Origin of the sequence: Microbispora sp. H10830, assembly GCF_014161375.1 — a bacterium.
GTDB classification, from domain to species: Bacteria; Actinomycetota; Actinomycetes; order Streptosporangiales; family Streptosporangiaceae; genus Microbispora; species Microbispora catharanthi.
In genome coordinates this window covers 1-55318 of the sequence record NZ_JABBWX010000024.1, presented here as the reverse complement: position 1 = coordinate 55318, position 55318 = coordinate 1, and the positions used below count along the sequence as shown (strand labels likewise).

At 67.3% G+C, this 55318-nt stretch carries 62 protein-coding genes and 1 tRNA gene (1 of these 63 cut by a window edge); 35 read left to right on the top strand and 28 right to left on the bottom strand.

Going from position 1 to position 55318, the window contains the following annotated elements; all coding sequences use genetic code 11:
• Both HHX35_RS38810 and HHX35_RS38805 read right to left on the bottom strand, forming a co-directional pair.
• A protein-coding gene (locus HHX35_RS38810) for a hypothetical protein (RefSeq protein WP_182903585.1) crosses the window boundary here: on the bottom strand, positions 1–206 show its start. 568 nt of this gene lie to the left of the window's left edge; 206 of the gene's 774 nt are visible here — the first part of the coding sequence; its start codon is at positions 204–206; its stop codon lies beyond the left edge, outside the window.
• Positions 207–298: 92 nt separating this feature from the next.
• Complete coding sequence (locus HHX35_RS38805; protein WP_182903584.1) at positions 299–1909, bottom strand: ABC-F family ATP-binding cassette domain-containing protein; 1611 nt, start codon at positions 1907–1909, stop codon at positions 299–301.
• Positions 1910–2240: 331 nt separating this feature from the next.
• Between HHX35_RS38805 and HHX35_RS38800 the strand changes: the two genes are divergently transcribed.
• The 6 genes from HHX35_RS38800 (at position 2241) to HHX35_RS38775 (ending at position 9678) form a co-directional block, all read left to right on the top strand.
• Positions 2241–3506: a Fic family protein gene (locus HHX35_RS38800; RefSeq protein WP_220506382.1), complete on the top strand. Its 1266-nt coding sequence runs from the start codon at positions 2241–2243 to the stop codon at positions 3504–3506.
• 478 nt (positions 3507–3984) lie between these two features.
• Positions 3985–4560, top strand: coding sequence for an RNA polymerase sigma factor (locus HHX35_RS38795; protein ID WP_182903583.1), 576 nt, complete (start codon positions 3985–3987; stop codon positions 4558–4560).
• On the top strand, positions 4553–5731 hold the full coding sequence (locus HHX35_RS38790; RefSeq protein ID WP_182903582.1) for a CU044_5270 family protein: 1179 nt from the start codon (positions 4553–4555) through the stop codon (positions 5729–5731). The genes HHX35_RS38795 and HHX35_RS38790 overlap by 8 nt, the downstream gene beginning before the upstream one ends.
• A gap of 325 nt (positions 5732–6056) precedes the next feature.
• Positions 6057–7151, top strand: a complete 1095-nt coding sequence (locus tag HHX35_RS38785) for a phenazine antibiotic biosynthesis protein (protein ID WP_182903581.1) — start codon at positions 6057–6059, stop codon at positions 7149–7151.
• On the top strand, positions 7151–8521 hold the full coding sequence (locus tag HHX35_RS38780) for an aldehyde dehydrogenase family protein (protein WP_182903580.1): 1371 nt from the start codon (positions 7151–7153) through the stop codon (positions 8519–8521). Before HHX35_RS38785 ends, HHX35_RS38780 begins: the two co-directional genes overlap by 1 nt.
• Before the next feature lie 32 nt (positions 8522–8553).
• Complete coding sequence (locus HHX35_RS38775) at positions 8554–9678, top strand: S9 family peptidase (protein ID WP_182903579.1); 1125 nt, start codon at positions 8554–8556, stop codon at positions 9676–9678.
• Here HHX35_RS38775 and HHX35_RS38770 read toward each other — a convergent pair.
• On the bottom strand, positions 9665–10387 hold the full coding sequence (locus HHX35_RS38770; protein ID WP_220506381.1) for a GNAT family N-acetyltransferase: 723 nt from the start codon (positions 10385–10387) through the stop codon (positions 9665–9667). The genes HHX35_RS38775 and HHX35_RS38770 overlap by 14 nt on opposite strands.
• Positions 10388–10554: 167 nt before the next feature.
• Between HHX35_RS38770 and HHX35_RS38765 the strand changes: the two genes are divergently transcribed.
• From HHX35_RS38765 to HHX35_RS38755, 3 genes are all read left to right on the top strand, one after another.
• Entirely contained in the window at positions 10555–10818 is a 264-nt protein-coding gene (locus HHX35_RS38765; protein WP_182903578.1) for a hypothetical protein, read from the top strand.
• A gap of 366 nt (positions 10819–11184) precedes the next feature.
• Positions 11185–11841 (top strand): class I SAM-dependent methyltransferase, encoded by a 657-nt coding sequence (locus HHX35_RS38760; protein WP_310739605.1) that lies wholly within the window; start codon positions 11185–11187, stop codon positions 11839–11841.
• Between the two features lie 256 nt (positions 11842–12097).
• Positions 12098–13195, top strand: a complete 1098-nt coding sequence (locus tag HHX35_RS38755) for a hypothetical protein (RefSeq protein WP_182903577.1) — start codon at positions 12098–12100, stop codon at positions 13193–13195.
• A gap of 86 nt (positions 13196–13281) precedes the next feature.
• Here HHX35_RS38755 and HHX35_RS38750 read toward each other — a convergent pair whose 3' ends face one another.
• From HHX35_RS38750 to HHX35_RS38720, 7 genes are all read right to left on the bottom strand, one after another.
• Complete coding sequence (locus HHX35_RS38750) at positions 13282–13926, bottom strand: permease-like cell division protein FtsX (RefSeq protein ID WP_182903576.1); 645 nt, start codon at positions 13924–13926, stop codon at positions 13282–13284.
• Positions 13923–14450 (bottom strand): sigma-70 family RNA polymerase sigma factor, encoded by a 528-nt coding sequence (locus HHX35_RS38745; protein ID WP_182903575.1) that lies wholly within the window; start codon positions 14448–14450, stop codon positions 13923–13925. The genes HHX35_RS38750 and HHX35_RS38745 overlap by 4 nt, the downstream gene beginning before the upstream one ends.
• A gap of 116 nt (positions 14451–14566) precedes the next feature.
• Entirely contained in the window at positions 14567–14950 is a 384-nt protein-coding gene (locus tag HHX35_RS38740) for a nuclear transport factor 2 family protein (protein WP_182903574.1), read from the bottom strand.
• A gap of 71 nt (positions 14951–15021) precedes the next feature.
• Positions 15022–16575 (bottom strand): DUF11 domain-containing protein, encoded by a 1554-nt coding sequence (locus HHX35_RS38735; RefSeq protein WP_220506380.1) that lies wholly within the window; start codon positions 16573–16575, stop codon positions 15022–15024.
• A 164-nt stretch (positions 16576–16739) separates the two neighbouring features.
• Positions 16740–17138, bottom strand: a complete 399-nt coding sequence (locus tag HHX35_RS38730) for a hypothetical protein (protein WP_182903573.1) — start codon at positions 17136–17138, stop codon at positions 16740–16742.
• Positions 17139–17142: 4 nt separating this feature from the next.
• Positions 17143–17508, bottom strand: coding sequence for a hypothetical protein (locus HHX35_RS38725; protein WP_182903572.1), 366 nt, complete (start codon positions 17506–17508; stop codon positions 17143–17145).
• 93 nt (positions 17509–17601) lie between these two features.
• Positions 17602–19848 carry a tetratricopeptide repeat protein gene (locus HHX35_RS38720; RefSeq protein ID WP_220506379.1) on the bottom strand — a complete coding sequence of 749 codons (2247 nt, stop codon included), beginning with the start codon at positions 19846–19848 and terminating at the stop codon, positions 17602–17604.
• Positions 19849–20012: 164 nt separating this feature from the next.
• Between HHX35_RS38720 and HHX35_RS38715 the strand changes: the two genes are divergently transcribed.
• Positions 20013–20468 (top strand): carboxymuconolactone decarboxylase family protein, encoded by a 456-nt coding sequence (locus HHX35_RS38715; RefSeq protein WP_182903570.1) that lies wholly within the window; start codon positions 20013–20015, stop codon positions 20466–20468.
• 56 nt (positions 20469–20524) lie between these two features.
• Complete coding sequence (locus HHX35_RS38710; protein WP_182903569.1) at positions 20525–20983, top strand: iron chaperone; 459 nt, start codon at positions 20525–20527, stop codon at positions 20981–20983.
• A gap of 14 nt (positions 20984–20997) precedes the next feature.
• On the opposite strand, the gene HHX35_RS38705 is transcribed toward HHX35_RS38710, so the two are convergent.
• Together HHX35_RS38705 and HHX35_RS38700 are read right to left on the bottom strand one after the other, a co-directional pair.
• A complete protein-coding gene (locus tag HHX35_RS38705) occupies positions 20998–22050 on the bottom strand; it encodes a serine hydrolase domain-containing protein (RefSeq protein WP_182903568.1) in 1053 nt (350 codons plus the stop codon).
• 231 nt (positions 22051–22281) lie between these two features.
• Positions 22282–22767 (bottom strand): peroxiredoxin family protein, encoded by a 486-nt coding sequence (locus HHX35_RS38700; protein WP_139580318.1) that lies wholly within the window; start codon positions 22765–22767, stop codon positions 22282–22284.
• Positions 22768–22868: 101 nt separating this feature from the next.
• Here HHX35_RS38700 and HHX35_RS38695 point away from each other — a divergent pair, with 101 nt between their 5' ends.
• On the top strand, positions 22869–23537 hold the full coding sequence (locus tag HHX35_RS38695) for an RNA polymerase sigma factor (RefSeq protein ID WP_182903567.1): 669 nt from the start codon (positions 22869–22871) through the stop codon (positions 23535–23537).
• Entirely contained in the window at positions 23534–23758 is a 225-nt protein-coding gene (locus HHX35_RS38690; protein ID WP_182903566.1) for a hypothetical protein, read from the top strand. Before HHX35_RS38695 ends, HHX35_RS38690 begins: the two co-directional genes overlap by 4 nt.
• Positions 23759–23903: 145 nt before the next feature.
• Here the strand turns inward: HHX35_RS38690 and HHX35_RS38685 are convergent, their stop codons facing one another.
• The 3 genes from HHX35_RS38685 to HHX35_RS38675 all read right to left on the bottom strand — a co-directional run bounded on the left by HHX35_RS38685 (position 23904) and on the right by HHX35_RS38675 (position 26266).
• Positions 23904–24314 carry a hypothetical protein gene (locus tag HHX35_RS38685; RefSeq protein WP_182903565.1) on the bottom strand — a complete coding sequence of 137 codons (411 nt, stop codon included), beginning with the start codon at positions 24312–24314 and terminating at the stop codon, positions 23904–23906.
• Positions 24311–25471, bottom strand: a complete 1161-nt coding sequence (locus tag HHX35_RS38680; RefSeq protein WP_310739602.1) for a molybdopterin-dependent oxidoreductase — start codon at positions 25469–25471, stop codon at positions 24311–24313. The genes HHX35_RS38685 and HHX35_RS38680 overlap by 4 nt, the downstream gene beginning before the upstream one ends.
• 168 nt (positions 25472–25639) lie before the next feature.
• The gene (locus HHX35_RS38675; RefSeq protein ID WP_310739600.1) at positions 25640–26266 is read right to left on the bottom strand and encodes a hypothetical protein; all 627 of its coding nucleotides are present in this window, start codon (positions 26264–26266) and stop codon (positions 25640–25642) included.
• Positions 26267–26500: 234 nt separating this feature from the next.
• Here HHX35_RS38675 and HHX35_RS38670 point away from each other — a divergent pair, with 234 nt between their 5' ends.
• Positions 26501–26827 (top strand): hypothetical protein, encoded by a 327-nt coding sequence (locus HHX35_RS38670; protein WP_220506378.1) that lies wholly within the window; start codon positions 26501–26503, stop codon positions 26825–26827.
• 219 nt (positions 26828–27046) lie between these two features.
• Here the strand turns inward: HHX35_RS38670 and HHX35_RS38665 are convergent, their stop codons facing one another.
• On the bottom strand, positions 27047–27766 hold the full coding sequence (locus HHX35_RS38665; RefSeq protein ID WP_182903562.1) for a transglutaminase domain-containing protein: 720 nt from the start codon (positions 27764–27766) through the stop codon (positions 27047–27049).
• A gap of 600 nt (positions 27767–28366) precedes the next feature.
• Between HHX35_RS38665 and HHX35_RS38660 the strand changes: the two genes are divergently transcribed.
• A complete protein-coding gene (locus HHX35_RS38660) occupies positions 28367–28741 on the top strand; it encodes a hypothetical protein (protein ID WP_220506377.1) in 375 nt (124 codons plus the stop codon).
• A gap of 444 nt (positions 28742–29185) precedes the next feature.
• On the opposite strand, the gene HHX35_RS38655 is transcribed toward HHX35_RS38660, so the two are convergent.
• The 4 genes from HHX35_RS38655 to HHX35_RS38640 all read right to left on the bottom strand — a co-directional run bounded on the left by HHX35_RS38655 (position 29186) and on the right by HHX35_RS38640 (position 31312).
• Entirely contained in the window at positions 29186–29461 is a 276-nt protein-coding gene (locus tag HHX35_RS38655) for a CPCC family cysteine-rich protein (protein ID WP_182903612.1), read from the bottom strand.
• Positions 29462–29553: 92 nt separating this feature from the next.
• The gene (locus HHX35_RS38650) at positions 29554–29709 is read right to left on the bottom strand and encodes a hypothetical protein (protein ID WP_182903561.1); all 156 of its coding nucleotides are present in this window, start codon (positions 29707–29709) and stop codon (positions 29554–29556) included.
• Positions 29710–29788: 79 nt separating this feature from the next.
• Positions 29789–30457 carry a hypothetical protein gene (locus HHX35_RS38645; RefSeq protein ID WP_182903560.1) on the bottom strand — a complete coding sequence of 223 codons (669 nt, stop codon included), beginning with the start codon at positions 30455–30457 and terminating at the stop codon, positions 29789–29791.
• Between the two features lie 204 nt (positions 30458–30661).
• Positions 30662–31312, bottom strand: coding sequence for an HAD family hydrolase (locus HHX35_RS38640; protein ID WP_182903559.1), 651 nt, complete (start codon positions 31310–31312; stop codon positions 30662–30664).
• Positions 31313–31854: 542 nt separating this feature from the next.
• Between HHX35_RS38640 and HHX35_RS38635 the strand changes: the two genes are divergently transcribed.
• The 3 genes from HHX35_RS38635 (at position 31855) to HHX35_RS38625 (ending at position 35581) form a co-directional block, all read left to right on the top strand.
• Positions 31855–32967 carry a pentapeptide repeat-containing protein gene (locus tag HHX35_RS38635; protein ID WP_182903558.1) on the top strand — a complete coding sequence of 371 codons (1113 nt, stop codon included), beginning with the start codon at positions 31855–31857 and terminating at the stop codon, positions 32965–32967.
• A 57-nt stretch (positions 32968–33024) separates the two neighbouring features.
• Positions 33025–34356: a hypothetical protein gene (locus HHX35_RS38630; RefSeq protein ID WP_182903557.1), complete on the top strand. Its 1332-nt coding sequence runs from the start codon at positions 33025–33027 to the stop codon at positions 34354–34356.
• A gap of 598 nt (positions 34357–34954) precedes the next feature.
• Complete coding sequence (locus HHX35_RS38625) at positions 34955–35581, top strand: hypothetical protein (RefSeq protein WP_182903556.1); 627 nt, start codon at positions 34955–34957, stop codon at positions 35579–35581.
• 107 nt (positions 35582–35688) lie between these two features.
• Here the strand turns inward: HHX35_RS38625 and HHX35_RS38620 are convergent, their stop codons facing one another.
• A complete protein-coding gene (locus tag HHX35_RS38620) occupies positions 35689–36132 on the bottom strand; it encodes a very short patch repair endonuclease (protein ID WP_182903555.1) in 444 nt (147 codons plus the stop codon).
• A gap of 170 nt (positions 36133–36302) precedes the next feature.
• Here HHX35_RS38620 and HHX35_RS38615 point away from each other — a divergent pair, with 170 nt between their 5' ends.
• Both HHX35_RS38615 and HHX35_RS44950 read left to right on the top strand, forming a co-directional pair.
• Entirely contained in the window at positions 36303–36647 is a 345-nt protein-coding gene (locus tag HHX35_RS38615; protein WP_182903554.1) for an effector-associated constant component EACC1, read from the top strand.
• A complete protein-coding gene (locus HHX35_RS44950; RefSeq protein ID WP_182903553.1) occupies positions 36640–38280 on the top strand; it encodes a caspase, EACC1-associated type in 1641 nt (546 codons plus the stop codon). The genes HHX35_RS38615 and HHX35_RS44950 overlap by 8 nt, the downstream gene beginning before the upstream one ends.
• Positions 38281–39117: 837 nt before the next feature.
• Here the strand turns inward: HHX35_RS44950 and HHX35_RS38605 are convergent.
• A complete protein-coding gene (locus tag HHX35_RS38605; RefSeq protein ID WP_182903552.1) occupies positions 39118–39537 on the bottom strand; it encodes a winged helix-turn-helix domain-containing protein in 420 nt (139 codons plus the stop codon).
• 100 nt (positions 39538–39637) lie between these two features.
• On the opposite strand from HHX35_RS38605, the gene HHX35_RS38600 reads away from it, so the two are divergent.
• Genes HHX35_RS38600 through HHX35_RS38590 form a run of 3 tightly spaced genes read left to right on the top strand, consistent with a single transcriptional unit; the run spans position 39638 to position 40559 of the window.
• Positions 39638–39886: a hypothetical protein gene (locus tag HHX35_RS38600; protein ID WP_182903551.1), complete on the top strand. Its 249-nt coding sequence runs from the start codon at positions 39638–39640 to the stop codon at positions 39884–39886.
• 5 nt (positions 39887–39891) lie between these two features.
• Complete coding sequence (locus HHX35_RS38595) at positions 39892–40212, top strand: hypothetical protein (protein WP_182903550.1); 321 nt, start codon at positions 39892–39894, stop codon at positions 40210–40212.
• A gap of 59 nt (positions 40213–40271) precedes the next feature.
• On the top strand, positions 40272–40559 hold the full coding sequence (locus HHX35_RS38590; protein WP_310739598.1) for a hypothetical protein: 288 nt from the start codon (positions 40272–40274) through the stop codon (positions 40557–40559).
• A 156-nt stretch (positions 40560–40715) separates the two neighbouring features.
• Here the strand turns inward: HHX35_RS38590 and HHX35_RS38585 are convergent, their stop codons facing one another.
• From HHX35_RS38585 to HHX35_RS38575, 3 genes are all read right to left on the bottom strand, one after another.
• Positions 40716–41336 carry a guanylate kinase gene (locus HHX35_RS38585; RefSeq protein ID WP_182903549.1) on the bottom strand — a complete coding sequence of 207 codons (621 nt, stop codon included), beginning with the start codon at positions 41334–41336 and terminating at the stop codon, positions 40716–40718.
• Positions 41333–42370: an AAA family ATPase gene (locus HHX35_RS38580; protein ID WP_182903548.1), complete on the bottom strand. Its 1038-nt coding sequence runs from the start codon at positions 42368–42370 to the stop codon at positions 41333–41335. Before HHX35_RS38580 ends, HHX35_RS38585 begins: the two co-directional genes overlap by 4 nt.
• Before the next feature lie 257 nt (positions 42371–42627).
• Positions 42628–43008, bottom strand: coding sequence for a GntR family transcriptional regulator (locus tag HHX35_RS38575; protein WP_182903547.1), 381 nt, complete (start codon positions 43006–43008; stop codon positions 42628–42630).
• 137 nt (positions 43009–43145) lie between these two features.
• Here HHX35_RS38575 and HHX35_RS38570 point away from each other — a divergent pair, with 137 nt between their 5' ends.
• The 9 genes from HHX35_RS38570 (at position 43146) to HHX35_RS38535 (ending at position 49187) form a co-directional block, all read left to right on the top strand.
• Positions 43146–43490 (top strand): hypothetical protein, encoded by a 345-nt coding sequence (locus tag HHX35_RS38570; RefSeq protein ID WP_182903546.1) that lies wholly within the window; start codon positions 43146–43148, stop codon positions 43488–43490.
• On the top strand, positions 43487–44860 hold the full coding sequence (locus tag HHX35_RS38565; RefSeq protein WP_182903545.1) for an FtsK/SpoIIIE domain-containing protein: 1374 nt from the start codon (positions 43487–43489) through the stop codon (positions 44858–44860). Before HHX35_RS38570 ends, HHX35_RS38565 begins: the two co-directional genes overlap by 4 nt.
• A gap of 33 nt (positions 44861–44893) precedes the next feature.
• A complete protein-coding gene (locus HHX35_RS38560; protein WP_182903544.1) occupies positions 44894–45586 on the top strand; it encodes a DUF2637 domain-containing protein in 693 nt (230 codons plus the stop codon).
• Between the two features lie 11 nt (positions 45587–45597).
• A complete protein-coding gene (locus HHX35_RS38555; RefSeq protein ID WP_182903543.1) occupies positions 45598–45957 on the top strand; it encodes a hypothetical protein in 360 nt (119 codons plus the stop codon).
• A 21-nt stretch (positions 45958–45978) separates the two neighbouring features.
• Positions 45979–46155, top strand: a complete 177-nt coding sequence (locus HHX35_RS38550) for a hypothetical protein (RefSeq protein ID WP_182903542.1) — start codon at positions 45979–45981, stop codon at positions 46153–46155.
• Positions 46152–46286 (top strand): hypothetical protein, encoded by a 135-nt coding sequence (locus HHX35_RS44220; RefSeq protein ID WP_259405799.1) that lies wholly within the window; start codon positions 46152–46154, stop codon positions 46284–46286. The genes HHX35_RS38550 and HHX35_RS44220 overlap by 4 nt, the downstream gene beginning before the upstream one ends.
• Before the next feature lie 104 nt (positions 46287–46390).
• Positions 46391–47770 (top strand): replication initiator, encoded by a 1380-nt coding sequence (locus HHX35_RS38545; RefSeq protein WP_182903541.1) that lies wholly within the window; start codon positions 46391–46393, stop codon positions 47768–47770.
• Positions 47767–47952 carry a helix-turn-helix domain-containing protein gene (locus HHX35_RS38540; protein ID WP_182903540.1) on the top strand — a complete coding sequence of 62 codons (186 nt, stop codon included), beginning with the start codon at positions 47767–47769 and terminating at the stop codon, positions 47950–47952. The genes HHX35_RS38545 and HHX35_RS38540 overlap by 4 nt, the downstream gene beginning before the upstream one ends.
• A complete protein-coding gene (locus HHX35_RS38535; RefSeq protein WP_259405798.1) occupies positions 47949–49187 on the top strand; it encodes a site-specific integrase in 1239 nt (412 codons plus the stop codon). The genes HHX35_RS38540 and HHX35_RS38535 overlap by 4 nt, the downstream gene beginning before the upstream one ends.
• Before the next feature lie 63 nt (positions 49188–49250).
• Here the strand turns inward: HHX35_RS38535 and HHX35_RS38530 are convergent, their stop codons facing one another.
• Together HHX35_RS38530 and HHX35_RS38525 are read right to left on the bottom strand one after the other, a co-directional pair.
• Positions 49251–49445 (bottom strand): hypothetical protein, encoded by a 195-nt coding sequence (locus tag HHX35_RS38530; protein ID WP_182903539.1) that lies wholly within the window; start codon positions 49443–49445, stop codon positions 49251–49253.
• A gap of 346 nt (positions 49446–49791) precedes the next feature.
• Positions 49792–49868 (bottom strand) — tRNA-Thr (locus HHX35_RS38525).
• A gap of 353 nt (positions 49869–50221) precedes the next feature.
• On the opposite strand from HHX35_RS38525, the gene HHX35_RS38520 reads away from it, so the two are divergent.
• Positions 50222–51823 carry an alpha/beta hydrolase gene (locus HHX35_RS38520; protein WP_259405797.1) on the top strand — a complete coding sequence of 534 codons (1602 nt, stop codon included), beginning with the start codon at positions 50222–50224 and terminating at the stop codon, positions 51821–51823.
• A 19-nt stretch (positions 51824–51842) separates the two neighbouring features.
• Here HHX35_RS38520 and HHX35_RS38515 read toward each other — a convergent pair whose 3' ends face one another.
• Positions 51843–52787: a Gfo/Idh/MocA family protein gene (locus HHX35_RS38515; protein WP_182903538.1), complete on the bottom strand. Its 945-nt coding sequence runs from the start codon at positions 52785–52787 to the stop codon at positions 51843–51845.
• Between the two features lie 101 nt (positions 52788–52888).
• Here HHX35_RS38515 and HHX35_RS38510 point away from each other — a divergent pair, with 101 nt between their 5' ends.
• Both HHX35_RS38510 and HHX35_RS38505 read left to right on the top strand, forming a co-directional pair.
• The gene (locus HHX35_RS38510) at positions 52889–54517 is read left to right on the top strand and encodes an OmpA family protein (protein WP_182903537.1); all 1629 of its coding nucleotides are present in this window, start codon (positions 52889–52891) and stop codon (positions 54515–54517) included.
• Positions 54518–54768: 251 nt separating this feature from the next.
• The coding region (locus tag HHX35_RS38505) for a family 43 glycosylhydrolase (RefSeq protein ID WP_310739596.1) at positions 54769–55318 on the top strand (550 nt) is incomplete at its 3' end.

Genomic DNA, 55318 nt, shown 5'->3' with positions numbered 1-55318 from the left:
GCCGTGATCACGGCGACGGCGTTCTCCCCGAAATGCCAGCGGTTGGGGTTGCTCAGCACCCCCGCCCAGGTCACCGCGTATCCGGCCCCCGAGCGCACGATCGAGGACACCTGCTCCTTGAGGGCCAGCGGTTGCGGGCCCTCCTGCTTGTCTTCCCTCGCGCACGACGCCATCGCCAGCGCGGCGAGGGCGAGTGCGACGGTCATGTGGCAACGTCGCGTCACTTAGCCGTCATAACCGCTGAATGGGACGCCGCCTCCGGGACACGCGCGCTCCCGCCGGTATCTTTACCGGCGGTCTATCGCGGGCGGACCACGCGTGTCTCGTCCCAGACCGGATCGGGCGACTCGTACACGCGCCCGTCGGAGCCGAAGACCAGGTAGCGGTCGAAGTCGGCCGCGAACCAGCGGTCGTGCGTCACCGCCAGCACGGTGCCCTCGAAGGCGTCCAGGCCCTGCTGCAGGGCCTCGGCGCTGGCCAGGTCGAGGTTGTCGGTCGGCTCGTCGAGCAGCAGCAGCGTGGCGCCCGACAGTTCGAGCAGCAGGATCTGCAGGCGGGCCTGCTGGCCCCCCGACAGCGTCTCGAATCGCTGCTCGGCGACCCGGCCGGCGAGTTCGTAGCGGGCCAGAGCCTTCATCGCCTCGTTCTTCAGCCGGGCGTGCTCGGTCATGACGATCTCGCAGGGCGTACGGCCGAGCAGTTCGGGCCGGGCGTGGGTCTGGGCGAAGTGCCCGGGGACGACCCGCGCGCCGAGCCGCATCGTGCCCGAATGACGCACGTCCTCCCCCGCCACCAGCCGCAGGAAGTGCGACTTGCCCGAGCCGTTCGAGCCGAGCACGGCGACCCGCTCGCCGTACCAGACCTCCAGGTCGAAGGGCTTCATGAGGCCGGTCAGCTCCAGGCCCTCACATATCACCGCACGCTTGCCGGTGCGTCCGCCGCGCAGCCGCATGCTGATGACCTGGTCCTTCGGCGCGACCTCCGGCGGCCCGGCCTCCTCGAACCGGCGCAGCCGGGTCTGGGCCGCGTGGTAGGCCGGGGCCATGCCGTCGTTGTAGGTGGCCTTCTGTTTGAGCATGACCACCAGGCGCTTGAGCTTGGCGTGCTCCTCGTCCCAGCGCCTGCGCAGCTCGTCGAGCCGCTCGTTGCGCTCCCGCCGCGCCTCGGCGTACGTCGCGAAGCCGCCGCCGTGGATCCAGACGTTGCCGGACTCGACCGTGACGATCCGGTTGGCGGCGTTGGCGAGCAGCTGCCGGTCGTGGGAGACCAGCAGCACGGTCTTGGGCGTCTCGCGCAGCGCCGTCTCCAGCCATACCTTGCCCGGCACGTCGAGGTAGTTGTCGGGCTCGTCGAGCAGCAGCACCTGGTCGGGCCCGCGCAGCAGCGCCTCCAGCACCAGCCGCTTCTGCTCGCCGCCGGACAGCGTGGCGACCTCGCGATACTTCACCCTGTCGTACGGCGTGCCGAGGGCGGCCATCGCGCAGGCGTCCCAGAGCACCTCGATGTCGTAGCCCCCGGCGTCGGTGTAGTCGGTGATCGCCTGGGCGTACCGCATCTGGGTCTTCTCGTCGTCGCGCTCCATCATCGCGAGCTCGGCGGCGTCCAATCGTTCCGCCGCCGTCCTGACCCGTTCCGGCGCGACGCTGAGCAGCAGGTCCTGGACCGTACGGCCGTCCCGGATGTTGCCGACGAACTGCCGCATCACGCCGAGACCGCCCGAATGGGCCACCGTGCCCTCGACCGGCTGGAGATCGCCCGCGATCATCCGGAGCAGGGTCGTCTTGCCCGCGCCGTTCGGGCCGACCAGGGCCGCCTTGACGCCCTCCCCCACCCGGAACGAGACGTCGTTCAGGAGCATCCTGCCGTCCGGCAGCACATGCGTCAGATGCCCGACCTCGACGTGCCCCACCGCGAATCTCCTGCCCGGATATGCTCATGCGCTTCTCGCGCAGGCTACTCATCCCCTTCGCAAGTGGCATCTCGTTATTCCATCGGCCGCCGGCCCCGTCGAGAGGAGATCTTCGAGGCTGAGCCCAGGGGCTGAGCTGACCGGCCTCGAAGCGTCCCGTCTCCGGCTTGTAGGAACGGTTCGCGGCTAAGTGTTCGTATGAAGCGAAGGGAGAGGCGTCCTCACATAGGCCGAGCTTGATCGATCACCGCGGCTCGAAGTGTTCCACCGCTCGCGGTCATGCGAACGGTTACCCTATAAGTGTTCACATGAGCCAGGGGAAGGAACACTTGTGGCTGAGTATGTGGCCATGATGTGGGCGGGGACTCCGAACGGCGCCACACGAGCGGAGCGTCAGTCTTGCCACTACAGGGCCTACCTGCCGGACCTCCTGGTGGACCGCCCCTTGATTCTGTCAGGGCAACGTGCGGCAGACGTGACCGACGCCGAACAGCGGCTCATCGAGCTGGGGACTTCATCACGGGCTCTCGTCAGTCTGGAAGCCCTGGCCAGGCTTCTCCTGAGAGCCGAAGCCGTGGCGAGTTCCTTCATCGAAGGCCTGCAGATCAACGTCCGGCGACTGGCCAAGGCGGATGTGGCATCCCGTACCGGCATAGAGACACGTGACGACACGGCCTATGCCGTCCTTGGAAATGTCCGGGCGATGGAATCAGCCCTCGATCTCGCGGACGCGCCGAGGATCCACGTGGAGGACATACTGACCCTCCACCGGAAGTTGCTCGGCGGAACTCGGGACGAACGCTTCGGCGGACAGATCAGGACCGAGCAGAACTGGGTCGGTGGGACCGGGATGTCACCGTGCACAGCCGATTTCGTTCCTCCCCCACCCGACCGGGTCCATGATCTGCTCGAGGACTTGTGCGCGTACATATCAGGAGACGAACATCCCGCTCTGGTTCAAGCCGCCATCGCTCACGCTCAGTTCGAGACGATCCATCCGTTCGTCGACGGCAACGGCCGCACGGGGCGGGCACTCATCCACCTGATCCTCAAGAGGCGGGGGCTTGCACCCCGTTTCGTCCCGCCGATCAGTCTGGTTCTGGCGTCGCACGCCGACGCCTACGTCTCCGCGCTCACCGCGTACCGCTACGAAGGAGCCGCCGACTCACCCCGGGCTCAAGAGGGAATCGGCGCCTGCATCGATCGATTCACCGCGGACACCACTCGGGCCGTCATCGACACAGACCGATTCGGCGCGGAGCTGGACGCCATGGAAACGGAATGGCGAAAGAAGCTGGGGAGAGTTCGTGCGGGGTCGTCCGTCGATCTCCTCCTGCGAGTGCTTCCCTCCGCTCCCGTACTCACAGTCGCCACCGCCGCCGATCTGATCGGACGATCCACACAGCGCGCCAACGACGCCGTCAACCAGCTCGCGGCAGCGGGTGTGCTCAAACAGACCACTATTGGAAGACGCAACCGCGCATTCGAGGTACCCGAGCTCATCAACGCTCTCACCGGATTCGAGCGAGCCCTCGCCAGCCCCCTGGGTGACACTCGCCAGGCACCACCCGCGCGTCCGGTCCCCTACCGCCCATGAGGGCGCTTGCGCGCCCCGATGCCTGCCGCCGCCAGTAGCCGGTCAACCGTCCGCCAGTCGTTCGCGAAGTGCCGCCATCGATCTTGTGGTGCCGGCAGGGCGCTCGCGCCTTCTTCTCAGCGCCGATCCCGGCCAGTTCGTCGAACAGCGTGACCTACTGCGCCGCCGCGGCCTCGGCCGCCTTTGACAGACACGCGTGAGCGTGCGCCCGCGCAGGTAGGCGTCAGGGCTCGGGTCTGCAGAGGATCATAGCTTGCAGATGGGCTGCCCGACCTCGACGTGCCCCATGTGACGCCCCTTCCAGATTTCCCGGAGAGGCTACCTGCCGCTGACCACACCGGGCACGCCGTTTTTCCGCCGTCACGACGGCCTGCGGCCCCGGAGCATCGACATCGTGAACCATTCCGGAGGCGGCCGGTAATAACGGGCGACCATACCCGCCGTCGCGAGAGGCGACTGATGAAGGGGCCCACCATTCATGCCGGAATCCGCCACGGCCGTTGACGCGGCAGACACGACGCTGATCCAGCGGTCGTTGGGGGAGCCCGAGGTCTTCGCCGTGCTCTTCGACCGGCACGCGCCCTCCCTGCACCGGTACGCCGCCCGGCGCCTGGGGCCGGACAACGCCGAGGACGTGGTGTCCGAGACGTTCCTCGCCGCGTTCCAGAACCGGCATCGCTACGACGTCCGGCACGCCGACGCCCGTCCCTGGCTGTACGGCATCGCCTCCAACGTCATCGGCAAGCGCCGCCGCAGCGAGATCACCGTCTACCGCGCGTACGTCCGCAGCGGCGTCCATCCCGCGGACGTGTCCGGCGGCCTGGTGGAGGACGAAGTGACGACGCTGGCGGTGAACCGGCCGCTCGCTGCGGCGCTCGCCGCGCTCAGACCGGGCGACCGCCACGTGCTGCTGCTCGTCGCCTGGGCCGACCTGACCTACGAGGAGGTGTCGCGGGCGCTCGGCATTCCCCTCGGCACCGTCCGCTCACGGCTCAACAGAGCACGCAGGAAGATCCGCGAGGCACTGACGATCAAGGAGGACCACGATGGATGAGATCACCGCTGTCAGACGACTGTGGACCGAGGTGCCTGAAGGGTCGGACGAGGACCTGCGCGGCGCGCGCGGCGCGCTGCTGACCGCGGCCCGCGCGCCGCGATCCCGGGCCTGGATGCTGCGAATCCCCCGGACAGGACTGAGGATCGCGCTCGCGGGCGGCGTGGCCGCGGCGCTCACCGCGGGAGTGCTCGTGGCCGAGATCCGGCCGGACGGATCTGATTCCCGCGGCGTCGCCGGGCTGCCGGCCGCGCCTCCGGCGAACGCGCGTGAGCTCCTGGAGCGCGCGGCGCGGACCGCCGCGGCCGAGCCGGAGCTACGGCCTCGCCCCGGTGAGTACGTCCACCTCGAGATGCGCACGATGAGCTACTGGTCCATGGAGGGTGCCGGGATGCAGGTCACCGGCACCGAGGAGCGCTGGATCCCGGCAGGCGGCACCGGACCCTGGCTCAGCAGGGAACGGCAGATCAGCGCGGCTCCGGCTCCGGGCATCGCACTGCCCAGCCCGCGACCGCAGCTCCAGAGGGAGCCCGAGGACACGCTGACCGAGACTCCCGCCTGCCCGTCGGCCGACGCCGTCACCGCCTCCCGGATGGCCGCCTGGCCCCTCGACGAGGCCTGGCTGCGGCGGCGGATCGAGACCGAGGCGGCCAAGGCCACGGCCGTGCCGGAGCACCTGCGGTTCTGGGGGGCTGTCGGAACGTTCGTCCGCGAGAGCGCCTTCCGTCCCGCTCTCACGGCGGCGCTGTTCCGGATCGCCGCCGGAGTCGACGGGATCACGATGGTGCCGGACGCCGTGGACGCGGCGGGCCGGCACGGCATCGGGGTCACGATGGAGGAGGACCACACCCGGACCGAGCTCGTCTTCGACAAGAGCACCTACCGCTACCTGGGCGAGCGCACGGTGGCGACCCGCGACAGGACGACATCGTTCACGACCCGGCCCCTGAGCGACGCATACATCGACCGCGTCGTCCGCGACGGGGTGTCCAAAGGCATGGACGCCGAGACGCTGCGCCGTGAGCTCGAACGGGACAGGAAGCCGAGGAAGGTGACGACGCGTACGCCGAAGGGAGCGGTGATCGGCTCCAGCGCCGTGGTCGGGGTGGATGTGGCGCAGGACCTGCCCTCCCTCGCACCCCACCCCTCCCACGTCAAAGTGCCCTGCTGACGGTTCGCCCCGCCGCGTACGGGAACCAAGCGGCGGAGACGTGAGGGGGCGGGCGGATGCCGCGTGGCGAGCCTTCGGTGGCCGCGTCGGGCGAGTGGCGGGACGAGGACGCCCCTGAGATCGAGTCCTGAGATCCGGCCCCGGATCCGCCCTGAGATCGAGTCCTGGGATCCGGCCCCGGATCCGCCCTGAGATCGAGTCCTGGGATCCGGCCCTGGGATCTGGTGGCCGACTTTTCCACAGTCCCGGAATCTCTTGACCTGGTGGCGAATCGCCCGGAAATAGCCTGGCTTTTCAGGGGATTTCCGAGTCAAAGGGGCCGGATATGTCAACAGATCCGATCCTCGACTGCCCGCTCGACCAGGTCCCGGAGGGCCCGGAGTTCATCGAGGCCGCCATGCGGTGGCACTTCAGCCCCGAGACCGGCTCGCCATACTGGCTGGACCGGGCGAAGACGCTCGGCTTCGACCCGCGTGACGACGTGCGCACCTTCGAGGACCTGCGCCGCTTCCCCAACGTGGCCAACGAGCTGCGCGACGTCCGGGTGGAGGACCTGATCCCCCGAGGGTACGGCGCGGACGCGGACGTGATCGGCGTGTACGAGAGCGGCGGCACCACCGGGCCGCCCAAACGCGTCGTGCTGCTGCGGGACTGGGTGGAACGGCTGATGCACAGGACCGAGCAGGACCTGCGGGCGAGGGGCTACCCCGAGAGCGGCCACTGGCTGTCGCTCGGGCCTACCGGGCCGCACGTCTTCGGCGAGCTGGTCCGCTGGCAGGCCGCGCGGCGGGGCGGCATCCGGTTCACGGTCGACATGGACCCCCGGTGGGTGAAGAGGTGCATCGCGGAGGGCCGCGCCGACGAGGCCGAGCGCTACGCCGAGCACCTGATCGACCAGAGCACCTACATCCTGGAGACCCAGGACGTGCGGGTCCTGGTGACCACGCCGCCGCTGCTGACCCGGCTGGCCCGCAGGAGGGCGCTCGTCGACCTGATCAACACGAAGGTCGCCGCGATCAGCTGGGGCGGCGCGCACATGGACCCCGACACCCGCTACCTGCTCCGCACCGAGGTCTTCCCGAACGTCAAGCTGTACGGCACGTACGGCAGCACGATGATCCTCGGCGGGCTGGCCGAGCGCGTCGCGCCGCCGGAGGAGGACCTGGTCATCTTCGACACGTTCTCGCCCTACATCACGTTCTCGGTGGTGGACCAGGAGACCGGGGAGGCCGTCCGGTACGGCGACCGCGGCCAGGTGGTGATGCATCACGTCAGCAAGAGTTTCCTGCTGCCCAACAACCTCGAACGCGACCTGGCCACCCGCGTGGCGCCGCCGCCGGGGCAGATGGGCGACTCCGTCGCCGGCGTCGGCCCGCTCCCCACCTTCGAGAACGAGACGGTCATCGAGGGGGTGTACTGATGGACGAGCTGATCCGGCTCGACGCGCTGGGCGCGGGCGGTCCCTACCACAGCCGCAGCCGGCTGACGATCACGGAGCTGACCGGGACGCCGGTCGCCGAGCTGAGCCTGGTGCCGCGGTTGTTCGTCCAGCGGACGATGGCGGCCCTGCGCGAGGCGCGGACCCTGCCGGCCCACGAGCGGGCGGCGGCCCTCGCCCGCGCGGGACGGCTCTTCGCGACCGGCGTGGTGGACGGCATTCCGGCGGAGGAGTACCAGCACATCGTCAGCCGCGTCTCGGGGATGCCGATCACCGTGGTCCGCTCGGCGACCTCGGGCATCGGACGGCGCGCCGGAGAGGCGTACCGCACCACCCGGTACGCACGTCCCGAGGGCGCGGTGGACGACTGGCGCGACCCGCTCACCCGCAACGGCCAGGCGGTCTGGACGCGGCGCGGCGACGTCTTCGCCGTACACGCCGCGGGCAACCACCCGGGCGTGCACACGTTGTGGCTGGAGGCCCTGGCGCTCGGCTACCGGGTCGCGGTGCGCCCCTCGCGGCGCGAGCCGTTCACCCCCCACCGCCTGATCACGGCGCTGCGGGAGTCCGGGTTCGGCGACGACCAGGTGGTGCTCCTGCCGACCGACTACACGGTGGCCGACGACATCATCCGCGACGCCGACCTCGCCATGGTGTACGGCGGCGAGGAGGTCGTGAACAAGTACGGCAACGACGTCAGGGTGCTGCCGCAGGGCCCTGGACGGTCCAAGATCCTGCTTACCGGGCACGACTGGGAGTCCCACCTGGGCACGATCGTGGAGTCGGTCAGCGCCTTCGGCGGCACGGCCTGCGTGAACACCACCGCCGTCTTCGTGGAGGGCGATCCCGCGCCGGTGGCCGAGGCCGTCGCGGAACGGCTCTCGGCGATCCCGAGCCTGCCGCCGGAGGACGACGGCGCGGTGCTGCCCGTCCAGCCGGTCGCGGACGCGCACGCGATCGAGAAGTACCTGCTCGACCACGTGAACGGCGCGACGCCGGTGCTCGGCGGCGACGGCGTGGTGGACGACCTGGGCGACGGCAGCGGGGTCCTGCGGCCGGCCGTCTTCCGGGTGGACCGGCCGGACGCGCCCCAGACGGGCATCGAGCTGTCGTTCCCCTGTGTGTGGTTCGCGCCCTGGAGCCGGGCGGACGGCATCGAGCCGCTGCGGAACACGCTCGTGCTGACCGCGATAACGGAGGACGCCGGGCTGGTCGACCACCTGGTGGAGGACCCGTCGATCAGGAACGTCTACCTGGGGGACACCCCCACGTATCTGATGCCGCCGTGGGTTCCGCACGACGCCTACCTCGGTGAGTTCCTCATGCGTACGAAAGGCGTCATCCGCACTTAACCAACGGATAAAGGCCCAGTAGATTCTGGGCCATGCGCAGGACGACACGATGGCGGCGCCGCCTGCTGTGGACGCTCGCCGTCGTCGTGGTGCTCGCGGTGGCCGCCGTCGGCGGCGCGGGCTGGTATTACTCCGGCCTGGTCATCGACCCCGTCCACACCTCCGGCTATCCCCTGGAGGTGACGGCCGTCAGCGGCGACCAGGTCACGATCAAGGGCGGCGCCGACACGGCCGCCCCCGGCACGTACGGCCTGACCTGGGCGGACGGCAACGCACTGGTGGGACAGGTGATCACGACCGGGGCCGGCACGGTGACCAGGAAGGTCACCGAGGTCGTCCACGGCGAGCTGCGGCCCGGAGTGCACGCCTACCTCGACCGCTGGCTGTGGGGCCACGCGACCCCGGCCGCCGCCGGCGTGCCGTACACGGACGTGAGGATCCCCTCGCCGCTCGGCGACTTCCCCGGCTGGCGGACCGAGGGCACCTCGACGACCTGGGTGATCGCCGTACACGGCCGCAACGGCGGCCCGGCGGAGGCCCTGCGCGTGCTGCCGGTTTTCCACAGCCTGGGGATGCCGGTGCTGGGCATCACCTACCGCAACGACGAGGACGCCCCTGCGAGCTCCGACGGCAAGTTCCACCTCGGCGCCACCGAGTGGCAGGACGTGGCGGCGGCCATCACGTACGCCAAGGGCCAGGGCGCGACCGGGATCGTCCTGTACGGCTGGTCGATGGGCGGGGGCATCGTGCCGATGGCCGTACGCAACCTGCCCGGCGAGCCGATCAAGGCCATGATCCTCGACAGCCCGGTCATCGACTGGCGGGCGCCGATCGCCCTCGGGGCCGAGCAGATGGGCGTGCCCGGCTTCCTCGTGTCGGTGGGCGAATGGGTCATCGAGCGGCGCACCGGCGTGTCCTTCGACGACATCGACCACCTGCGGCACGCCCGCGAGTTCAGGATCCCCACCCTGGTCTTCGTGGACGACGACGACGCGACCGTGCCGATCGGCCCGGCGCTGCGGTTCGCCGAGGCCCGCCCCGACATCGTCAGGCTCGTGCGGACGAGCGGAGGCGGGCACACGGGCTCCTGGAACGCCGACCCCGCACGCTACGAGCGGGAGGTGAAGGAGTTCGTCGCGTCGATCAGCTCGGGATGACGACGGTCATCGAGCTGCCGACCAGGGTGAAGCCGAGCCGTTCGTAGACGCGTCTGGCCGGGTTGCCCTCGGACACGACCAGGCCCAGCCGCTCCCATCCGCCTGCCGCCGCCCTGTCCCGTGCGGCGGCCAGCATGCGCGCGCCGAGGCCGGAGGGTGTGCGGGCGGGGTGGCGGAAGACCTCGACCACCCAGGGCCGGTCGTGGAAGAGGGTGACCACCGCGCCGCCGGCCACCACGTCGTCCCGGTCCACGGCGAGCACGCCGCAGGGCAGGATCTCGCCGGTCACCTTCCCCTCCAGCAACGGGGTGAGGATGTCGCGCAGCGCGGCGGCGTCGTCCACGTTCCGGTGGTCGGGGTGACCCGGCGGATAGGCCGCCCGCCACGCCGCGAACACCTCCTCTGGAGACCGGTCGCAGGGCACGAACCGGAAGCCCTCGGGCGCCCCGGTCTCGGCGGGCGGCGCCGTCCCCAGCTCACAGGTCATCTCGTGGGCGTGCCGCACCACGCGCGCGCCGCGTGCGACCAGCGCCTCGCCCAGATCGACCGGCCCCGCCACCGCCCAGCCCGGCAGCTTCGCCATGATCGCGTCGACCGCGCCCGGGCCCATGACCTCGACCAGGTCGGCGCACGGCAGCCCGTACCGCTCGTCCTCGACATAACTGAAGGCCGGGACGCCGTCCGCCCCGGCCAGAATCACTCGCTCCACAGGAGGGAGGCTTCCGCAGCCCGCTACGGCGGGCAACACCTTTTTCGCCCCCGCGAGCGCAGAATCAACCGGAGGAATCGGCGGCCGCGGCCCTTTTCCCATCATCCGTACATTTCGATCTTCCTGTGGATAAGGTGCCTCTGATTTTGTCGGCGTACCAGGCACGGATGACCGCCCGTTGTGCGGACCCTGCCCGCCGCCTGCGGGCGGTGCGGCAGGCGACCACCGCCCTTCACGTGGGTGAGGGCGGCGGAGAGGAAAGCGCCCCTCTGCCGAACCTCGCCTCCGCCGGGCCCGGCCGCTATCGCGTCCGTGTCTACGTGCGGAAACAAGAGGAGGCCATGGCGTACGAGTCCGACGGCCCCGTCGAGGAGCACCTGGTCCTCGTCTTCCCCGGCACGTCCGGAAAGACCGTCTTCCTCCGGGATTGAGCGGGCTTGAGCAGCGGGCGCCGGAGATCGGCTTGGAAAAAGATGGCGTGGCCCGGGAACAACGAGTGCGGACACGTGGTTGGATGAAGCGTGGCCGGTGTGCAGGTGTCCCCGGGCCTCACCTAATTTGCCTTCGCGGACTACCGTTCGGCTGGAGCCGCGTTGTGCCTTTCGCCGAGAGGCGACCCGGCACCGGCACCACACGTGCGGGACCCCGGCAGGAGATCCTCCTGCCGGGGTCCTGGCGTCTCCGGAGCCTCTTGGGAGGTGAACCGTTCACCCCCACAGACCGTCTGACCCCTGCGGATATCACCCGCCTTACCCTTTGCATCCACTTTTGTCGGCTGCGGGTGACAAGATGCGTCCGTGCCTGATCTGGATCCCCAGTCGATCGCCTCCTACTGGGACGCGGAGGCAGACACCTTCGACGACGAAGCCGACCACGGGCTTCGCGACCTCCGGGTCCGCGCGGCCTGGGCGGGACGGCTGCGGTCCTGGATGCCGCGGCCTCCCACCGACGTCCTCGACCTGGGCTGCGGCACCGGGTCGCTGACGCTGCTGCTGGCCGAGCAGGGACACCGGCCGGTGGGCGTGGACCTGTCTCCCAGGATGGCCGAGGCGGCCCGGGGCAAGCTCGCGGCGGCGGGCTTCACCGCGCCCGTCCTCACCGGCGACGCGAGCGACCCGCCGGCCGCCGCCGGAGCCTCCTTCGACGTCGTCCTGGCCCGGCATCTGCTGTGGACCCTGCCCGCACCGGAGCGCGCGTTGCGCACCTGGATGAGTCTGCTGCGCCCGCACGGCCGGCTGATTCTCATCGAGGGCAACTGGCAGGCCTCCGGGGACGGCCCGCCGTACGTGCCGGGCGCCGGCTCCCTGCCCTGGCTCGGCGGGGTGAGCGCCGAACCCCTGGTCGAGGTGCTGCGGCCGTACGCCGCGAGCGTGGGAGTGGAGCCGCTGACCGACCCCGTGCTGTGGGGCAAGCCCATCCACGACGAACGGTACGCCGTCATCGCCCACCGCTGAGCCTGCGCTTTCTCCGGAAAACGCGCAATGCCGAATCCGTAAACGTCTCGGCAATTAGTCGAAGCGCATTGTCGGCGAAATACGGAGGCAAAGCGGAGGCCGGTCAACGACGTCGTCGTCGACAGCCACGCCCATTGGCACACATGGAATGCCACAGCGAACGGCCCGGGAGGGGTCAACTCGCCTGGACGGGCTCCGGCGGCGTGTGCCAACGATTGAGATACGACCCGATCGCTGATCGGAGAGGAGTATCTCTATGCACGGCACTCGATTCTCATTACTGCTGGGTCCGGCAGTCCTGTCCGCGGTTACGCTCTGGCCGGCCATCGCATCGGCCTCCACCGCCGCCCACCCCTCCGGCCTCGCCGCCGCGCTCAGCGCGCCGCGGGCCGAGGAGCCGGGCACCAGCCTCGGCGAAGAGTCGGAGGAGGCGGCTCAGCAGAGCGGACGCGCGTACGAGGAGGAGAGCGGGTACGGGCGGGAGAGCGCCCAGGAAGGTTCATCGAGCGAGGAGTCGAGCGGCAGCCAGTCCCAGAGCAACATCGCCTACCACCGCTCGCGGGCCTCGCTGCGCGAGTCGTCACTGCGTTCGTCGTCGCTGCGCGAGTCGTCGCTGCGCTCGTCATTGCTGCGGAGAAGCAGTCCGGCGCTCCGCGAGCAGTCGTCGTACAGCCGTCCGATCAGCTACACGCGGACGATCACCTATCGGCGCCCGGTCACCGAGACGCGCATGGTGACCGAGAGCCGTCCGGTCACGTTCACCCGGCAGGTCACCTTCCGGCGCCCGGTCACCGAGACGCGGATGGTCACCCGGATGCGTCCGGTCACCGAAACGCGTCAGGTGTCCTACCAGCGCCCCGTGACCTACACGCGCATGATCACGGAAAGCCGGCCGGTCACCCGCCAGGAGACCTACCAGCGCCCGGTCACCCAGACGCGGTACGTCACCGAGTCGCGTCCGGTGACGCGCTACGTCACCTACCAGCGCCCGGTGGTGAGCTACGTCACCGAGAGCCGTCCGGTCACCCACCAGGAGACCTACCAGCGGCCCATCACGGAGACGCGCTACGTCACCGAGTCACGTCCGGTCACCCGGCAGGAAACCTTCCGGCGCCCGGTCACCGAGACGCGCTTCGTCACGGAAAGCCGTCCGGTCAGCTACACCCGGATGGTGCCGGAGACTCGCGAGGTGCAGTCCACGCACTTTGTCAGCGAGAGCCGTCCGGTCAGCTACACGCGCATGATGACCTACCGGCGCCCGGTCAGCGAGACCCGGTACGTCACCGAGTCACGGCAGGTCACCAGCTACAGCCGGCCCATGATGCACTCCTCCAGCGAGGACTGCGACCCGTGAGCCGGGAAGCGAGGTCCTGACATCCAGTAGGGCCATGAGGGGCACGGGCGTTCCCGCCCGTGCCCCTTCCACGTGTTCGGGCACGCTCAGCGTTCCCCGCCCGGGAAGCTGCATTGTCTATCCTCTTCCGCCGGCCGGGTCAGGTTGTCCCTCAGGCACCCTTCGTCGACGACGTTGGACACCCCGAGCAGGTCGCTCGCCGCCCTGGCCACGGCCAGGTGGTCGGCGCCGGGAGCGAGTTTCAGGCGGAAGGACTCCGGCATGTCCTCGGCCCTGGTCACCTTCAGCAGCCTGGGGTTCGTCTCTCTTCTGCGGAAGTTCTCGAACGCCGTCCGCCGATCCTCGAACGTCACGGTCTTCACGTCGCGGCGGGCCCGGAGAGCTCGGCTGATGTTCTCCTTCTCCCAGGCGGTGACCGCGCCGCCCCTGCAGCTCTTGAAGGGGGAGTGATCCGTACAGAGGTAGACCGAGATGTCCACCCCGTTGGACGAGGTTGCGCCGCCGCTCGGCGACGTCACGGCGACGCCGACCTCCCGGAGGTCCGGAGACGGCTCCGCGAGCCGTGCCACGCCCACGATCGTGCCGGCCACCGCGAGGGCCGCGGCGGCGATCGCGAGGCCGCGCGACCGGGTGCGGCGTGGCGCGGGCAGCGCGTGGTCGAGGCCGTCGTCCGGCACCGTACGCGCGCGGGCCGCCATGGCGTCACGGAGCCGATCCTCGATGGTGCTCAATCGTCTTCTCCCAGTTCGCGAAGGAGTCTGGCCAGGGCCCGTGCGGTCGTGGATCTGACGGTGCTCTGCCCCACCCCCATGACCAGGGCGATCTCGGAGTCCGCCAGGTCGAGGTAGTAACGCAGCACCAGCGCCTCCCGCTGGCGCCGGGGCAGCCGGGCCAGTGCCTGGAGCACCTGCCTGCGGGACTCGCCGATGAGGACGGCGGTCTCCGCCGAGTCGGCGAGGTCGGTGACCCGCTGCGTGCGGCGCAGCATGACCGCGCGGCGGCGCAGCACCGACCGCGACCCGTTGAGCACACAGGTCCGCAGATAGGCGAGCGTCAGATCCGGGGGCCGCCGCCGGCCGTGCAGCCGGGCGAAGACGTCCTGCACCACGTCCTCCGCCGTCTCCAGGTCGCCGACGAGCAGCACCGCGAGCCGCACCAGGCCGACCCGGTGCTCGCGGTACAGCCCCGCCAGATCGGACTCGGGGGGCGGCACGGGCGGCGCGAGCGCCGTCAGCCGTAGGGATTCACGATCCATGCAGTGTGAACGCGTAGCCCCGCCGATCCGCTGCTCGCGTGTTTCCGGCCCGGTACGTGCGAAGGCCCCTCCGGATGGTCCGGAAGGGCCTCGCGACTTCGGTTCGGAACCTCGCGTCACGCCTCACTGGCGTGGGCCGCCAGGACGCGCCAGCCGTACTCGCCGGTGTGCACCCATGTGCGCGTGTAGCGCAGCCGACCGGCGAACGGCTCGCCGTCGAAGGTGCCTTCGAGCGTGCCGAGGAAGCACGTGACTCCGGTCGTCCCCGAGACGACGACGGTGAGGTCCTCCTCAGCCACCTTCGTCATCACCTGCGTACGCGAGCGGTGGTTGTGGAGATCGAGTTGCTTGGCCTCCGTGTGCAGCCGGCCGTCCGGCGGTCCCGTGAAGACGACCCGCTCGTCGAGCAGCCGGTCGAGCTCCTCCACGTCACCGCCGAGCTGCGCCTTCTGCAGTCGCCGCTCGGCCTCGTACAGCTCGTCCAGGAGCGTGCCTGTCATGTCGGTCCTCTCCGTCGTGGCGCGTCTTCGGCGACACAACCGTAGTCCCGGCGGCTTCCGGTTTCAGGAGGTCACTTCCCGGTGTCCTGCTTGCTCCCGGGCGTGCAGTAGGGGCAGAACGGCTCGCGCTGGACGCAGACCTTGACCGTGTCGCTGTCGTTGGCCGGGTCGAGGTCGAGCTCCTTGCCGCCGACGGTGGCGGTGTTGACCGTCTCCCCGATCGCGGTGGCCTTCGCGCGGACGACCAGCGTGGCCGTCGCGCCACTGGCCAGCGTTCCCACAGTCCACGTTCCACCGGCGTACGTGCCGGTCGAGCGTGTGGACGACAGGAAGGCGAGGTTGGCCGGCAGGACGTCCTTGACGGCGACGCCGGTGGCGTCGTTGGGCCCGGCGTTGGCGACCGTGACGCGGTAGGTGACGGTCTCCCCCACGGTGACCTCGGTCTTGTCCGCGGACTTGACCACGCTCAGGTCGACGGCCGGGTTGACCTCGGTGACGGCGTCACCGCTTGTGGAGGTCAGCGGCTCGGGCTCGGGGCCGAGCCGGTTCTCGTAGGCGACCGCGCCGCTGTTGACGACCTGCTTGCCCGCGACCGACCTGCCGACCTTGACCCGGAACTCCACGGTGATGCCGTCCGGCAGAGTGGTGTCGTTGGCCAGCCGGCCCCCCGTCGTACCCGTGGCGCCGTCTCCCAGCCTGAAGGAGACAGCACCGGTGGCGGCGTCGAACTCGGCCTGGTCGTCGCCGGCCTCGTCGGTCATGGCGCCGCTGCCCGGGCCGTCCACGACGCGGAGCGAGCCGGGCACGTAGGTGGTCCCGGCCGGGATCTTGTCGGTGAGCCGGACGTTCTGCGCGACGTCGCCACCCTTGTCGACGGCGGTCAGCCGGTAGGTGATCTCGTCGCCGACGTTCACCGGCCCCTGCGGGCTCGCGGACTTGGTGACGACGACGCACGGCGGGGTGCCGAAGAAGACGTCGTCGAGGAAGTTGCCGACCGACGCGTTGCCTCCGGCGGCGGAGATGGAACGGAAGGCGAACCTGGTGGTCGTCTGCCCGGCGGGCACGGTGTAGGTGCCGTGGTAGGTGCCCCACTTACCGGTGCCGTCGGACATGGTCCCCTGCTGGGCGGGACCCGAGGGAGCGCCGATGTCCAGCGCCATCTGGTCGGTGCCGAGACGCCCGCGGTGGGACAGCCGCCAGTACAGCTTCTGGCCCGGAGTGGTCGGACGGTCCTGGTAGAGGGTCGAGACCTGGTTGGCGTTCAGCTCCGCGAACTGCGCGCCCTCGACCGCCGGAACGTTCATCCGGGGGCTCCAGACCTCGATCATGTGATCGGTGGCGGTCGTCCGCCAGCCCGGCACCGCGTTCGGGTTGTTCTGCGAGGCGTCGGGGAGCGAAGCCCACGTCCCGGCGACGACGGGCTTCTCGAAACCGCCGTTGACCAGCGCCACCTGCTCAGGACACGACGCGGGGTCCGGCGCCGCGGCCCGCTGCGCCGCGGTGGCCGCGGCCTCGACACGGGCGGGCGCGGCGTCGGCAGGGACCGCTCCGCACAGCGTCAGGGGGACAGCCGCCGCCACCAGGGCGGCGACGGGGTAACACATCCTGCGGATGTGCCTCATCATGAACGTCCTCTCGTCGTGGCGATTCACCAGGCCGTACGGGCGGCGCTGGCACCGCAGGGAAGATTCGTCCGACGGGGACGAGAGGTGCGGCACGACACGTGCGACCGCGCCAACAGTTGGCCGGATCTTGTTCTCTGCCGACCCTGTGCAGGGAAGATCTAGATCTAGGCCGAGGCCCCCCGCGGCCAGAACTGGACCAAGAACTGCTCCCGCGGATCCGCTTCGTCATCGGCCCGTGTGTACACCCGTACGTTCCACAGCCGCTCCGGCTCCCCGAGCAGCAGGAACCCGTCCTGCACGCCCGTGTACAGCTCCGCCGCGCAGACTTCTCCGGCCTCCGAGCGGAGGACGCGGGTAACGACATCCGCCCACGGCTCGCGCTGACCCCCCGGCTCGTCGTCCCACACTTCGAGCGTGAGGCTCACGAGGTCGTCCTCGGCCGAGAGCCTGAGGCCGCCGCGCTCGGACGCCTCGAAGGGGTCCCAGGAGAACGACACATCGACGATGAAGAAGGTCCCGTCGTGGACGTCGATCTCGCAGTCGCTACGGGAGATCAGGGGCACGAGCTCATGTCCTGTCCAGGTCCGGGCGGAACTCGTGCACCACTTCGATGACGCCGGAGATGTGCGCGTTGAACTCGTCCAGCTCCTCGGCGGGCACCCACAGTTCGAGAATCGTCTCCCCGCCGGCCTGCTGGATCGGATAGCGGGCCAGGAAGTCTTCGGGCACGTGAAAGCGGGTCACATAGCCGACCCCATAGCGGGGAGCATTCCAGTCACGGGCGATCCTGATCGCGTAGTCCTCGTTGAGCACGGGATAGAAGATCGGCTGCTCGGGCAGCCGCGGCGGCCACGCCCGCCACCCGGACCGCCGGACCAGTTCCAACTCCTCCGGCCCGGTCGGCCGCCACAAGGTCCGCAACTCGCCTGACATGATCATCTCCTCCCGCGACCCCCAACCTAACCGGCCGGATCATGAGAAGGCATCCGAAATGTTCCGGTGACGCGTACGGACGGCGGGGACGGCTCAGCGGGCCGCGCGCACGGTCTCCCGCGCCGCGCGGGCGAGCTTCTCGTCGTACGGCCGGCCCAGCTCACGCGCGAGCTCGATGGTCCGGTCGAGCAGCGTCAGCGCCTCGTCACAGCGGCCCGCCGCGCGGCACGTCTCGGCGTAGGTGTGCAGGACATCGATCTCCAGCTGCACCTCGGCCAGCGGTTCCAGCAGCTCGAAGGCCCGCCGGTGGTGTTCGAGCGCCTTCTCGGGTGAGCCCGTGATCCGCAGCGCGACACCGAGATAGTTGTGGCACCACGCCTGGTTGTGCTGGAGATTGTGCTGCTCGGACAGCTGCAACGCGTCACGCAGCGTTCGCAGCGACTCCGCCGGGTCGTCCGGTGCCAGTGCGAGACCGAGGGTGACCAGCCCGGTGATCTGTGCGGGCCCGCCCGCCAGTGCGACGGATGCCCGGGCGAGTTCGACGGCTTCGCCGCGCTGCCCGAGGTGAAGTGTCACCCATCCGTCGAAGGCCAGCGCCTGGGACTGTCCCGCGTGGCGCCCGATCTTCTCGAACAGCTCGCGTGCCCGCCGGAAGTGCGCCTGTGCCGCTTCGAGGTCACCGAGATCCCGGCGCACCATGCCGATACGCAGCGCCAGGGCGGCTGCGACGTCGTCGTCCGGCCCTGACCGCTCGGCCAGCTCGTAGGCGGAGAGCGCCTCGCTGAGGCGTCCGGCGGCGGCACGGGCGTACCCGAGGTCCGCGAGCAGCGAAGCCCGCTGCTGGTCGCGGCCGAGACGCGCCGCGGCGGCCGCGGCGGCTTCGAGCAGGCGTGCCTGGTCGTCGGTTCCGCGGTGCCTGAAGAACCAGACCCGCATGGCCTGCGGCAGCTCGGCCACCACCTCGTCCACGCCGAGCCGCACGGCGGCGTCGAAGCAGGCCACCAGGTTGACGTACTCGAGGTCGAACCAGGCCATGGCCCTCGCCGGATCTCCCGGCGAGGGTTCCTCGCGGTGCGGCGAGGGCAGGGTCCGCTCGTGGGCGACGGCCTGCGCCAGATAGTGCATGAGGACCCGGCGCAGGGCGGCTTCGGCCCGCGGCTCCTCGTCGGCGGCGATGTCCGCCGCGTACTGCCGGATCAGATCATGCATCCGGTAGCGCCCGGGCGAGGGCTCCTGGACCAGGTGGGCGTCGACCAGCTCCTCCAGCGACGCGCCGGCCCGGTCGGGCGGCATGTCGGTGAGCGCGCCCGCCACCGCCGCGTCGAAGTCGGCGCCCGGCAGCACGCCCAGCAGCCGGAACATGCGACGCTGGACCGCGTCGAGCTGCTGCAGCGACATGCCGAAGGCGGAGTCGAAGCGGCTGGGGGTGGCACGCAGCCGCTCGGCCAGCACGGCCACCGTCCAGCCCGGGCGGTGGCGAAGCCGCGCGCCCGCCATCCGCAGCGCCAGCGGAAGTCCGCCGCACTGCCGCAGCACCTGACCGACCGCTTCCTCTTCGGTGAGCGAGAGCCCCGCCGCCCGGCCGAACAGGTGCACCGCGTCGTCGTCGGTCAGCGGCTCCAGGGACACCGGCGGCACTCCGTCCAGGCTCACCAGCCGGTGCCGGCTGGTGACCAGGACCGCGGACTTCCCCGCGCCGGGGAGCAGCGGGCGCACCTGCTCCGCGTCGACCGCGTTGTCGAGCACGACGAGGATCCGCCTCCGGGACAGCTCCGACCGCCAGAGCGCCGCGCGATCGGCGGTGCCGGCCGGGGGGTGCGTGACGTCCAACGCGCCCAGCAACCGGCCCAGCGCGGCGTGCGGCTCCAGTGGCTCCTGCCCCGGGGTGAAGCCCTGCAGGTCGAGATAGAGCCCGCCGTCCGGATACGCGGGGACGAGCCGATGGGCCACATGCACGGCCAGGCTGGTCTTGCCCACGCCGGCCATGCCGTCGACCGCGGCCGCGCCAGTGGTGCGCAGCAGCTCTTCGACCAGCGCGGACTCCGCTTCCCTGCCGGTGAAGTCGAACAGGTCGGCCGGCAGATCGTTGCGGCGCCTAGCGGGCGCCGCGCCGGCTTCCGCCGCCTCGGCCCACAGCGCGCGCAGTGGCCGGGGATCGCGTCCCACGGCCCGGCACAGCGCCACGACGGCCTCCCATGGCGGCACGAGCTGGCCGGTCAGGTATCGCGACAACGACGAGCTGCTCAGCTCCGTCTGGCGGGCAAGGGCGCGCAGGCTGAGCCCGCTCAGCTCCTTGATCCGGGCGAGCTGAGCCACCAGTCGCTCCTGGGGGCTGGACACGTGAAACACCGTACCCGTCCCGGCCCACGCGGACGGATCGGCGATGTGTCCGCGCTGGTCAACCGGGTTCCGCGTGTCCCACGGTGTCCCACGGACCAGGCGGGCCCCGGCACGCCGATGGTCGGATAGCACCTGTCGGAAACACCCGCGACGAAGGAGAAGCGATGTCGACCGAGCGCATGCCGAACCCGGCGGCTTTGATCCCCGGGGCGATGGAGGCCCTGACGGCGGTCAACAGCGCCATCGCGGGTGCCGGAGTGGACGGCAAGCTGCTGGCGCTGAGCCACCTGCGGGCCAGCCAGATCAACGGCTGCGCTCCGTGTGTGGCCGGGGGCGTCCACCAGGCCCAGCGGCACGGCGTGACCGCAGATCAAGTGCACGCCGTCGCCGCGTGGCGGGAGACGCCGTGGTTCAGCGACGAGGAGCGCGCCGCGCTGGCCCTGACCGAGGCGGTGACCCGGCTCGCCGACCAGCCGGACCCGGTGCCGGACCAGGTGTGGGACATGGCCGCCAAGCACTTCGACCACAAGGAGCTGGCCGCACTGCTGCTCAACATCGCGATCGCCAACGCCTTCAACCGGCTCAACGTGCCGACCCGCCAGCAGGCGGGCCAGTGGTGACACCGCCCCCGTCCAGCACCACCCCGAGCCACATCTCACAGAGAGAGGAAGTCATCATGTCGACCACCACGAAGACCACCACCCCCGAGGGCCAGAAGTACGACGGGTTCACCGAGGAAGAGCGCGACGCGATGAAGCAGCGCGCCAAGGAGCTGAAGACGAGCGCTCGGCGCGGCGCCAAGGCCGACACGGAGAGCGAGGTGCTCGCGAAGATCGCCGAAATGGCGGAGTCCGACCGGGTGATCGCCGAGCGGCTGCACGCCCTGATCAAAGCCCACGTGCCCGACCTCACGGCGAAGCTGTGGTACGGGATGCCCGCGTACGCCCGCGACGGCAAGATGATCTGCTTCTTCCAGGCTGCGGCGAAGTTCAAGGCCCGCTACGCGACGCTCGGCTTCAGCGACGAGGCGAACCTCGACGAAGGCGCCATGTGGCCGGCCTCGTACGCCCTGACCGAGCTGACCGCCGACGTCGAGGCGAGGATCGCAGCGCTCCTGAAGCAGGCGCTGAGCTGAGGACCGGGCTCCGGTCAGTCGGGAATCGGGCCCAGCCCGAGAACGGCGCGCAGAGCGTTCTCCAGGTCGGTGGCGCGATCGAAATCGCCGGCATGGCCAGTGAGAAAGGCGAAAGAGTAGCCGGCGGCTCCGGCGTAGTTGCCGCCCAGGCCGCCCATCCCGTAGTCGTCACCGTCGATGCCGAAGCCCAGCCCCCAGGTCGTCTGTGCCCCGAAGACCGCGTCCGTCCCCGAGCACTGGGCGGTGGTGGCCTCGGCGAGCAGGCCGGCCGACAGCAGCCGCGGCAACGCGGAGTAGAACCCGGCGGCTGCACGGGCGGTGCCGTGGCCGTTGACGGCGGGGATCTCGGCGGCCCGCCAGGCGGCGGAGTTGACCACGGCCGGGTCCTGGGCACCGGGCGGATTGCCGATCGCCCGGGGGTAGAGGCCGGGCTTGCCGTCCAGCGCGGCAGCCCGGAAGGCCGGGGTCAATCCGGTCAGCTCGATCGCCCGTGCCTGTTCCGCGGGGCCGAGGCCGATGTGAAAGTCCAGCTCGTGTGGGCCGCAGACCTCCTCGGCGAGAAAGCGGCCGAGCGTCCGCCCGTCGGTGCGCCGGACCAGTTCGCCGACCAGGTGCCCGTAGAACAACGCCGACTCGCCATGCGCGGTGCCCGGCTCCCACGACGGCTCCTGCGCGGCGAGAAGCGCGCACAGCCGGTCCCAGTCGTAGAAGGTCTCGGTGGGCACCGGTCGATCCAGCGCCACCACGCCGGCCTGGTGCGACAGGACATGTCGTACGGTCGCCGGCGCGGTGAACTCGGGCCAGTAACGCTGCATCGGGGCGTCCAACTCCAGCACGCCCCGATCCACGAGGAGCAACGCACAGACCGCCGCGAACGGTTTGGTCACGGAGTAAGGCATGACGATGCTGTCGCGTGACCAGCCGGGCCCGCCCCACAGGTCGACGACCCATCGGCCGTCCAGCTGGGCGGCGACCGCCGCCCCCGCTCCGCCGGCCTGCCGCTTCAGCACATCGGCGAAAACGTCCCGTACCTGCTCGAAACCAAGTTCCACCGTTCCGTTGATCATGGCGACAAACCTAGGAACGGAGGTCAGCCGAAGGCAATCGGCATTCGGTCACCCGGATCGCTGATACAGCGTCGGCCCCGGACGTCGGCGCGCAGCGTCACCCGCACCGCCGCCCGCGCGCCGCGGTGGGAGCGATAACCGTCTCGGCGCCGCCAGGGTCCGGCCGGGCAGGCCGGTGACGTTCCGGCCTGCCCGTGTCGCCCCGCCCGTGCGCGCGACGCGCAAGGAGGTTCAGGCGGCGGGCGAGTGCTCCCGGATGTAGCGGATCAGGCCGACGACGTCGTCGGGGACGAGACGGCCGATCGCGCCGCTGGAGTAGACGCTGACGACGACCCGCCCGTCGGGGTCGAGCACGAAGCCGGTCGACTGGACATACCTGGGGTCGTCGTTGACGAAAGCGCCGGTCGCGCGGGCCAGGAGGTCCGGGTCGGCGCTGTGACCGACCGGGAAGTCCAGCCGGAGTGTGGCGGCCAGTTCCCCCGTCGTGGCCTCGTCGTCCACCGACAGGGCCACCACCTTGGCTTCCACGCCGGTGAGGGTGTCCAGCGACCGCTGGAAGGCGCGCAACTGCGCCTTACAGTAGGGACACCACGAACCCCGGTAGAAGAGGACGACGCCGAAGCTTCCGGCCAGCGCGCCGGGCAGGTGCAGGGTCTCCCCGCCGGGAAGGGCCACGGCCAGGTCGGGAAACCGGTCGCCGGGATGAAGCAGTGTCATGTCGATGTTCCTCTCGTGTCGGGACGATGTGCTGACACTGTCTTCGCGTCACCGCAGGCCGAGGTCTTACCTCCTGAAGGCGGTCGAATACCATCGGACGCATGGCGGCGGATCCCGGTCTCGGGGATGACCAGGCCACCCCCGCCTCGGGCGACGCGGAGTCGGCCGAGTGGCTGCGTACGCTCGGCGGCGCCGGAGTGGAGCGGGAGGCGGCCGTGGAACGGCTGCACGCGATCCTGCTGCGCGTCGCGGGCAACGAGGTGCGCAGGCGCGCCCCCCGATTGCGCCTCGCCGGTCCCGAGCTGGACGATGTGGCTCACCAGGCCGCGGCCGACGCCCTGCTGGCCGTGATCGCGAAGCTCGGTGAGTTCCGCGGTGAGAGCCGGTTCACCACCTGGGCCTACAAGTTCGCCGTGCTGGAGGTGTCGGCCAAGCTCGGGCGCCACTTCTGGCGTAACCCGGGAGTGTCGCTGGAGGGGGAGGACTGGGAGCGCCTGCCGGACCGGTTCGGGTTCGACCCGGCCGAACGCTGCGAGCGGCATGATCTGCTCGCCACGCTGCGCCGGGCGGTTGACGAGGAACTCACCGAACGGCAGCGCCAGATCTTCGTCGCGATCGTGCTCAACGGCGTCCCGACGGACGCTCTGGCCGTCGAGCTGGACACGAACCGCAACGCCATCTACAAGGCGATGTTCGACGCCAGGCGGAAGCTGCGCGCCGCGCTCGTCGCCCGAGGCTATCTGGACATCGGCACTTCGAGGCGGTCATGAACGGATGGGATGAGCTCGACCGGTTCCTGAGCACCGACCCGCGCGACGTGGGCTGTGAGAAGGCGATGGACCTGCTCCACGTGTACGTCGAACTCGTGACGCGGCACCCGGAGGCCGCACGGCGGCGATACCCGGGGATCGTCGCGCACCTGCGTGCCTGCGGCCCCTGCTCCGACGATTTCGAGGGCTTGCTCGCCGCGGTGTCGGGCACCGCCGGCTAGCGCGCGGCCGGCGCGGGCCGCCCTGCCGGTCAGTGCAGCCCCGCGCTGCCGGTTTCCCACGGCTCGCGCCGGGCCGTTCAGGGAGCCCGCGACGCGTGCAGGCAGAGGTCGACCACGGTGTCGGCATACGCGGCGTCCAGGGCTTCTAGCCGCGCCGGCGGCTCCGCCGGAGCCGCAGGGCGATCATGGTGAGCGCCGTCACGAGCGCGATCAGGCCCAGCACGACGAGCAGGTTCCGCCCGTAGTCCAGCGGCAGGAGTGAGGAGTTGTCGGCCCGCCTGCCGATGCCCGCGACCATCGGCAGGGCGACGAGGGACAGCACGGCTGCGACGGTCAGCCCCGCCCGCACCGGAGACGGCTCGCGCAGCCTCCCGACGGCCACGCCGGCGAGCAGAACCACGGGCACGAGCACTCCGTCGTGCGCCACGATCAGGCCGCCGAACCACAGGGCCCAGCCGAGCGGGTCGGTCAGACGAGCGTCCACGACCAGGCCGGCGATCCCGGCCACGACCAGTGCGCCGCCCAGGCCGTACCCCAGCGAACGCCCCACGTTCACGCCGCCACCACCTTCGACACCCACTTGGTCTGCAGCACACCCGGCCTGTTCGGCGCGATCAGCCGTACGGGGAAACCGTGGTCGGGCGCGAGCGGCGCGCCGTCGATCCGCAAGGCCAGCAGCGTGAGCGGGTCGTTCCAGTGCGGTGGCCGCACCTCGCTCGACCGGTATCCCCCGCCCCTCTCCAGCGACTCGACCGTGAGCACGGCGTCCGGCGCGACACCCGCCAGGGCGGCGAGGTCACGCAACCGGATGCCCGACCATTCGGCCTCGGCGCTCCAGCCCTCCACGCAGGCGATCGGCAGCCGGACGGTGTGCTGGGGGAGCCGCAGCAGGTCGTCGTACGCGAGGGCCAGCGGCGTGCGCACCGCGCCGGTCACGGTGAGCCGGTATCCCGGATCGTGGATCACCGCGGTCACTCCCGCCGCCACCGCGGACTTGTTGACCGGCAGGCCCTGCGGACCGGTATGCGGGTCGCGCGGCGCGAGCAGGGCGAGCCCGGAAAGCGGCGCGTACGTCTCGCCCACCGTGAACAGGACGGTGAGGCCCGACGCAGCGGCCACGGTGCCGAGGAAACGCCGCCGCGTCGTAACCGCCTCCCGTGGCTCGACCTCTTCCCGCGTCCATAACTGCCTGCGCACCTTCGCCCATTCATTCACGACGTGAATGACCAGAGCTCCATACAGGAGGTATGCCGTCCAGTAGTGCGCGGCCGGAAAGGAGAACGGCCATAGGTAGGCGTACGAGACGTTCAGCAATCCAGTTATCGACTGAAACAGCGAAGCACCGACGAGAACGAGCACGAGCGCGCGTTCCACGGCGTGAGAGAGCGACCGGAAGGGTGGCCACTGCCAGAGCTTGGGATAAACGGTCCAGAGTTTCGCGAGAAGCAGCGGAATCGTCGCCAGCCCGCCGATCACGTGCAGGCCCTGCGTGACTCGGTAGAGTCCGACCGGCCGGGACGGCCACGCCAGCCGGCCGGGGGGATGCTGCATGAAGTGGCTGAACAGGCCGGTGGCGAAGGCGACGGTGAAGCTGATTCCGAGCCACAGGCCGAGCCGGGCGGCCACCCGTTCGGAGTGCAGCCCGCTGGTGAAGCGGCCGGGCACGCCCCGCATCAGCGTTTCGACGCGTTCCTTCACGACGGAATCACGCACCCTCGTTTTCCCGGCACGGCGGCGAATCGAGAGCCGCGCCGGGAAGAAGATTCACAAGCACATTCGCGACCATACCGCCGCCCGGGCACGCCAATGCTTACGGATCAATGACGGGCCACTGGGAGAAAGCGACGCGAAAACCACCGGATGCCCGCCGGACTGTCTGCATCACTCACCGGAAGACGGATATCGACCCGCCGCAAGGTCATCGGCAAGGTCCTGCAAGGTGAGCTCGGGATTCAGTGAATAAACCACCGCTTGCGTCAGCGGACGAAGGCCATAGACGTGCCGCACCGCATCGAGATTGAGGGGGACTCCGTAATAGTCCTCGGCAAACCTCTGGAACGCCTCCGGCGACGGATCGACGAGCAGCCCGAAAAGGTGCACGGCACCGTCCGGGTCGCTCTCGTCGTCCGGGTATTCGATCTCTCCCACCTGCCAGCGACCATCGCCGGACTCACGCCACAGGCAGGCAGTCACGATCGGCGTGCCGTCCTCGTCACAGAACGCGGACTCCTCCACACAGTGGCGGAAGGCGTGAGGAACCGAATCGAGCACCCCCGGCCACGGCCCGTCGTTCTCGTACGGGCTCATCACCGCCTCGTGATCGAAGCCGCGAATGTACGCGCCTCCAGCTGAGAAGACGATGGAATACTCATCCCCCGAGCCGTTCCGCATTGAGGCCATCTCTTCTCCCGGCCCCCAGTCCGCATCGAAGGAGTGGTAGCGGCTCTCCCAGTCCGGGCTCAGCACCGCTTCCAGTACCGCTAGAGAGCGGCACAGGTCGCGAAGCACTGGGACATCCGGCAATAGCCGGGCTACATCATGAGCAGTCATGAGTCCCATCCAATCGGACGTAAGTGACATCCTCCGGTTCGTCCTTTCGCAGGAACCCGGTGTGGCAGTCACGGCAGCGGGACTGCCTGCTTGCAAATGGGAACCAGTCACAAGGTAGAGGGCTCCTCGCGCTGTTCGCTGGGTAGTTACAGGCTGCCGCCCGATGCTATCGGTAGGGGTATGGTCCTGGGTGTGGTCGAGCGCGTCTGGCAACTGCGTCGCGGCGATGAAGTACTCGGTGACATATATCTGAACGGCGACGGTGATTTCCCCTGGCTGTCGGGACGTTTCGTCGCCTACCCCGGGTACGCGGCCGTGGAACCGCTGTTTAAGCAAGAACTTGCCCTGATCGAGGCAGACGGCAACCTCGATTACGAAGCCTGGGAAGCCGTGTATGAGCGCATCAGCGACCAACTAGAGTTGATTACACCCCAAGGCCTGCCTGTTGCGGACTTCCTTCTACACATCAGCGGGCAGCGCGCCTGGTTCCGATGGAGCGATGTCCCACTGGAGCCGTAGATGGAGTCAGGCGAGGCCTTGAGTCGGCCTGTAGGCCGGGTTCAAATTCCGCACGCTCCCTACCTGCGGCCCGGCACCCTGCGCCGCAAGCGACCTGCGAAAACATTTCCGTTCGTTGTCATCGCTTGCCAGTGCTTTCCGGCGCCATGTGCCCCGAAAGTGCCCCGGAGCCGGCTCGGGCCGTCAGCTCTCGCGACAACCCCAGGCGCTGACGGAAACTCAAGCCGCCCGACGGCTCATGATGATGTCCGCAATGATGCGAACCGGCAGGCACAACGTTTGGCCATGCGTCCTGAACAGGAGATCACGCGAACTGAAATAACCCAAATCAGCCAGCACGTAGCCGGACAGATCGCACGATGAGCAGGTGAGCCCGTCCCAGTCCACGGCGGTGCGGGCAACCGCGTCGAAGAGCGTCTCACCGCCAGCGTTGACGAACCCGCCGCCCTTCTGCAACGTGTCCAGGCCACCGTACAGCTCTGAAACGCTTAACCACTGGCTGTCGAGCATGAACTCCGGCCAGGCAAGCACCACCTGGTGAGGGATCAACGCGCGCAGCTGAGGAAACCGCGGATACCAGAAACGTCCGTCTACCAACAATCCTCTGACACGGCTGGCGATCCCACCGGCCCGTGCTACCGCTTCCAAAAGCGCCAGTCGCTGGCTGCACGAACCGCGCTCCAGGAGGAGCGTCCTGGAGACGGGTTGCTTCTCGTTCATGGCGTACACCGGACGCACCCGTGCGGTGATGAGCCGGTGGGCCGCGACCAGAAGATCTCGGTCCGTCCCGGCGCTCCCGTCCTGAGCTTCGGCCACCAACTTACGTATCCGTGGATGCTTCCAATCGAGAATGGGCGTGGCCGCCAACTCGCGCTCGACCGCCGCCCGGTGGGAAACAGCAGCGCGACGGCACCATGACGCCGAGATCACCGACTTCATTCCAACGATCGTATCGGTGGCCGTCGTCACGCAGTTCGTCACTCACCTATCCAAGGCTGTCCCCGCCCTCAGTAGAGAGCGCCTCGATATAGAAGTGCGCAACCTGGGAGGACTCATAAGGTCCATCGCCATCTGTGTCGTACTGAGGTTCATCGAACTTCACCCAGTACATGCGTAGATCGCGGCCAGCGCCTTGTTCGTCTATGCAGGAGTCGATCACTGACCCGGTAGGTTCCGCCGGCCAGGGGCCCGGACCATATTCAGGGTCTCTGTGAATCTTGACACGAGTACCAGGGGGAAGATCGGGCAGATCCATGAGGCCGAGCCTAGGGCCTCAAGGCCAACCGGCCTATAGGCCGGGTTCTAATTTCGCCTGCTTGTGATCTGGACGGATAACCTCGACACCCTCAATGACATGCGAAAATGCTTCCGTTCCTTGTCATCGCTTGCCAGCGTTTTCTAAGGCGGTGTGCCCCCGAAATCGCTCCGGCCTCGTCACCTTTTGGACCCGTGGCTTCCAGCTACAACCCCGATCGAGTCATGACTCAGAGGTTCCCTTGTGGCACCATCTCCCATAGGTGTGATGCAGGGGGTGTTCGAGTGGGCGTGATACTTACTCCAGATAACGACGATGTCACCTGTAACGTGAGCTGGTCGTGCACCTGGTTCGGCTACTTCCGAAGGGAACTGGCGACAGCAGAGGGGTTCGACCTCGATTCGATGGCCGGATTCGGCGGTGACCGTTCATGGGACACGGTGGAGACAAGCCTCGCCCCTCTGCTGAATCATCCAGACGACAGTGGCGATCTGACGGCAGCTGAATGCGCCCAGGTGTTACCTCGCCTCTCGGAGATCATCTCGTCATGGCGTACTAGGCCGTCGGAACACTGGCAGGCGTACGCGGAACGGGGACAAGACCTGATCGAAGTCTTGCAGGTGTGCATCCGGCAGGGCGTTTCCCTCATGTTCTGCTGAGACCTCCAGAATGCGTCGACGCCAGCGTTTCACCCCCGTCCTGATCTTCCTGTCTGCCTTCGACCCGCCCTTCCACCTCAACCCCGTGCGGCCCCCGCGCGTGTCGCGATCGTCCCGGAGCCTGAGCGCCCCGGGGTCTGGGGCAGCGCCCCAAGGTCTTCGCTGCTCCTCTGGAAAAAGACTTCATCGGCGCAGAAGTGATCGGGGCCGGTAGCCACGCAGATAAGACACGCAAAGGCCCTCGCCGGTTCTCCGGGAGGGCCTCTGAGGTGGAGCCGCCTAAGGGAATCGAACCCTTGACCCCTTCATTACGAGTTAGATCACGACCGTCCAGGACCGTCCACGGTTGTCTTCCGGGCCTGGTGGGGCGGTCTCTGCAGGATCCCTCAGTCCACGGTCGTCCAGGTCCGTCCAGACCTGTTGTTAGCACTCGGGTTAGCAAGGTCATTGGATTGGGTGCTCGTGAGGGAGGGGGTCACGTACCTTGTCGACGCATCGCTTACTGCTTGCGCCGAACTTGGCGAAATTTCGCCGTCCCTGGGTGAGGCTCAGTCCATAGTTGGGACCACCGCGAACCTCGTCGGCGTCATGCTCATCCTGGCCGTCGTCCTCCCAGAAGCACACCGGGCAGATCTCGTGCATGCCCCGCTCCTCAAGAGTGAGGAACCCGCAGCACGGACACGGATACAGCTCGTCGCCCTTACGACGCACGATGTTCATGAACGTCACCACCGCACGGTAACGCACCTGTCCATCTGCCCATGGATCCGCACTGAGCGGACTACATTGCAGATCACCTCGCGGCAGTCCGGTCAGCCTTCGCCGTGCATGATCTCCGTCACTTGGAGCACGTCCGTGACGACGTGGTCCGCCTCGTGCTCCTGATTGGGCCCGTTCCCCCGGTCGACCCAGAGCCGTACGCACGCCGGCGGCCCGTCCCCCACCGATGTCCTTGATGAGATCGTCACCACCCATCCATCCACCGGCGGCCAGGGTCGAAGAGCGCGAGCCTCTGCACGACCACCGCCCCACGGGCAGAGCGTCTTCTCAGCCGGTGACGGATGGATACCGGGCCGCCGCGAGGTCGTCGGCGAGATCCTTGATGGTGAGGTCGACATTCAGTGTGGTGACCACCGCCTGTGTCAGCGGGCGGAGCGCGTAGACGTGCCGCACCGCGTCCAGGTCCACCGGAATCTCGTAGTAGTCCTCGGCGAACCGCCGGAACGCCTCCGGAGACGGATCGGTGAGCCGCGCGAATAGGTATGACGCCCCGTCGGGGTCGCTCGCGCCGTCAGGGTAGTCGATCTCTCCCACCCGCCAGCAGTCGTCACCGGTCCCGCGCCACAGGTAGGCAGTCAGGACCGGCATCCCGTCCTCGTCGCAGAACGCGGGCTCGGCCACGCAGTGCCGAAAGACCTCGGGAACCGAGTCGAGCACCCCCGGCCACGGCCCGTCGTTGCCGTACGGGCTCATCGCCGCCTCGTGGTCGAAGCCGCGGATGTAGGCACCCGCTGCCGAGAAGACGATGGAGTACTCGTCTCCGGAACCGCTGCGCATCGAGGCCATCTCCTCCCCGGGACCCCACCCTGCGTCGAAGCAGTGGTAGCGGCTCTCCCACCCTGGGCTGAGGATGGCCTCCAGCACCGCCATGGACCGGCACAGGTCACGGAGCACCGGAACATCGGGCAACAGCCGGGCCACGTCGTGAGCGGACATGCTCTCCATCCAACCGCGCACGGTAGCGTGATCCGGCGCTTCTCCGACCGACCGGAACAACCGGCTTCCAAGTCAGGACGAACCTTCCGCTTTTCAGGCGGAACAATCGCCCTGCTCCCCCGGACCCTGCCGAGGTCAGCGGTGCTGGGCGGATGTCCACGCGCGCTCATGGTGGCCGACGTTGTCGTCAGTGTTGTCGTCACATCAGCCGTAGCGCTGAAGAATCTCGATGCCTTGCAGTACGTCGGTAACCACGTGGTCGGCCTGGTGGTCGACTCCGGGCCAGGTTCCTCGATCGATCCAGACCGTCCGGAGGCCCGCGGCTCGCCCGCCGGCTATGTCAGCGGTCAGGTTGTCACCGATCATCCATCCGCCCTCGGCGAGAGCCGCGCCGCAACGCTTGGCCGCGATCTCGAACAGACCGACATCGGGCTTCCGGATGCCCTCCAGCCCCGACAGCGCGTAGGCGTCGACGGCCTCGGCCAACCCTGTGTGCTGAATCTTCCCAAGCTGGTTGTCCGCCGTCCCGTTGGTGACGATCGCAACTCGCCACCCGGAAGCGCGTAGCCGAGCCAGGCCGTCCAGCACTTCAGGCCGACAGCGCACGAGGTATGGCATCCGCTCGCGGTAGCGACCCCACAGCTCCTCCACCGAGTCAGGCAGGGCGAAGCGCTCGCGGACCTTGCTGAAGAACACCTGTCGGTGCGGGTAACCGTCCCGGTCAAGACCGATCAGCAAGTCAGCCGCCCCAACCTCCAGCCGGTGCTCCTCGGCGAACTCCTGAACCCACTCCCGAAACGCCGCGTCGAGGTCTACGAGAGTGTTGTCCAGATCGAAGAGCGCGAGTCGTTGCACGAGGACAACCTAGCCAGTCCCATGGAGCCGACCGGCAGATGGTCTTCAGACAATCCGGCGGCAAGCGGATCCGCACCCGCAATGCCACCAAACCTGAGTACCGGAAGCCACGGGGCGGCGTATGAGCACCCGGTTTAGGAGAGCGGAGGAGCACCTTGAGCTGCGCAAACAGTCTACGTACCACGCGGACCAGGCAAGATCATCCCACAGATATCCCGGAGTAGGCTGGCCGACCACCTCCGGCGCGGTAGCCGGGCTTGATCCCTAGCTTGGCCCGTATTGCGGCAGGTCATCAAGGTACTGCTCACCAGTAGCCTTGAGTCAGTAGGGGTGTTCGGTATGGGGCCCCGGTTGTACTCGCCCACTCGATCCAACCGGGCTCGGCCAGCGGGCCAAGGACACAGTCACATACTGAACACAGTCGTCCGGCATCTCAGCCCGAACGCCGCTCCTCGCTCGAACTAGGTGTTTCGTGGACATCCACAGGTACTGCCTGCCACCGTGTGAGGGTGCGATCTCCCCAAAAGTTGTACCGGGCAGCGGTGGCCGTGTTCGTCATCGCGCTGCTCGCGTTGATGATATTGATTCTCGGTCCGGGCGCCGGCTGGTGGCTGGAGCACGTGGATGGGGTCACCGGTCTGGCGGGCAAGGATTTGGCTTCTGCGCAGGACGCCATCCGTGGCCGTCTCCTCGCGGTCGCCACCGGCATGGCAGCGTTGGGAGCGTTGTACTACACCGCACGAAACGCTGACACGGCTCGGAGGGCTCTGCGGCATAGCGAGGAGTCCGCTCGGCGGACCTTGGAGCACAGCGAGGAGACCGCCCGTCGTGCTCACGAGTTGAGCGAACAGGGCCAGGTCACGGACCGCTACACCAAGGCCATCGAACAATTGGGCTCTGACAAGCTCGCCATCCGGTTGGGTGGCGTCTACGCGCTGGAGCGCATTGCGCGGGACTCCCCACGTGACCATCCCACGATCCTGGATGTGCTGTGTGCGTTCATCCGTGAGCATTCGCACGATCCTCATCCGCAAGACGGTGCCGCTGCGGGGGAGGCGTTGCGGACGGACATCCAAGCGGCGCTGACCGTTATCGCTCGTCGCGTCGCTGAGCACGACGACGAAAAGCGCGGTGTCAACCTCATCCGCGCAAATCTCAAGAAAGCCGAATTCAACGAGGGCAACTTCACGGATGCAAGGCTCGACGACGCGAACCTTGCCTGGGCGGAACTGAGCAACGCGAACCTGCAGAGCGCGAACCTGTCCGACGCGAATTTGGCCGATGCCTGCCTTGATGGCGCCTATCTCAATGGCGCCTTCTGCGCCTTCGCCAAGTTCGTGGATGCCGAGTTGCGCGGGGCACGGCTGGTCCGCGCGATCCTGACAGATGTGGACTTCACAAAGGCAGATCTTTCGCATGCCGAGTTGCGTGATGCGGACCTCGATGGCGCGATCCTGACCAACGCGAACCTCAGAGGAGCGAACCTCAAGGACGCGGATCTCACCGGCGCCAATCTCGAAGGTGCGAACCTCGCTCAGGCGAACCTGACGGGCGCGAAACTCACAAACGTGAGTCTGGCCGGCGCCAACCTTACCGCTGTAGTGGGTCTCCCCGAGCACTTGATGCCTCGCGCGGGGGCGGAGAAATCTTCATAAGCGATGCCGCCCGTGACCGACATGACGCGCGATTAACGACTCCAGGAGAGGTTGTACATGACCGATCAGGATGCAACCGGTGCACACGAGGCTGCCTCGTACATCCGTCCCATCTATCGTTCGTCTCCGGATGGCGTTGTACGCGTCTATGCAGGTGACCTCATTGTGTCAATTGACGGAACCTCCCATTCGACTCAAGGAGACCTTGAACTACACCTTTCGCCAAGGCCATCCTTCTCTGCACATATCGCGGGGAGCGATCCATGGATGATGCATCTTTGGACGAACAATGAGGGCCCAGCAGTTGAGCTGCCAATAGACATGAATCTTGACCCGCCATCTCAATCAGCATTATCACCCCGTCCAAGCGAAGCCACCTCGTGGGCGGATGAGAAAGTCACTATCAACCATCTAGTGAGCGGGGACACATCAAATATCAATCGTCTGATTTTTCACATCACCGGCCCAGTAACGAGGCATCCACTGCCTAGAGTGTTCACTTTAGAAGGCGACCAGGATCAACTCGCCTTTGCATTGCCGGGATGGACTTTACGAATGGCACCCGTAGATGAAGAGCTAGGACCCCAAGGCTTCTCCTTTGTCATAGAAGCCGTTCCAGACTCCTATCCAGTCAATGAGGAACGTGTTGAGCAGCTCCGGCGCCGCTGCTACTTGTTACTGAGTTTTATTTCGAGTAGGGAAATCGGCGTCGGCCCCTTAGTCGGACTGGACGACAACGGCAAGGTTGTCTGGGCTGAATTTGGCGCCCCTCGTTTAGGAGATGGTCAATGGCGATGGTGTCCCGATCACCTCGTGACAGAGGCTCTTCCGAGCCTGGCACAAGGAATGTGTGCGCTTGCCGCTAATTCCTCACTGGAACAAGTCGTCGACCGTGCAATTAATCTGTTCCTGGCGGCCAACTCGCGCCAGGTGTTAGACGTAAGAATTCCTGTGGCGTGCTCAGGGCTTGAGCTGCTAAGCTGGGCCATACTACAGCACTATCAGTGGCTCAATAAGGATGCCCTCGATAAAATTCCCGCAGGGGCACAAGTCGGCTTACTGCTACGTTGGGCCAGTGTTCCCGTCGATATACCGGCCGACTTTTCGGCTCTGGAGTCTCGAAAGCGGGCGCTCAACAGTGCTGGAGACTGGGTCAGTACGGACGTCATTTTCAATATTCGCAATAGCCTGGTGCATCCGCCGAAGAAATTCAGTCAGCCTGAGTGGCCGACCTCACAAGAGCTAGTAGAGGCATGGCGGCTTGCTATGGAGTACTTAGAGCTCAGCCTTCTGCGCATGCTCGATTACCAAGGCCAGTACTTACCTCGTCTCCAAGTTACTGCGCGCTGGGTCACGGATACTGAGAGTGTGCCATGGGCGAGGAAGTAGCCATACCACTAGTTACGACCGTCAGCTTTTCGGGCGACAAATCACCCTGCTAAGCGTGGTCATCGGCCCTCCCAAGTAGCCAGCGCTCCAGGAACGAACACCCGGAAGGTTGGGTCTACGGATACTCACCTCGGATTCATGTGGCAGGACGGGCCGTAGCGAGAGGACACTAACCGTCATGTCCAAACGGTCAAGCGCTGTGGCGCGGATAGCACCGACGGTGCATCCTATGTCTGTGCCCTGGCCAGCGTTGGTCTCCGTCACGGATACCAATGCGCTGGCAGGACGCGCCTGCAACACAGTCCGCTACAGGCGGGTCGAAGACTTGTTCACCGGACTAGCATTGACGGGACGGTCTAACACCTACATCAGCGCGCACGTTCCCGGCGAACTTCGTAACCACCTAGACGTCATTGCTGCTTCTAACCGGATCCCCCTACACGAAGCCGAGCAGGTGCTATGGGGGCAAGTGATGCCTAGAGTGCATGTCGTCGACCTTGCGATACGCGATTACCTTAGTCCACGCTTGCGACCCTTGCTGGAGACGGATCGGGACCTACCAGCCCGCCTACGTGGAGACCCTGATGACATTGGCACTGTGGCACTGGCCGAGTTCCTTGCACCAGCCATCATCCTAAGCGCCGACAGTGTCTTCACGCGGTTGGGATACTCCAATACTGATGCCACAACATGGGTAAACACCGCCTATATGATGTTGCAAGCTGCTGGGTTTGAGGCCAATCTGGCAGACGCAGCCATGCTTGCCGAGGGAGCAGCTCGGCTCCTTGTCATTGGAGGCGCCGCGATCACACGTTTAGCCAGGCGGAATCCGGCCCCAGTCCTGGTATTACTGGCCGGCGGTCTGTACCTCATTGAACGAGCTGGATATCTCGATTTTGGTCGGCTTCGTGACGGTGCACGACGCTTGATCGACGCCGCCCGGCCCTGGGTTGAGGAGTTCGCCGATGCGATGAGTGAGCATCAACACGCCCGCATGGCGCTTCAAGCGGTCGAGCCCTATGGGTCCCCCACACTGGAGCAGAGCGCCGCGCGTTATCTCGCTCGCTGCGGCCGACCATTAACCGCAGAGGAACTGCGCGACATATTGACCAGCAAAGGGCATCCAGTATCCGCAACTAGGCTCAAGCGAGCCATGGAAGCGCACCCGGGGTTCCTCAAAGATCCTGACGATAGGTACACAATCGGACAGCCGGCCGGCCGCTGACCCGTTCAGCATATAGCGGTATCGCACAAACCGAGTGAGGCCTAATCAAACGCGTACCACTCCCTATCAAACAGCGATTACCATCCGGTCGACCCAAAAGTATGCGCTTAGCTTTGCCGATCCATGTCAGCACGCCGCTTGCGAATAGCTTCGGCGATCTTGAGCGCAGCCGCCTGAGGATCCTCGTGTTCCCACACGTGGAGCGGAAGCCACCCGGCCTCAATTAGCAGACTGTTGAGGCGGACATCACGGTCCCGATTTAATTCCACTTTTTGGTGCCAATAATCAGAATTGGATGCTGGTAAACGATAGTGTTGCTGACAACCGTGCCAAAAACATCCGTCTAAAAATACGGCTACCTTCGACCTTCGGAATACGAGGTCGGCCGTCCTCCGGATGTTTGGGAGGGGCTGGACTGCAACCTGATATCGCAACCCGAGAGCATGCACCGCCCGCCTTAGAGCAACTTCAGGCTTGGTGTCTACGTTCCGACTGGAACCACTGATCGCACGTGTAGCTTCGTTGGAAGCCCAGGCCTTCTCATTGGGCATGTCTCAAGACTAATGCCGAGCACGTGGTCAGGTCGACTAGTCTAGGCTTCGGTACACGAGCATCCGCTCAGTCCCGTTCATCCCTTTTTGTACTTTTTGTTATGATCGACTGCAGCGCCCGTTCGATCAAGTTTTCTGGCATGATCGAAGGAGCATGGAAGGGGAGTTAAGTGAAGATCGATATACGACTTACCGGTGATTATACCGAGCAGGAGCTCAAGTCTCTTTACAACTGGCTTCGGGATAGCCCGGAAGTTCGCCATCAGGCGGAAATCGAACTAGTGCCAAAGGCGCTGGAGCAAGGTGCGATGGGTGACACCCTCGACCTGATCTCGCTTGTAGTAGCTAGTGCTCTTCAGGTACCGGGCATAGCAGGGGCGATAGCAGCATGGCGGCAAACTCGCCGGCAACGTCCGCCGCTGGTTATCGAGAGCGGAGACATCAAAGTAGTACTTGGCGAGGCCGATCCAGAAGTTGCAGAGAAAATAGTGAAGGCACTGCAAGAGCGTGAATGATTCAATAGAATTAGAGAACTCTTATGCAGTAATTATCGGCACCAGTGAGTATGCGAGCCTACCACAACTCCCAGCTGTAGCGAATAACGTCGAGCGTCTGCGCGAGTTACTGCTTGACGACTATCTGTGCGGAATACCATCTGCGAACTGTGCCGTGGTACATAATCCAACGGATAACTCCCAGATGCTTGATCCGGTGAGAGACGCCGCAGCCAAAGCGAAAGATACACTTTTTGTATATTTTGCTGGTCATGGGCAGATCCATTCGACTGGCAATCAATTCTATCTGACGCTAGTAGGATCAGATGGCATAAGTATGTACAAGTCGACTGCCTACAATTATCTGAGAGAGGAGCTCAAACAAAGTCGGGCAAAGCGATGTATTGTTATCCTTGACTGCTGCTACAGTGGACGCGCTTTAGGCGAGATGGGCGGCAACGATTCTATCGCTAGGTTAGCGAATAGTGCTGCAGTAACTGGGACTTATCTTATAGCATCTGCCGCAGAGAACAGCACCTCCTTGGCTAAACCAGGAGAGAAGTATACCGTTTTCACTGGGGAATTGATCGATATAATCCAGGGCGGTATACCCGGGGGACCATCGATGCTGACGATGGAGACCATCTTTTCACACGTCCGCACATCGCTGCAGGAGAAGAATCTGCCGATTCCGGAGAGACGTGATGGTCGACTAAGTAGCGAGATCTTACTTTTCCGTAACCGTGCCGTTAATGATCCTCCTGGTGACATACGCTACGGCGCTATTCCGGGCTATGAAGAAGGAGCACTATTCGGAAGTCGGCGCGAGCTCCATGAGGCAAAGATACACCGTCCTTTACAGGCCGGGATTTGCGGGACCGCGGAACGCGGTGGAGCAGAGTCAGTCGTCGTATCCGGAGGATATAGGGATGATAAGGATTACGGGAACCTAATCTTTTATACTGGGCACGGAGGACGGGATCCTAACACAGGTAAACAAGTACGAGATCAGTCACTTGAAGACCCTGGAAATGCTGCGTTAGTCGAGAATATCATGTCCGGTTTACCTGTGCGCGTTGTACGTGGGGCGAGGGGGAATCCGGAATTTGCGCCGATGGCTGGATACAGCTACGACGGCCTGTACTTCGTGACGGACTATTGGACCCAACCAAGCACTGATGGCCCTATCGTATTTCAGTTTCTTCTGGAGAAGGCTTCGCGCTCGCGACAGCACCTAGAAAAAGACATTGCAACACAATCATCGCATGGTCGCATCATCCGTAAGAATATCGGAAGATATGCAGATACGAGAAATGCCATCACGATCAAAAGACTCTACAACTATTCATGTCAGGTGTGCGATGAAAGACTGGAGATAGCCGGCGGCCCGCGGATCGTTTCCGTCGTATATATCCGTAAACTGGAGCTTCCGCATCGAGGCTCGGACACAAAGGAGAACATGCTATGTCTGTGTCCGAATCACTGCGAACTATTCAATTACGGCGCGATCATTATCGACGATGGTTATAAGGTGATTAATCAGAGCGATGGGGAGGTTGTCGGAGACTTAACGGTGAAGCACCAGATTGACTTAGCCAACATTCGGTATCATCGAGAGCATTACCGGCTCGGAAGTCGCGATAGCTCTAGCTAGCGACCTGTAATGACTATTGTAATGAGTGCGGGATATACCAAGGAGTTGACCGCAGCTGGGGAAGAGGTACGGCTGGTTCTCTTTGGGCCGGATGCTACGAACTCTGCCGGGGAGCGTAGGATCCATGATGCGTTGACAGTCTGACGGCGCAGACAATTGAGCGCCCGTTGCGAGGGAAGGCATCCTCCTGCTTGTTGACCTACCCCCTCTTTTGACGGCAGCTGGCTAAGCCAGCGCGATTCCTCTCGCTCACCATTGCGCAACCAAGTGCGTGGTCTTCTCCTCGTCGGGCAGGCGCAGCCATGCCGGGCCGGACGCCTGGGGTCAAGCCGTCGTTGGCGTGTACATGCCTCCCGGTGACCTTCCGCACTTGCTGGTTGTCCTTCCCGCACTCGACGGCTTGACCTTGGGCGTCCGGTCTGGCATCCCTTCGGTGTGACCGACGAGGAGATGACCTCCCTCCTCCCGCACTGTCCGGATCATCTCCGCCAGAGGGCCGGGGGTGCAGGGGGCGGAGCCCCTTGCGGCTCTTTCCTCCGGGCACCTCGGGGGCTCGACCGCGTCGCCCTGGCCGTCGTCCTGGCCGCGGTGGTTTTCGATCGCCTGACGTTCCGTCTTAGCGGCTGGGAGCGCGTGGGCGGCGCCGGCCGGGACCGGCCGAAGAGCCGCAGCCCGGCCGGCTGGCCGACCGGCGCGCGACGCGGGCCGCCGTAGGCGGGCCGCTTTAACAACGTAGAGAAAATCCTCATCGAGCACGAACAAGCCGCGGACCCGGCGAAACTGCCTCTGCTCTTTAAGGATGTCGGGAGGGCTGAGGCCCGCTGTCCGGCTACCCGATCAGCTCTGCTGTTCCTTGCCAGCCTCAATGACTGTCCGGTCCGCAGGAAGCTTGCGGACTTCACCGTCTGGCTCGGTGATGACCAGGATGGGGACGCCTTCGGCGATGCCGAGTTGCCGGCGCTCGGGCTCGGTGGGCATGCGGGCGGTCACCTGGGCGCCTGGCGTGATAGAGACAGTGACGGCTTCTCCTTGCTCGCGGACTCGTGAGCCTCGCAACTCAGTCACGATCAGTCTCTCTCCCCTCAGTACGGCGATGGCGCGGCGTACCGAGTCGCGGGAGATGCCGTACTCAGCGACGTAATCGCTCTCGGCGGGGAGCCGCTGTCCGGGGCGGTACTCCCCCGCCTCGATGCGCGCCCGGATCAGGTCTGCGAGTTGCTTGTAGACCGGGCGGTCGGCGCTGGGGTCGATCGTCATAGCGCCGAAGCTACGTAGCAGCATAGGCGCATCCCATTGCACGTATGTACGTACATAGCTACTGTGACTGAGGAATGGTTCCCTCTTGATCGGGTGGCTCATGACGGTGCAGGACCTTGCAGCGCAGTTTCCGGACTGGGTGATCTGGCGCGGGGCAAGCGAGACGGGCCCTCAGGGCTGGTACGCGACTCGGCGGGCGGTGTCGTTGAGCGTCGAGCAATTCAACGCCGGCTTGGCGCAGACCGTGTGGAGCGACGACGCGCCTTCCCTGGTGCTTGAGCTGGAGAGACAGAGCGAAATCGCCTCACGCCTCGCGGGCGCCGCAAGCAGCCAGGACGGTGAAGCTTGAGCCTAGTGGCGACGCCCACGCGCTCTCCCGCTCTGGGCGTGGCCGAGCAACTCAGGGGCGAGCTGGAACGCCTTGGTGTCGTCGCCGACGTTCACGAGGGTGACGGTGTCGCACTGCTGTCGGTATGGCTTCACCTCGTGGTGTGGTGTGAGCGAGGGCCGGAGGGCTGGCGGTATCGCTGGTGGACTGGTCGCGTCTCGCAGCGCTCGGGCCGGTGGATCTACACCGGATGCCGCGCGCTGGCGGTGAAGACGGCGGCGCAGCGGATCACCGCGCGCTATGCCGAGCTTCGCCGTGATCCTTCGTCCTCCTCGCTGCCGTGGTGATGCCGGTGACCAAGACGACTCCCCCGCCTGCGAATCGCCGTCCGCGGAAGCCGTCTGATGTGCTTGAGCTGATCGCGGCCTGCGTAGGAATTCACCCGGCCGCCGAACAGCGTGAGTGTGAGGAGATCGAGTGGTCGGAGAGCCAGCCTCGGGCGGCTTCCGTCCGCGTCCGCCGGCACACCTGCGACTGCCAGCCTGTGGCCTATGAGCTGTGCCAGGCGGGCGGGTTGATGTTCGTACGGCGCTACGACCGCTCGGACGGGGTGCTCATCGAGGAGAGTGAGTGGCTTCGTCCGCCTGCCGCCGAGCACCTGTGGACGAGGATTCTGCTTGGTCAGGCGCGATGACGACGCACACCGCCAGGAGGCGAGGTCCTTCCAAAACACCAAAGAGCGCGGTCGCGGCAGCGTGCGCTCACCTCGTTGTCTGCTGGACCTCGCCCGGTGATGACCGTCCCGGCGGCGCGCAGTGCTGCGGCTGCGGCACCTGGTGGCGTGCCGATCTCATCCCTCCCGGTGTACGGCCACACTTCCCGGCTGACGATGTGCCGGGTTGGCGGCCTTGGTCACCGCGTGGAACGCCCTCGTGATCTCGGCGGCGGCCGTCTCGGTGTCCAGGCGGTCGGTGTCGATGCGGAGGTGGAAGAAGCCGTCGTCGGTGCTGGCGGTGAGGTCAGCGAGAGTCTCGTCCCACGCCTTGAGCCGATCGGCGGTGTCCGTGTCTCCTCGTTCCTTCGAGCGCTGCTCGGTGACCTCGCGGGGCACCCACAGCAGTACCCGCAGCCAGGCGTCCGGGGCACGGCCGACGAGGCGGCGCAGGTCGGCGATGTTGCCCATGTGGGCGACCGGTACCTGTCCGGCGGCGGTCATGTCCTCGATGTGCCGGCGGTCGACGGCGTACACGTTGCCGTACCGGTGGGTCTCCAGCAGCAGGCGGCCCGCATGGCGCAGCTCGTCGAGCCGTTCCGCGGTGACGAACTCGTAGCCATCGGCGCGGCCGGTGCCCACCTTGAGCTTGGGTAACAGGCAAAAGCGCGGGTCCTGCCGGTGCATAGCGGCGGTGATGGTGTTCTTGCCGCTGGCGGGCGGGCCGTACAGGACGACCCCCACAGGCGGCGCGGTCACGTCAGGATCCGCTTGAGCGACTCGCGCGTTTGGTCGGCGAGGGTGATCGCCGAGCCCAGTCGGTTATCGACCGTGATGTGTGCAGTGGGCGGGCTGGCGTCGGTCTTGAGGCCGGAGACGTACTCGTCCCAGTTGGTGAGCTTCCAGGCGTCACGGGCAGCTGCGCGGAACTCGATGTACTCGCGCATGGACTCGGGATCACAGCGGACCCAAATCGCGGCCACGTCGATGCCTTTGGCGGCGCACCGGTTCTCCAGGCGCTTGAACCATGCCTCGTCGTTGAGCTCGCTGATGAACGGCGCGGACAGGATGGCGGAGGTGCCGACGTGCAGGTTGTCCCACGCGGTCTCCATCAGGCACCGGTACTCCAGCGGACGGACCTCGGTCAGGTACAGCTCGCTGTGCCGGTCGTTGGGGTCGGCGCCGAGTGAGACGAGGAGACGTTCGGTCATGGATCGGGTGATGGAGTCCTTGTCCAGGAACGCCCAGCCGGTGATGTCGGACAGGAAGCGGGAGAACTCGGTCTTGCCTGATCCGGCGTAGCCGCCGACGAGGGTCAGGATCGGCTTGGGGCTGCCGCCGCCGTGGCGCCGGCGCCAGGCGTCCACTATGCGGTTGCGTAGGGCGGTCTGCTGAGGGTTGGCAGGCTGGATTCCGTCGACGGAGACCTTGGCCAATGTCTCCTCGATGACCTGGGCGGCGGCGTTGTCGGCTGCGGGGTCGGTGGGAGCGGGCAAATCGGAAATCATAATTTCCGCTTTCTCCGTTTCGCCGGGAAGGGGCGGCCGAAATCCTAGGTCGGGCTCGGTGGCCCGGTACATGAGGCAGTAGGCGCGGCGGTAATGCGGGCCGGGGTAAATGGAGCCGTGCTCGTGGCCCCACAGTGTTTGGAAGTTGGCCGCGGGTACCGCCAGGCCGTGGCGGCGGGCGGTCTCTCGGAGCCGGTCGCCTGCGGCCTCAAGGGTCAGGCCGTGGGCTTCACGGTGTTCCCGCAGACGGGAGGGGGTCCAGCCGGGCCGCTGGGTCGCCTTCATTGCATCCCTTCACGTTCACACTTTCGGGTGGGTCGTGCGGTGGTGCATGTGAAAACGTACGTGTAAACCGCTGATGAGACGGCGTGAAGAAGCTTAGTTAAGGGTGTGTGATACAGAAAAGCCCGTGATCACGGTGAACTAGCGGCATCCCGAAACCGGGAAACACCGACCGCAGGGAGTCACCGTGAATATGAGCGACGAGACCACCCGGCGCATCATCGCCGATCTACGGTCGCTGCGCGCCGAGCTGGAAGAGATCACTTGCCGGGTTCACCAGATCGCTTCTGCCCTGGAAAGACAGCGGACTCAAGATCGGCAATCCGATCCCCCAGGTCCCGCAGAGCCGCGCGCATCTCGGCGAGCTGCTCCATGATCTCCGAGCCGCCGGGCACCTCGGCGGGGCCGGCGCTCTCCTGCTCGCGGACGAACACGCCCTTGCCCTGCTGACCGACGATCAGCCCTTCGGTACGGAGCACGCTGATGGCGGCTTTGACGACGCTGGACGAGACGCCGTAGCGCTCGCAGAGCTGGTTGATCGAGGGCAGGACCGTACCCGGCGGCAGCGATCCGCTGCGGATCTGCCCGCGTAGCTCGTCGGCGATCTGCATATAGGCAGGCCGACCGGTCTTCTCGATCATCCCGGCCCTCTCTCTTTGCCTCCAGTTCACCACATCCCGGCCGTGAGGCCAACCAAGTACTCCAAGCAGTCCTTGACAACTTGGCATACTAAGAAGACCATGAGTTCTAAGAGAACTCGTCTCGGAAGGAACAGATCATGCGCACCATCCCCATCCCTGTCGATGTGTCCAAGCTGCACATCACCTGCGCCAAGGCCGCCCGTCCTCGTCTGGTCAACAAGGAAACCGGCGAGATCAAGCGGGACCGGGACGGCAACACCATGTACGAGGTCACACTGTTGATCGAGGACGACAACGGCCGCATGGAGCTGGTCAAGGTCAGCACCACCCCCGAACCGCCCATCTCCCCCGGAGACGAGGTGGTCCCGGTCGGCCTGGTCGGCTACGTCTGGGAGCAGGCGGGCCGGTGGGGCATCTCCTACCGCGCGCAGTCGTTCCTCCCCGCGACGGCCGCCGCGTACGGGGCGGGGGCCGAGCGATGATCCACCTGCCCCGCCCGGTACTGCTCGCCGTCGCCGCCCTGGTCGTCCTCGTCCTGTGGCGGCGGTGGGCGCCGGTCTCGTACTGGTACCTGTTCGTTTTCCCCCGCAAGGCGGTCTGGCTGCGCTGGTCCTGGCGGCACGTGGCCTCCGGTTGCGGGCTGACCAAGAAGCGTCAGCGGTGGTGGTTCACCACCGTTCCGGGCCTGGTGGCCTCGACCGGAGTCGTACGGGTCAAGCGGCGCTTTCAACGGGTCGCCGTCGACACCAAGCCGTGGATGGGCCTGCCCCGCCCGGTCCGGCACGGCTTCCGCATCACCTTCCACCTGCTGGACGGGCAGATCCCCGACGACTACGCCAAGGTGTGCGATCGGCTCGCACATGCCTGGCGCATCGAGGCCGTCCGCGTCGTCGGCTCCCGACCCGGCCGCGTCACCCTGCAAGGGATCACCCGCGACCCTTTAGCGCACGTCGCCCCCGCCGCCCCTCCACCTGAGCCACGCGAGGGATGGCGCGGGGAGGACCTGCTGCGCCCGGTGGTCGGGGTACTGGAGACCGGCACCGTCTGGCGCATGGACTTCCGGCTCATCCCGCACTGGATGAACGCCGGAGCGACCCAGTCGGGCAAGTCCAACCTGATCAACGCGCTCATCGTCGGGCTCGCCCCGCAACCGGTCGCCCTGGTCGGCTTCGACCTCAAAGGTGGGGTCGAGCTGTCGCCCTACGCGCCACGACTGACCGCCCTGGCAACCACACGGGCCGAATGCCTCGACCTGCTGGCGGACCTAATCGCGGTCATGGGCGCCCGGATGCTGGCCTGCCGCCGGCTGGGTGTGCGCGACATCTGGCAACTGCCGGACAGCGTCCGGCCCATCCCCGTCGTGATCCTCGTCGACGAGCTGGCCGAGTTGTTCCTGACCGCCGACAAGGCGGAAAAGGACCAGGTCACCCGTACGGCTACCGCACTGCTGCGCATCGCCCAGCTCGGCCGCGCCTTCGGCATCCACCTCGTGCTGTCCGGCCAGCGGATCGGCTCCGACCTCGGCCCCGGCGTGACCGCGCTGCGTGCCCAGATCGGCGGGCGAGTCTGCCATCGGGTCAACGACCCCGAAACCGCGGTGATGACCCTCGGCGACCTCGACCCTGACGCGCTGGTCGCCGCCCGGTCGATCCCGCCGGAGCTGCCCGGCGTCGCGGTCATCACGGGCAGCGATGGCCGCTGGTACCGCGCCCGCTCCGGCTACGTCTCCACCTTCGCGGCTGAGCAGGCCGCCGAGACCTACGCCGACATCACGCCCTCGTGGGCGCAGGTCGCCGCCTCCGGCCTCGGCCACGAACTCCCCGGCAGCGAAGCCCCGCAGATCGCCGCCTGACCCCATCCCGTCGAGTGAGAGGAGGTTTCCCGCATGCCTGCGCCCCTGTCCCGCTTGGCCGTACGGCTGGCCGACACCGGCCCCGTCCTGGTCCTGGCCGCCATCGCCGGGGCGGGCAGCTTCACCCACATCCGCGACACCGCCGCCGCCAGCGGCCAAACCGGATGGATGGCCTGGGCCGTAGCCGTCTGCGTCGACCTCACCTGCGTCATGGCCGCCCGCGAACGCCAGCGGGACAAGAAGACCGGACGAGTCCGGTGCGGCTGGATCTCCTGGCCCACCCTCGTCCTCGTCGCCGGAATCGTCCTGTCCCTGGCCGCCAACCTCCACCAGGCCGACCCCACCCTGTGGGGCTGGCTCACCTCCGCCACCCCCGCCGGGGCCTTCCTCGTCGCCGTCTCCATGCTCGAACGCCGGGCCTCCGGCCCCCGCCTCGACCCGTCCCCGGCTCCGTCCTCGTCCGCCGTCCCATCGTCCTCGCCGCTTGCCGCCCCGTCCTCGGTCCCCGCGCTCGTCCCGTCCGAGCAGGACGGCGCGGACGGCAACCAGGACGGCCCGGGACCGTCCCCGGCGCTGGTCGACTACGCCCGCCGCGTGGCCGACGAACACCACGCCAAGCACGGCAAGCCCATCACCCGCGACCTGCTGCGCGCCCGCCTGGGCGTGTCCAACCAACTCGCCTCCGACCTGCTCCGCACCCTGCGGACCACGCCGGACGCCCTGTGAGAGGAGACCTCGTGTCCACCACCGACCACCGCACGGCCACCATCGCCGGCCTCCGCGCCCTGGCCGACTTCCTGGCCGCCAACCCTGAAGTCCCCGTCCCGCGCACCTCCATCAGGATCACGTACTTCCCTCAGCGGACGGACGACGCCGGGATGCGCGCCGAGATCCGCATCGCGGGACTGCTGGGCGCCGCGATCAACCCCGGGGGACTGCTCTACAGCCACTACTCGACCGGTCTCGGCTTCGGCCCGGTCCAGTACGAGGCGATCGCCGTCCTCGCCGATGCCCGCGCTCGGTACGAGGCGGTCACCTCCTACGAGGACTGCATCGTCCCCGACATCACCGACAACTCCCCGGCACACGCCGCCTGACCGCGAAGGAGGTACTCGATCATGCGCATTCGAATCGACGGCACCGACGCCGAGATCGCCTACGCCGTCAACAAGATCCGCACCATTCTCCCGGTCGGCTCCGTCTCGCCCATCGTCCGGCGTCGCCGCCGGGCCTACACCTGGCGCGTGTTCATCAACACCGCGCCCAAGCGCACCGAAACGAGGTGGATCGCATGACCACCCCCGACAAGGACGCCCCAGCCGTCGAGATCGCCCCTAAGCGCTGGCGGTGCTGCCATTGCGGTGGGGGCGGCGTCGACAGCTACGGCGAGACCTGCCGCCACTGCGAGGGCCTCGGCTTCTGCTGACCGCTCTCGGTGCCCCCGGCGTGACCACACATCCGCCAAGACGTCCGTCACGTCGGGGGCCATCCCACACCGAACCCAACAGCCCGGAAGGGACACGCCCCATCTTGCCAACCAAGCACGCCATCGCCGGACTCATCACCCGGCTCCACGACCCCCAATACGCCCGCTGGGCATCCCAGATCCGCCGGACCGGCGGCTGCCGCCAGCCAATCCACCTACGCGGCAAGGTCGAGCACTACGACCACGCCACCGGCCGACTCCTCCACCGCTACAGCACCCACCTCGAACCGGACGGCCTCCTGCGCGTCCCGTGCAAGACCCGCCGCGCCTCCCGCTGCCCCTCCTGCGCCGAGACCTACCGCGCCGACACCTACCACCTCATCCGCGCCGGCCTCGTCGACGGCAAGGGCGTCCCGGAGACCGTCGCCTCCCACCCATGCCTGTTCGTGACCCTGACGGCACCCTCGTTCGGTGAGGTGCACTCCCGGCGGGAGAAGAACGGCCGCGTCCTGCCCTGCCATCCCCGCCGTGACGCCGAGACCTGCCCGCACGGGCGAGTCATGTCCTGCACCGCCCGGCACGGAGCCGACGAAGCAAGCCTTGGCGAGCCGCTGTGCCCGGACTGCTACGACTACGAGGGGTCGGTGTTGTTCAACGCCACCGCCCCTGAGCTGTGGCGCCGGTTCACCCTGGCGCTTCGCCGGCACCTGGCCAAGCTCGCCGGGCTCACCCAAAAGGACCTCGCCACCCAGCTCGTCGTCTCCTTCGCCAAGGTCGCCGAATACCAGCGACGCGGCGTCGTCCACCTGCACGCCGTGATCCGCCTCGACGGCACGGACGGACCCGCCTCCCCGCCCCCAGCATGGGCGACCGTCGACATGCTCACCGATGCCGTCCAGCACGCCGCCTCCGTGGTCACGGCCAAGGCGCCCGCGTACGACGGTCAACCCTCGCGGGTCCTCCGGTGGGGTGACCAGCTCGACACCCGGCCGATCACCATGGACGGTGAGCTGACAGAACAGGCGGTTGCCGGCTACATCGCCAAGTACGCCACCAAGGCGGCCGAATGCGTCGGCACCCTGGACCGGCGCATCCAACCCCTGGAGAACCTTGCCGCGCTGCCGATCCGCGAGCACGCCCGGCGGCTCATCGCCGAATGCCTCCGTCTCGGGGCCTTCGACGAGCTGGCCGACCTCCGGCTGACCCACTGGGCGCACATGCTCGGCTTCCGCGGCCACTTCTCCACCAAGTCCCGCCGCTACTCCACCACCCTCGGCGCGCTGCGCGCCGCTCGGGCCGAGCACAGGCGCGACGAGCAGATCAGCACCGGGCGGCTCCCGCTCTTCGACGAGGACACCGTCCTCGTCATCGCGCATTGGGCGTACGCGGGACAGGGCCTCTCCGCCGGAGACGCCATCCTCGCCGCCGCCATCACCGGCGTCCCTGCAACCCACCTGAACGGCCCGGCTGGGGGTGGATCATGACTCGGCTTCTGCTCACCGTCCCGGAGGCCGCCGAAGCACTGGCGATCTCCCGCGCCAAGCTGTACCAGCTCATCGCCTCCGGCGTCGTCGGCTCGGTCCGCATCGACGGCTCACGACGGGTCCCCGTCGCCGCTCTCACCGACTACATCAACCGCCTGGCCATCGAGGAGCGTGCGGCATGACCAAGACCCCGACCAACGAGGCGGCGTCTCCCAGCAGGCCGGCCAAAAAGAGCAGTCCCAAACTCCGCGACGGGGTCATGAAGCGCGGTAGCACGTGGTCATACGTGATCCGCGTCAAGGACCCTGAGACCGGCGAGAGCAAGCCCAAATGGGTCGGAGGGTTCCCAACCGAGGATGAGGCCAAGGCTGCCCGTGACGAGGCCCGCGTGAACGCCCGCCGAGGTGAGTACGTCGACCGGAACGAGATCACTGTCAGCGAGTACCTCGACATGTGGATTGAGGACCACGCGATGGAGATCAAGCCGGGGACCCTGGAGGACTACCGGATCAGTATTCGCCTCTACATAAAGCCGTACATCGGCAAGATGCGGCTCCAGGCGGTCCGGCCCTCCACGGTCACGAAGCTCTACCGGGATCTCCTCGCTCGCGGTGGACGGAACGGTAAGCCGCTGGCGGTGTCGAGCGTCGTCCACACACACGCGATCCTCCGTCGCGCCTTCCGTGACGCCGTGCTGGTCCATGAGTACCTGAGCAGCTCGCCGGTCGAAAAGGCCAAGCGGCCTCGTAGCGACCTGCGCGAGCCTGGAATGATCTGGACGCCCGCCCAGCTCCGGACGTTCCTGTCTCTTGCGCGATCACATCGGCTCTATGCCTTCTTTCATCTGGCGGCCTATACGGGAGCACGGCGCGGCGAACTCCTCAACCTTCGATGGCCTGACGTCGATCTGGAGAAAAAGCAGATCACCATCAAGGGCTCAACAGGGGTAGTCGACGGTGAGCACATCGAGGGAACCACGAAGAGCGGCCGGACGCGCGTGGTCACGATCGACGAGGGGACGGTGAATATCCTTCGGGAACACAAAGAGGCCCAGGAAGCCGAGAAAGCGCGCGTCGGTGACGCGTGGAAGGGCGAGGAGAACGGCCACGTCTTCACCACGGCGTGGGGCGGTCCCATCTACCCGACCACTGTGACCGCGCTGCCGGCCAAGCTCATCAAGGCGTACAACGAACCGGAGGACAAGGCGCAGACTCCGGCCGACCCTCTGCCGTACGTCCGCCTGCACGACCTCCGGCACATCCACGCGACCACGCTGCTCCTCGCTGGCGTCCCGGTGCACATCGTCGCCGCCCGACTCGGCCACGCCGACCCGGCGATCACGCTCCGCGTGTACGCCCACGTGATCCGCTCGGCGGAGACGGCCGCCGCCGACGTCTTCGCCCAGGCGCTCGAATAGGAGGTAGCTCGATTGGAGCAGGCAGGCCCGTGGGTGGGGTACCCACGGGCCTACTTCGTGTGGCTACCTGCTTCCCCCACTGATCGCCTTGGCCCACTTCGTGAGCCGGTCGACGAACGAGAGCACCGTCTGACGCCTATCCGTCGGCAAGAAGGGCCAGGAGACCCAAGCCGGGAAGGAGAGCAGGACGACGCAGAGCAGGGGCAGGGCGACCAGCGCCCCAACTAGCAGGCGCAGCCACAGGGGGTGAATCGACATACCTAATCCGTTCGGACAGACGGATGCGGCAAATGCCGCGCCAAGACCTCGACGAGATCTCAGCGCTGGCCTCCAAAACCTTGCCCGTGACCACAGCTTGGGTCGCGAACGTGCAGTGCGATCCGGTGTTCGATCCATGTCCGAGATGGATCGGGAAGGCACGGGTTGTCTTGGCTACCAAGATCCCCATGATCGTGGTCAAGGTCGATAGAGATCAGCAAAGACATGCTATATCGACCCGTCTTGTCCCGCTTTGCTATCGGGGAAGCTGCCAGCGGTTCCGTAGCGCTGTTAGCAAGGGTGTTAGCAAAAGGCCCCCACCGGGATCCAGTGGGGGCCTCTGAGCTGGAGCCGCCTAAGGGAATCGAACCCTTGACCCCTTCATTACGAGTGAAGTGCTCTGGCCGACTGAGCTAAGGCGGCACGCCGCGAACGGCTTCGCACAGTCTACAGGGTCATCGCGGTTCTCGTGCACCGGCGCCGCCGGGAGCGTCGCGGCCCTCTGATCCCGCCCGTGGAGCCTGATGCATACCACGGAGATCGGTAAAACTTACTCAGCCGCCTCCAGGGTTTCCCTTTACCCGGTGACCAGCGGAAACGTGTCATACCAGGCGCATCTGTCACAGGAAAAGCGCCCTGTCTCGCCCGACGGCGCCCACGGGCCGCCGGACATTCGACCTCATCCTTCGCGGCCCTCGTCGGGAGGTCGCCGCCCGCCCTCGCCAGACGGCATGCTGGTCCTCGTCACGCAGGCGACGGCAGGGGAAACGACGGGTATGCGATCGGCCGGACAGGAAGCGAAGGTCACACCGCTGCGTACGCGGTACGGCGGCGGTCCGAGCCGGCGGATGGCGGTCGCGGCGCTGGCCGCGTTGCTGCCGTTCACGGCGTGTTCCAGCCACGCCCCGACCACCTCCGAGCAGCCGAGCACGGGTGCGAAGGCACAGTCGGCGGTCGAGGCGCCCACAGCCGAACTGCGCCCGTTCTACGCGCAGCGGCCCACGTGGCGCACCTGCGGCGACGGCTTCCAGTGCGCCAAGATCCAGGTGCCCCTCGACTACACGAAGCCCTCAGGCGAGCGCATCGAACTCAGCGTGATCCGCCTGCCGGCCACCGGCAAGCGCACCGGATCCCTGCTCATCAACCCGGGTGGGCCCGGAGGTTCGGGCATCCAGTACGCGCGGGCCGCCCGATCCGTGGTGAGCGACAAGGTGCGCGCCCAGTACGACATCGTGGGGTTCGACCCCCGTGGCGTGGGCGAGTCGACCCCCGTCACGTGCATGACGGCCTCCCAGCTCGACGCGTACATCGGGATGGACTCGAGCCCGGACACTCCTGCGGAGGTCACGGCGCTCGACAAGGAGTCCAAGCTGTTCGCCGACAGCTGCGGAGCCAAGTCGGCCCGTCTGCTCCCCCACGTCGGCACGGCCGACGCGGCCAGGGACATGGACGTCCTGCGCGGCGTCCTCGGCGACCCCGGTCTCACCTACCTCGGCAAGTCGTACGGCACCTATCTGGGCGCGATGTACGCCGACCTGTTCCCCAAGCGCGTGCGGGCACTCGTGCTCGACGGCGCGGTGGACCCGGCCGTGCCGTCGCTGAAGTCCAACGAGGTGCAGGCGAAGGGCTTCGAGGTGGCGCTGAAGGCCTTCGTGGAGGACTGCTTCCTCAACGGCTCCTGCCCCTTCAAGAGCCGTACGGTGGACGGCGCGATGAAGGAGATCAGCGATCTGCTTGCGAACGCCGACCGGCAGCCGCTGAAGAACGACCTCGGCGACGGCCGGGTGGTCAACGAGGCGTGGGCGGTCATCGGCATCGCCACCCCGCTGTACGAGCGCGCGGCCTGGCCCCGCCTGCGGGAGGCCCTGAGCAAGGCGATCAACGAGGGCAACGGGACGGACCTGCTCCAGATGGCCGACCTGCTGGTCGACCGGCGGTCCGACGGTTCGTACTCGAACCAGACCGAGGCGAACATGGCCGTCAACTGCGTGGACCACCCGTTCCCCAAGGCGCTCGACGCGTACCGGCAGGCCGCGGGCGAGGCCGCCAAGGCGGCGCCGCACTTCGGGCCGTTCGTGATGTGGGGTTCGCTGCCCTGCGCCTACTGGCCCGCGAAGCCCGTCGGCACCGACAAGCCGCTCAAGGCCGCCGGCGCGCCGCCGATCCTCGTCGTCGGCACGCTGCGCGACCCCGCCACGCCGTACGAGTGGGCTCAGGGGCTCGCCTCGGAGCTGACCTCGGGCGTGCTCCTCGGGTACGACGGCGACGGCCACACGGCCTACCGCAGCGGCTCCACGTGCGTGGACAACGCGGTCGACGACTACCTGCTCGCCCTGCGCGCGCCCAAGAACGGCACCGTCTGCCCGAAGACGGGCTGACAGGCGCGGCCCCGGGAGCTCAGGGCCTCCAGTGGTGCAGCTCGGTGATCGTCACGGTCGTGTCGAAGCCGAGCACGGGATCGGGGGCGTCGGACAGCAGGCTCTCGTACAGCGGCCGGTGGCGCGCCGTCTTCCTGGGAGTGCGGCCGTCGTGGCCGTACGCCGCGAGCAGGCTGCCCGACCGTGCGGCGAAGCCGGTGTTCGCGGTGTGATCGATGACGACCTCCACGTCGGTCTCGCCGAGGGTGAAGGTCGTCCCCTTGCTGCTCTCGCCGGTGAGCCAGCTCGATCGGAGCGAGGCCAGACCGGTCCTGCCGCGAGAGCGGTACTCGCAGGTGGCCCAGGCACTCGCGCCGCCGTCCATCTGACGGAGCGAGGTCAGCGCGGTCGGCTCGACGAAGCGGGCGAGCATGCTGAGCTGGTTCACCCCCGAGTCCACCCAGCTCGACACGTATGACGCGAACGCCTGCTCGCCGCGCAGGATGTACGGGTCGTAGAAGGCCGAGGTGACCCGGGTGATCGGACCCCACTCGGGATGCCGGGCGATCTGCTCCGCCGCCCAGCGGACCTCGGGCGCGAACGCGAAGTGGTGCGCAGTGAACACCCGGCCGCGGACGTCGGCCTTCCCGTCCAGCTCGCGGAGCCGGGCGAGCGCGGCGAGATCGTGGACGAGCGGCTTTTCCACCAGCACTCTCGCCGAGGACAGCGTCAGCGCCTGCGTCGTCAGATCCTCGTGCGTCTGCGTCGGAGTGGCGATCACGATCAGGTTCGGCTGGTGCGCGCCCAGCGCCTCGGCGAGGTCGCGGTAGTGCGCGGGCGTTGTTCCGCGGAACGCGGGCGGCTCCGTGACCTTCGGATCGACGGCGAACTCCGCGACGACCTCGGGCCGCGCGGCGAGCACCTCGAAATGGCTGCGGGCGATGATCCCCAGCCCGACGAACCCAACCCTGACCCGATCGCTCATGAAAGGCGTCCTCCTCGCGCTAACCGTACAGAGGAGTACAGAGTCGTCCTCAACTCCTTTTTCGGACGGGCCACTCGTCCACGTCCCTACAATTCCGGCACATGGCTTACCGGTGGCGCTCACGCGAGCTGACCCTTCCAGTGACCATGGTCGCGGTCCTGACGGTGTCCGGATGCGGGGTGTTCGCCGGGGAGGCGACCTCCTCCGAGGGCGCCTCCCCGGCGCGGTCCTCGCCGTCCGTCACCTCCGCGGGAACGACGCCGGCCGAGGAAGGGCCGTCCCTGGCGAAGGAGGGGTGGTTCGGCCCCACCGGACCTCTCCACGCGCGGGTGGAGATGCGCGAGGTGGAGCGGTTCGCCGACAGGTCCGTCCTCCGTTTCACGGTCACCTCGCTGGAGGACGAGGCGCGCCACGCCGGGAACTCGTTCGGGACGGCGGCCGGCGACCTCCTCAGCTACCGCATCCCTCTCATCGACCCGGTCGGCGGCAAGGTCTATCACCCCCTGACCGACCAGGTGGGGACGCTGGGCAGCAAACCCGGCTACTACCAGCCCGGCGTGCGCTACGAGACCGTCGTGTACTACCCGCCGATCCCGGCGGGCGTCCGTACGGTCACCGCGATCACGGCGGGAACGGCGGGCGAGTTCACCGGCGTGCCCGTGGTGGACGGGACCGGTTCCGGCGGCGCCGTGCCGCCTACGGCCGCCCCCGGCAGCACGCCCGCCCCGGGCACCACCGTGTCCTGGCCGGTGCGGGAACCGGCCGGGCAGGTCACCGGCAGCGTCCAGGACCTGTACGGCATCACCGAGGGCGCGGAGAAGACGACCATCGCGAGCGGCGGCGACGAGACCGTGGGCCTGCGCACCGATGTGCTGTTCGCCTTCGACTCGGACAGGCTCACGGCACGGGCCAGGGCCGTGCTCGACGATGTCGCGGAGGAGACCCGGGAGAAGGCCGATCCGGGCAAGCCCCCCATCCTCATCGAGGGTCACACCGACGGCAAGGGCACGCACGCGTACAACATGGCCCTGTCCCTGCGGCGCGCGGAGGCCGTACGCAAGGAGTTGCAGGCGCGCCTCGGCGGGGCGTTCCGCTACCGCGCGACGGGCAAGGGCGAGACCGAGCCCGTCGCCCGCGAAGGCGGGACGGACGACGAGGAGGCGCGTGCCGAGAACCGGCGCGTCGAGATCTCCTATCGGATCAGGCAACCGACCGGCGGCTCCGCGGCCTCGGAAGCCACCGGGACCCGTGCCGACGAGCCCGCCGCAGGCGGGGGACGGCCGGCCCCGTTCCACGCGGACGACGGCGAGACCGTCGCCAGCCGGACCTCCGCGAAGCAGCCGTCCGGGCAGCGACTGCGCATCGACGTGAAGCCCTTCTACCGCGACGGCGCCTACCTCGTCGCCGTGTTCGACATCGTCAACCTCGGCCGGGGGGACCTCGGCGCGGGGACCGGATACGGCGGGGACATCGCCTACATCGGCGGCTGGTACACCGGCTTCTCGGTGGTCGATCCCGCCTCACGGACCGTCTATCGCGCCGTACGGATGGGACCGGACGACCCGAGGGGCCCTGATGACTACGTGGACCCGGGCTGGGCGACGTTCAACGTCAAGCCGGGCACGGCCAACCGCGGCTTCTTCTACGTGCCGGCGCCACCGTCGGGCGTCACCAGCGTGACCTTCGACGCCGGCCCTTTCGGAAAGATCGACCACGTGCCCGTACGTTAATTCTCTCAATGGTGAAACTTTCACACGCGGTGGCCCGCTCGGTGAAACTCCGATACCCAGTTCGGCACAGGTGATCCGCCCGCTGACCCCCGCATTGGTGGGCCCGGCACCTTGACCGTCCCCCGCGCATGGGGTTGGCTCCGCCACACGGCCACGGTCGCCGTCGTCGATTGTTAGCGCTCACATTAACGTAATCACGCCAGCGATCACGCGACGCGGACGGTGAGCGACCACCACCTGAGGAGGCGCATGTGAGATCCGCTTTTTCACTGTCCAGACGCACGGTCGCCTGGATGGTGGGCCTGTTGTGCGTGCTGGCGTTGCTCCCGGCCGGCGCGGCCCGGGCGGACAACCCGATCGTGCAGACCATCTACACCGCCGACCCGGCGCCGCTGGTCTACAACGGCCGGGTCTACCTCTACACCGGACACGATGAGGACGGATCGACGTACTTCACCATGAAGGACTGGCGGGTCTGGTCGTCGGCGGACATGGTGAACTGGACCGACCACGGCTCCCCGCTGAGCGTGGCCAGCTTCAGCTGGGCGAAATCGGACGCGTGGGCGGGCCAGGCCGTCTACCGCAACGGCAAGTTCTACTGGTATGTCCCCACGACCAACCGGGCGACCGGCAGGATGGCCATCGGCGTGGCCGTCTCCGACAGCCCCACCGGACCCTTCAAGGACGCCCTGGGACACCCGCTGGTCGAAAACGGCGAGATCGACCCCACCGTCTACATCGACGACAACGGGCAGGCCTATCTCTACTGGGGCAACCCGAACCTGTGGTACGTCAAGCTGA

Bases quoted from the DNA above. Each gene is read 5' to 3' on its own strand.
- HHX35_RS38665 (WP_182903562.1), bottom strand. From the start codon at position 27,766: ATGAAGTCGGTGATCTCGGCGTCATGGTGCCGTCGCGCTGCTGTTTCC.
- HHX35_RS38520 (WP_259405797.1), top strand. From the start codon at position 50,222: ATGCGATCGGCCGGACAGGAAGCGAAGGTCACACCGCTGCGTACGCGG.
- HHX35_RS38745 (WP_182903575.1), bottom strand. From the start codon at position 14,450: ATGGATCGTGAATCCCTACGGCTGACGGCGCTCGCGCCGCCCGTGCCG.
- HHX35_RS38600 (WP_182903551.1), top strand. From the start codon at position 39,638: ATGACGGTGCAGGACCTTGCAGCGCAGTTTCCGGACTGGGTGATCTGG.
- HHX35_RS38715 (WP_182903570.1), top strand. From the start codon at position 20,013: ATGTCGACCGAGCGCATGCCGAACCCGGCGGCTTTGATCCCCGGGGCG.
- HHX35_RS38540 (WP_182903540.1), top strand. From the start codon at position 47,767: ATGACTCGGCTTCTGCTCACCGTCCCGGAGGCCGCCGAAGCACTGGCG.
- HHX35_RS38630 (WP_182903557.1), top strand. From the start codon at position 33,025: ATGACCGATCAGGATGCAACCGGTGCACACGAGGCTGCCTCGTACATC.
- HHX35_RS38510 (WP_182903537.1), top strand. From the start codon at position 52,889: ATGGCTTACCGGTGGCGCTCACGCGAGCTGACCCTTCCAGTGACCATG.
- HHX35_RS38790 (WP_182903582.1), top strand. From the start codon at position 4,553: ATGGATGAGATCACCGCTGTCAGACGACTGTGGACCGAGGTGCCTGAA.
- HHX35_RS44220 (WP_259405799.1), top strand. From the start codon at position 46,152: ATGACCACCCCCGACAAGGACGCCCCAGCCGTCGAGATCGCCCCTAAG.
- HHX35_RS38785 (WP_182903581.1), top strand. From the start codon at position 6,057: ATGTCAACAGATCCGATCCTCGACTGCCCGCTCGACCAGGTCCCGGAG.
- HHX35_RS38775 (WP_182903579.1), top strand. From the start codon at position 8,554: ATGCGCAGGACGACACGATGGCGGCGCCGCCTGCTGTGGACGCTCGCC.
- HHX35_RS38780 (WP_182903580.1), top strand. From the start codon at position 7,151: ATGGACGAGCTGATCCGGCTCGACGCGCTGGGCGCGGGCGGTCCCTAC.
- HHX35_RS38765 (WP_182903578.1), top strand. From the start codon at position 10,555: ATGACCGCCCGTTGTGCGGACCCTGCCCGCCGCCTGCGGGCGGTGCGG.
- HHX35_RS38695 (WP_182903567.1), top strand. From the start codon at position 22,869: ATGGCGGCGGATCCCGGTCTCGGGGATGACCAGGCCACCCCCGCCTCG.
- HHX35_RS38565 (WP_182903545.1), top strand. From the start codon at position 43,487: ATGATCCACCTGCCCCGCCCGGTACTGCTCGCCGTCGCCGCCCTGGTC.
- HHX35_RS38690 (WP_182903566.1), top strand. From the start codon at position 23,534: ATGAACGGATGGGATGAGCTCGACCGGTTCCTGAGCACCGACCCGCGC.
- HHX35_RS38655 (WP_182903612.1), bottom strand. From the start codon at position 29,461: ATGAACATCGTGCGTCGTAAGGGCGACGAGCTGTATCCGTGTCCGTGC.
- HHX35_RS38710 (WP_182903569.1), top strand. From the start codon at position 20,525: ATGTCGACCACCACGAAGACCACCACCCCCGAGGGCCAGAAGTACGAC.
- HHX35_RS38725 (WP_182903572.1), bottom strand. From the start codon at position 17,508: ATGTCAGGCGAGTTGCGGACCTTGTGGCGGCCGACCGGGCCGGAGGAG.
- HHX35_RS38580 (WP_182903548.1), bottom strand. From the start codon at position 42,370: ATGAAGGCGACCCAGCGGCCCGGCTGGACCCCCTCCCGTCTGCGGGAA.
- HHX35_RS38705 (WP_182903568.1), bottom strand. From the start codon at position 22,050: ATGATCAACGGAACGGTGGAACTTGGTTTCGAGCAGGTACGGGACGTT.
- HHX35_RS38795 (WP_182903583.1), top strand. From the start codon at position 3,985: ATGCCGGAATCCGCCACGGCCGTTGACGCGGCAGACACGACGCTGATC.
- HHX35_RS38735 (WP_220506380.1), bottom strand. From the start codon at position 16,575: ATGATGAGGCACATCCGCAGGATGTGTTACCCCGTCGCCGCCCTGGTG.
- HHX35_RS38570 (WP_182903546.1), top strand. From the start codon at position 43,146: ATGCGCACCATCCCCATCCCTGTCGATGTGTCCAAGCTGCACATCACC.
- HHX35_RS38535 (WP_259405798.1), top strand. From the start codon at position 47,949: ATGACCAAGACCCCGACCAACGAGGCGGCGTCTCCCAGCAGGCCGGCC.
- HHX35_RS38605 (WP_182903552.1), bottom strand. From the start codon at position 39,537: ATGACGATCGACCCCAGCGCCGACCGCCCGGTCTACAAGCAACTCGCA.
- HHX35_RS38755 (WP_182903577.1), top strand. From the start codon at position 12,098: ATGCACGGCACTCGATTCTCATTACTGCTGGGTCCGGCAGTCCTGTCC.
- HHX35_RS38740 (WP_182903574.1), bottom strand. From the start codon at position 14,950: ATGACAGGCACGCTCCTGGACGAGCTGTACGAGGCCGAGCGGCGACTG.
- HHX35_RS38515 (WP_182903538.1), bottom strand. From the start codon at position 52,787: ATGAGCGATCGGGTCAGGGTTGGGTTCGTCGGGCTGGGGATCATCGCC.
- HHX35_RS38560 (WP_182903544.1), top strand. From the start codon at position 44,894: ATGCCTGCGCCCCTGTCCCGCTTGGCCGTACGGCTGGCCGACACCGGC.
- HHX35_RS38645 (WP_182903560.1), bottom strand. From the start codon at position 30,457: ATGTCCGCTCACGACGTGGCCCGGCTGTTGCCCGATGTTCCGGTGCTC.
- HHX35_RS38530 (WP_182903539.1), bottom strand. From the start codon at position 49,445: ATGTCGATTCACCCCCTGTGGCTGCGCCTGCTAGTTGGGGCGCTGGTC.
- HHX35_RS38575 (WP_182903547.1), bottom strand. From the start codon at position 43,008: ATGATCGAGAAGACCGGTCGGCCTGCCTATATGCAGATCGCCGACGAG.
- HHX35_RS38550 (WP_182903542.1), top strand. From the start codon at position 45,979: ATGCGCATTCGAATCGACGGCACCGACGCCGAGATCGCCTACGCCGTC.
- HHX35_RS38620 (WP_182903555.1), bottom strand. From the start codon at position 36,132: ATGCCCAATGAGAAGGCCTGGGCTTCCAACGAAGCTACACGTGCGATC.
- HHX35_RS38700 (WP_139580318.1), bottom strand. From the start codon at position 22,767: ATGACACTGCTTCATCCCGGCGACCGGTTTCCCGACCTGGCCGTGGCC.